Here is a 57,671-nt window from a genome sequence, read left to right as displayed (position 1 = left end):
GAACTCAAAACCAATAAGCAATTCCGCCTCACCATCAATTACATTTCGTAACCCACGCTCGCTAATCGTATCGGCTTGAATAACTTTCACCATCGCTTGGGTAAGTCGACTCACCACTCTACCGTCCGCAGAATTTAACAGTAAGACTCTCAGAGCCGTTCTTAAAACTTTCCCTGCCTTGCCGGCTCTTCCAAATTCAGAACCGTTCTCACGCGTTCTTTGAAACGCAGGATCATTTTTGATTCTGCTGGCATCGATGCCTCCTTTTTCACGTGCCAAATGCCCATCTTGGGTTTTGTAAAAAGTAATATCTCCAATAGTACCTTTCAACTTAATTATGCCTTTCTGTCTTGCCATAATTCCTAAAATTTAAGTTTATAAATTAATTTAAAATGAATTCAATCGTCATCCTGTTGCAACACTTTTCAATTGATTTGAATACAAATTTTAGCCAATTAAATCACATTAAAAAGGCCTCGACGACCAGATGGCAGGATCAGACACAGATGGCATAAATCGACATAAATGACACTTGTGAGTTCGTTACGAGTTATAAATTTCTATATGCAATTACATATAGATTGTATTTTAATAAGTAAATTATATGCTTTTACATATAATTTACTATATTTGTTCTAATTCGATGTAAATGCATATAATTATGATAACACTAGCAGACTTTGTAAAAGAAAAAAGAAATGAAGTAAACCTTACCCAGGAAGCATTTGCAGAACGTGCTGGAGTAGCACTTACCGTTATTCGAAAAATAGAACAAGGCAAAGAAAATCTAAATCTCGAGAAGGTAAATCAAGTGCTCCGAATGTTCGGGCATACCCTCGCACCGGTTAACGCACGAGAATTATCCAAAAATGAAAAGAAAGAATAATGAGAAAGGCAGCAATATATTATAAAGACGTCTTAGCGGGAATACTCACCGAAACAGATGAAGGAGACTATATCTTTCAGTATGAAGAACAATACATAAAGAAACATCCCAAGCAGTTCATTACGTTTACGATGCCAGTAAGTCCTAAAACATATACCGACAAACGATTATTCCCCTTTTTTGAAGGACTAATTCCTGAAGGCTGGCTCCTGGATATCGCATCCAAAAACTGGAAAATTAATCCCAATGACCGCATGGGATTACTCTTGGCCTGCTGCCAAAATTGTATCGGTGCCGTCAGTGTTCAACCAATACCAAATGAAAATGAGTAAGAAATGCGTATACTGTTACCTGAGATTAGAGGATACAATTGAAGGTGATTTTCACGAGCAATGTAGCTTAGCGTTTTTTGGAACAAAACACCAACCTGCATTTGAACATACCCTACAACAAATGACCGCCTTAGCGCTAAATGTCGTGGAGCGAAGCGTAGCAGTACCCGGGGTACAACCCAAATTATCACTATCAATAGTAAATGACACGATTCAGGACGGGAATAAAGGACGCCTTACCGTGGTAGGTGCTTTGGGCGGTAATTATATTTTCAAACCGCCATCCGAACAATTTGCTGAAATGCCCGCAAATGAACATGTAACGATGCGCATTGCAGAAGCTTTTGGTATTAACACTGTAAAATCAAGCTTGATCCGTCTACAATCTGGTGAGCTTTCCTATATTACCAAACGCATTGATAGGACAGCTACTGGAGAAAAAATCCACATGCTCGACATGTTCCAAATCACGGAAGCTTTTGACAAATACAAAAGCTCGATGGAAAAAATAGGCAAAGCCATCAATGAATTCTCAGACAACACCTTATTGGACAAACTATACTTTTTAGAACTGGGTGTCTTCAGTTACCTAACGGGAAATAACGACATGCACCTGAAGAACTTCTCGATGATCAATACAGGGGATAGTTGGACATTGGCTCCAGCCTATGATCTGCTGAACGTAGCCATAGTAAACCCGGAAGACACCGAAGAACTAGCTTTAACACTCGATGGAAAAAAGAAAAAACTAAAATGGCAGCATTTCCAAACACTAGGCACAAACCTCGGACTCAACGACAAACAGCTCAAAGGAATAGTAAAACGATTCCAAAAAAATAAACCAATTGCCATGCAGTGGATTGATAATTCATTCCTATCTGAAGCATTCAAAGAAAAATACAAACTACTATTAGAGGAAAGATACAGCAGTTTATTTCAGCCTAAGTAAACAAGCACTTTTTTGTTTAATTTTACTTAGAAGTTTGGATAATAGAATTTTAAAGTAAGCCAAAGCCCAACCAAAGCTATAGATAGAGTATGAAAGCAGCAACCACGAGATTGTGTATCTACCCTAAAGACATACAACGCATTACAGGAAAGAGTTATCGCCAAAGCATTAGACTGTTGCAAAACATCAGAAAGGAGCTTAACAAGCTCCAAAATGAGTTTGTATCTATAGAAGAGTTTTGCCAGTACACTAGCCTGAAACAAGAGCAGGTAGAATTACATATTATAGGTTAAACTCCCGTTATTCTTTCAAATATTTTACCATTAAAGCAGTTGTAATAAGTCTTTTTTACTAATTTTGACTATAATACTGGTTGTTTTACACCAGATTAAACCAACAATAGCATCTCATTATACTAAGTATGTCAGTATTATAAAAAATGATACTACTAAATTAAACATATCAGAAAAGATCATCAACACAATTGAAAACGATTTTTTCCTTTTTAAAGAACTAATCGTTGATAAACGGAATCTATTTCTAAAAAATTGGATGCTACAATCAGAAAAAATCTTTAATACCTAGATGAATTTTGGTATTGTACAAGTTTAAAAATTAAACAGCTTAAACAGGTAATTATTCGGTAAAATAGTACGTTTGCCAGACTATATTTTGAACTTATCAATGGTGCAAATTCCAATAAAATTGATTAAATTTGAATCATCAATACGAGTACTAAATTGAGTGAAATTTAAAGGTGCACAATTCGGTGCACTCATTTTGAAAAACAAACGCTAAGTCAATAAAATTAGGACTTGACAGAGGTTAACAAATCCCTCTTTCTCCGCCAGTATAAAAACAAATGGTATCAAAACCCCGTAAATCTTATGATTTACGGGGTTTTTGCTTTTACGACATAGTCAAATTATTCATCTAATCTCATCCTTAAAGAGACTAAATCGAGACCCTAACAAATTCAACAATTAGGGTCTCGCTAAATCTCCTTAAACCCTACAAACATTATGTTTCATGACCAGTTCAACGACTGGTTCACTATTTAAACATCTTGTTTGGTATTCGCAAGATATTTAAATTGAATAATAATTAAAAGGTCACCACCATGAAAACAAAAATCACATTACACTTTTATGCTAAAAGCACTAAAGCCAACACATCAGGTCAATTACCAATCTATATTAGATTGACTGTAGATGGAAAACGAATGGAATTCAGTTCAAAGAAATTCATTGAAGCAGCAAAATGGTCAACCGAATTGTCAAAAATGAAAGGAACCTCAGAGGAAGCCCGTTCATTAAATGAATATCTTAATTTGATGAAATCTAAAATATTTGACATTCAGATGGAATTAATTCACAAAAACGAATTACTAACACTTGAAGTTTTCAAAAACAAATTACTGGGTATCGAAGAACGACAAAGAACCCTCATCCCTATCTTAAAAGACCACAACAATAAAATCAAAGAATTGGTAGGCAAAGAATATGCACAAGGAACATTGGAGCGTTATAATACCTCTTTGAAACATACCATTGATTTTTTAGAATGGAAATACAAAATATCCGATATCGAAATCGACAAAATAAATCATGCCTTTATAACCGATTATGAGTTCTACCTGCGCAGCGTTAGGAATTGCGCGAATAACACCGCTGTCAAATACATCAAGAACTTCAGCAAAATCATCAAGATTTGTTTGGCCAATAATTGGATTGAAAGAAACCCTTTCAGTAACTACAAAGCCAAAGTCAGAGAAGTGGAACGGGTGTATTTATCAGAAGGAGAAATTCAGAATATCATCAACAAAGATTTCAAAACCGAAAGACTATCATTAGTCCGCGATATCTTCCTTTTTAGCTGCTTTACCGGCTTGGCATACATTGACGTCAAAAACTTAACTAAGTCCCATATAAGCATCGGTATTGATGGAGAGAAATGGATATTCACCCACCGTCAGAAAACAGAAGCTGCATCAAAGATTCCAATTCTTCCAATTACCCAAATGATAATCGATAAATACGAGGACCATCCGGAATGCTGCAATCAAAACAAACTGCTTCCCATTTTGAGCAACCAAAAAATGAATGCGTATTTAAAGGAAATTGCAGGCGTTTGTGAAATTGAAAAAGAACTCACCTTCCACATTGCCAGACATACTTTTGCAACAACTGTAACACTTACAAACGGAGTTCCTATTGAAAGTGTAAGCAAAATGCTTGGTCATAAAAACTTACGTACCACACAACATTATGCTAAAGTCTTAGATAAGAAGGTCAGTGAGGATATGATGATTTTAAGGGAAAAATTTAAAGAAGGTGTATTGGCTAAATCGGTGAGTTAGTTTTTGTATGAAACATCGCAAATATTAGTGTAAAAGTAAAAGATACTTCCATTATAAATGTAACTAAATACAACAACATCAAATTTTTATAATATATATTTCAAAGCAACTAACTTCAAAACATTAACCAATTTTGTCAACCCATGACTATAATCTCTATAAGCAATTCTCGCACAGTACTCTATAAAATCATAGCATTCACGTCATCATTGGTAAACTCATTATCGGCATTAATCATGAGTCTTTTAAGCCGCAAAAATATCCTCCTCAAATTACAAAATAACTTTTAAAAAGTTTCACTATTCTAATCAAAACATTTAGCAAAAATTGTAATTTTGAAAACAAAGGATCAAGAAAATCGAATAGTAAATACATAATATCACAAAAAAGTTCAAAAAAACTATTATCAAATTAAAGGGGATATATTAGAGTTTTTTACGTCTGGAATTTATCAATCATAAATTCATTAACAATAAATAAACATCTTTGATTTACAACATTCTTAAATGAAAGTTTTACTTCGTTAATTTCAACTTTTGCTTTGATTGCCTCGTCGTTTATCTCGTCATTTTTTTGCAAAATGTGCAATTAAATACCAACTGTAGCGCTCTGCTATATGTTCAGTCTCTCTATTCATAATTGGCGTTGTCGGGAAATCAAAACCATTTCTAATTTTTGCAGACGCAAAAAATAGTTAAAATAACATTTTTATAAAGCAAATTCGATTTGGGACAACAGTTAGATTCTTAGGAGATGGAATCACATTTTTAAACTTTTTGGGTAGAGAAAAGTCAAGGAATAATTTAGCGAGTATTTTGCAACAATAAACACTGTTATTCAATGCGTTACAATAATAACACACTGTGAATTATATAAAATTTTCATTCAATTTTATATAATTCTTATGATCAATTGTATTAAATTTGATATGCGTGGTAAAGTTTCAATTTATCGCTTCTCAGCCACTTTTTGCAGTTTTAAACTCTTTCTTATCATATTTAGATTAGTAACCAATTAAACTAAGACATATGGAAAATTTACAAGATGGCAAACAGCGTGATTTGTCAAAAAACAAGTCGGATAGCACTAATAAATTTCTGACGACCGATCAAGGGGTTAAAATCAATGACGATAATAATTCTTTAAAGGCAGGAGAGCGTGGGCCTTCTCTACTGGAAGATTTTATTTTAAGGGAAAAGATAACTCATTTTGACCATGAACGAATACCAGAAAGAATTGTACATGCACGCGGATCAGGAGCACATGGTTTTTTTGAAGTTACCACGCCTATACCGGAATTAACAAAGGCAGGATTTCTTCAAGAAGCAGGAATGAAAACCCCAGTTTTCGCAAGATTTTCAACTGTTGCGGGATCTCGAGGTTCTTCAGATCTTGCTAGGGATGTAAGGGGTTTTTCAGTAAAATTTTACACTCAGCAAGGTATTTATGATTTAGTCGGAAATAACATGCCTGTTTTTTTTATTCAAGATGCATCTAAATTTCCTGATCTTATACACGCCGTTAAACCAGAACCGCATAACGAAATGCCGCAGGCCGCATCTGCTCATGATACATTTTGGGATTTCATCTCCTTGATGCCTGAATCAATGCATATGATTATGTGGATTATGTCAGATCGGGCACTTCCAAGAAGTTTACGTATGATGGAAGGCTTTGGTGTTCATACATTTCGACTAATTAACGAGGCTAATGAATCTGTATTTGTAAAATTTCATTGGAAACCAAAATTAGGAACTCATGCAGTGGCATGGGATGAAGCCCAAAAGATTTCAGGTAAAAACTCCGATTTTCATCGTCAGGATTTATGGGAAGCCATTGAAATGGGAAATTTCCCAGAATGGGAATTAGGAGTGCAGATTATCCCAACATCAGATGAAAATAAGTATGAATTTGACCTTCTAGACCCGACCAAACTGGTTCCGGAGGAACTCGTACCGGTGACAATCATTGGAAGAATGGTTCTCAATAAAAATCCTGACAACTTTTTTGCTGAAACAGAGCAAATTGCATTCCATCCGGGACATGTGGTACCAGGTATAGATTTCAGTAATGACCCTTTACTACAAGGGCGTCTATTTTCTTATACCGATACCCAATTATCAAGATTGGGAAGTCCAAACTTTCATGAAATACCAATTAACAGAAGTATAGCACCAGTTCATAACAACCAGCGAGACGGTCATATGCGTCAGGAAATTAACATTGGCCGAGTAAGTTACCAACCAAATTCACTTGGAGGCGGTTGCCCCTATCAGGCTAAAATTAGCGAAGGTGGTTTTACAAGTTTTAATGAACGTATTGATGCATATAAAATCAGACAAAGAAGTGAAAGTTTCAATGACCATTTTGGACAGGCAAAATTATTCTTTAACAGCCAGACTTCAACAGAAAAAAGCCATATTGTTAAAGCATTGCGCTTTGAGCTAGGCAAAGTAGAAACCATGGCTATCAGGATCAGAATGTTAGGACTTTTATCAAAAGTAGACAAAGTACTAGCAGAAAAAGTTGCTATTGGTATTGGTTCTACAATTCCTCCAGTCCTTGAAACGCCATTAAACCATGGAGTTTCTCCTGAAAATGAAATGGGTACACAGGAATCTACAACTGTAGAACAATCTATTGCCGCTTCTGATGCGCTAACTATGCTTAAAAATCCTACCAACACATCAACAATTGCTTCGAGAAAAGTTGCTATTATATGTGACAATGGCGTTTCTGAGGTTTGTATTTTAAAAATGAAAAATGCTTTATTAAAAGAAGATGCCAATGGCTTTATAATAGCACCACATCTTGGAAGTATAACTACCGATGAGAAAGTAGCTGTAGCTGTTGATTTTAGCCTACTCACAGCTTCATCGGTACTATTTGATGCGGTTTACGTTCCGCACGGGCTAGAAATTAACGCTATTGCAGAAAATGATGATGTTAGTGAATTTCTAAATGATGCATACAAACACTGCAAGGTTATTGGTGCTGACGGTCAAGCAATAAAAGTAATAAGTGCGGTCCCTTTCGCTTCCAAAATTAAAAACAGTGATGATGGAATTATATTAACAAATGAAATAGCATCAGAAGGGTTTGTACAGCAATTTATAACAGCAATGGGTAAACACCGTTTCTGGGAACGTGAAGTAAATTTATATAAATAACATAAATCAAATTTTATGAAAAATTCAGAAAATTCAAACCACGAAAAAACTAGCAATGGTACTAACAATAAAAATCTTTTTGTTCAACCATCTAGCAAAGCTGCTTCAGAACTAAAAGACTTATTTATTGACAGCTTAAAAGATATTTTTTGGGCGGAAAATGCCCTTGTCGGCGCTTTGCCAAAGATGGGTGCTAACGCAACGGCAGCAAGTTTAGTTTCTGCAATTAAAGAACATTTGGCTGTGACTAAAAATCAGGTACTCCGTCTTGAGAAGATTTTTGACCTTCTTGGCGAAAAAGCAGAAGGAAAAAAATGCGAAGCGATGTCCGGCCTATTAAAAGAAGGCGACAGCATTTTGGAAGAAACAATGCCGGGCGCTGTTCGTGATGCTGGAATTATTGCTGCTTCGCAAAAAATTGAACATTATGAAATAGCAACATATGGCACCTTAGTAGCATTTGCCAAAACACTTGGTGAAAATGATGTTGCAAAATTACTAACACAAACCTTGGCCGAGGAAAAAGAAGCGGATTGCGTGTTAAATGATATTGCACTCAATGCCGTCAATATTGTTGCCGCAAAATAGTATAGAATTCATATCAGCGAAAAAAAAATATAAAAATGGTCCTTCATTAACAAAAATCTGCATAAACTGCAGATTTTTTTTTGCAATATCATATATGAATTACTATCGATTTAAACCAATCACAATTTAGATATTTTACAATTGGGTAGCAGCAGACATCTAAAATGCACAACCATTACCACAACCTTCACTATTTACTATAAAATCATTTTAATCAGGATCAATTGGTTTTAGGTAAATAAATATTCCTAAATTTCTCCTATAGGCTTTAAAATATAGTAGTTATCCTTTGGAAATGCTTAATGAAAAAGAACACTCTAATATGAATTTTAAAAGAAGCAACGAAAATAAGCTAATGGAAGTTATCTATTCTTATAGTATTAAAGCTTACAAAATTGAATGTATTACATTATTATGGAATACGGGGTTTTTGAAGTAGAAAGTTCCATTAATAGTAATATGATTGATATATTACGTTCTGCTATGAAAAAAGATATGGACACTTTGTAGCACTAACAATCCTATTATGTACAACCGTACAAAGGGGCATATATAGCCTAAGCTCTAATGAGAGATGTTATACTACAACAGGAAAAGGTAGAAGTTAACATTTTTATTATGCGTACCAAAAAATCGCTGTCTATTCTAAAAGCTTAAAATAATCCTATACTACTTTATAAAATTAAATTTCAGCAAGAGATCGTAAATACAAAGGATTGAAATTAAAGCAATTTTTAGCATTTCAATTGTGAATGCATTAAATCTTTCTCGTAACTGGTTAGACTTTGTATTTACAATATTGTTTTATAAAACTACATAACTTTTTAAGAGTTGTAAAGAAAACTTTTTACTTCTCCTTTTTTAATTTTACCTAGTTCTAGGCTCCTTCCTTTTGAAGAATATGTCTCTATCAAAAGACGCGCAGATAAGTAACAAACAGTTGATTCTGCCCCTTGGTTTAAATTAACATTTTCTTTTTCCAGTCCGTCGTAACAACCTCCAGTGATTGGATTATACATAATTTGATTTAAATGATTGTTTCCCAAAAACCACTCAAATGCTAGTTTCATATAGGTTTTATAAATAGAAACCTCAAATGACTTGTAAAATAGATCCAAAGCATGCATCATATAACAGGCTTCAATAGGTTGCTCACCATATTGATATGGAATCGCTCCCTTTTGATGCCAACCTTTATTACTAATAATTTTGAACTTCCCTTCAACAAACATTTTTGAAATTAAAAAGTCCATTGTTTCCAAAGCTATTCTTTTAGTGCTTTTTTTACCGGTAACTAAAAAAGATAACAATAGTGCTTCAGGTAGAATACTATTAGCATACGTTAATTTATCCTCAAACCAATTCCAATTAGTGGAACTACATGTAGAATAGTTTGATGTTAATTTTTGGGACAAATCATCAATTAACTGAGCCACCAATTGGGATGGTATAGCGCTATATAGATAGAATAACCCCTTAATTGTAAAACCAATAGCTCTTGGAGAATGTAAATTTGCAGCACATGATAAGGCCATATTCATACATAAATGTGCTTTATAAATAAGTGAATAAGGAAGCGATTTCTCGCTCAATGTTAATAAGTGACCTAAAGCCCATATGGCCCGACCGTTGGAATCCTCAAGATTTTCACTACTATTTCTGGGTTCAATATGATTGTGTTGATCCACATAATTAATGAATTTTCCATTTGGCATTTGACATCTCTCTATAAAATTCATATAGGTTTTCATATAAGCAAAATCAGATCGATCTCCAGTTAACTGAAAGTGTTTACAAATCGTAATTAATGCTCTTGCATTATCATCCAAAGTATATCCTGAATCGAAGTCTGGTTCAGAAATCCTGCAAAACTGAAGCATGCCTATATCTGTAGTCATGGCTTTTTGATGGTCCATCTTTATTTTAGGATAAGAATATTTAATATCATTCAAATCCTTGCAGATATTTTGATACGCTTTTATATGTTTTATTGCGGTGTTTTCCCAAGAAGTCTGGGTAGTATTTGCGTAAGCATTCAAAGCCATATGCTCTCTTAAACCAGAGTCGGCTAATAATTTTAAAGTGGCAACGGCAAATTGATCCACATTCTTAATATCGACTAGTATCCCAATATCCGACGTTAAACTTTCAAGTGTATGTGGAATCTTGCTGGCAACAATAGGACACGAACAACTCATTGCATAAGAAAACGTACCGCTAACCGCCTGATTTGAGTCTTTAGAGGTAAATAAATAAATATCGGTCGCCTTTAAATAATCTAAAAGTTGATTTACCTCTAAATATTCATTCACAAAACGTACGTTATTCTCCAAATTTAAATTTATAACAAGATCTTCTAATGAATTTCTATACAAATCTAAATTATCGATAATTGTATTAGGATGCGTTTTTCCAAGGATTAAATATAATACATTGGGAAATTTTTCAACAATCTTAGGAAGTGCCATTAATCCAGTTTCAATACTTTTGCCTTCTCCTAACAATCCAAAAGTAGAAAGTATTAATCGATTTTCTAGAAGTAGTTTTTTCTTTGCTTTCTGAGTATTCTCATAATTTACTAAATGGGTTCCGTGAGGTACATAATAAATATGTTTCTCATTTATTGCATAATCTTCAACAAGAATTTTTTTGGACTGATTAGTCATCACAAAAATAGCTTGTGAAAAGCTGCTCACTAATTGTACAATTGCTTTTAATTCTTTATTTGGTTTTGCAATCACGCTGTGAAAAGTATAGGCAATTGGTTTTTTAATTTCATCTAAAAAATCTAATAGGTAATCGCCGTATTGACCACCAAACAAGCCAAATTCATATTGAATATGCACTAGTTTGACAGCAGAATCTTTATTAATCTTAGCGGCTATCTCAGTGTAGGCATCCTTATCTTTTGAAGGCAAATGATAAGTAGAATTTGGATTAGCTTGTCCTTTAAATGTTATTTCACAAATTTCACAATCAATACTTTTACCATAAGCCTTGCTTATTGCATTAATTGTATCTTCAGTAAAAGTAGCAATGCCACATTGTGTAGGTGGGTAAGTTGAAAGAAATACTATTTTTGATTTAGTCGTTAAAGTTTTCATCTTATTTATTTTTTATATTTTCACTTAAAATTAAATTTATCCAGATAATGGTAAAAAACCCTTAATTAAGAATTACAATGAGCATTCTTATTAAGGGTTCCTCGTTATCATAGACACTGATAAATCATTTTACCCAATTGAATCTTAAATTTAGAGGTCGTAAGTATTAGTTTTCATCGGCCATTGCAGCATCAAAATTGATAGAACTATATGCCGCATCGCTTAAGGTTTCATCTGCTTGTTTTTCTTCTTCCAAGGTTTGAGCTAAGATATCTGCAACTTCAACTTCATATAAAGTTTTTGCAAAGGATATTAAAGTACCATAGGTAGCAATTTCATAATGTTCAACTTTCTGGGCAGCTGCTATAATTCCTGCATCTCGAACAGGACCTTCGGCAGTTTCATCCATTATAGATTTTCCTTCTTCGATTAATCCCTCCATAGCAACACACTTTTTGGCGACAACCTTTTCTCCAAGAATATTAAAAATTTCTTCCAACCTTTTTATCTGTTGTTCAGTTTCGGTTAAATGTGCTTCTAAACATTCCATTAATTTTTTGGAAGTAGCGCTTTCTACCATTTTTCGTATCGCCTTGGTCAAAGCTTTTTCGGCCCAATAAATGTCTTTTAGAGAGTCAATAAAGAGTTCTCGTAAAGAAGTAGCAACACTTGATTTTGACTTTGTGGTGTTTGCGCTTTGTTTTTTTTCAGTTTTTGTTTTTGTTTTACTCATGACTTTAGAATTAACTTGTGGGTGACAAAATTTAGAGAAATTATAACTATTATTTACAAAACCTTTACTACTAATTTAACATTTACTCGATTGTAAATCAAAGTATTACAAAACAATAATACTAATATATAAAAAAAACAGAACCGATATTCAATTTTTGATGAAAGTAGTGTTAAATGAATTTAGTAAGTCGATTTTCATAAGATTTTTCAAACGAGATGGATTTGAAAGTTCATCAATAAATTTTAACAAGGTTCGAAATATAAAGTTTGAACTATGTTTTAAGAATTAAATAGGAAAAACCGGCTTAATTTTATAATTAAATTCATGCTACGATAATTTAATAATAGTTTGATACTCATATATAATTTTAGATAATATATATGATATTCAGAATAAATTAAAATACCAGATGATTGTGGACAGAGTTATTTCCAATCGAAAAGAGCGCAATGAGGTAAAAAATTGACATAGTAAATAGGCATTGAAGAACTTGAAGGAGATCTATTTACGTTCCCCCTAAAAAATTATAAATCTTGTAAAAGAAAAAAAAATTGCCCGATTGGTTCGCTGCTTGGCAACTGATTTCCGGCAAGGGAGAACTAATCGAAATGAATATTTAAATTTCAATATTCTGATGTAACAAAAAACACCTGCTTTAAAGCAGGTAGTTATACTTTATTTTAATATTATTATTTTGTAATTTTGATATAGTCGTGAAGTTAAAATTTGAATATTATAAGTGCCCCCTTTTTAAAACAATTTGTTGTAAAAACAAATAAAAATTTGAAAAATCAACAAGATAGTGTTAGATTAAGTAAATCTGTTTGATTTATCATTTCAATAATATAATCTCCTTAATTAACCAATTCGTTTGAGCAACTAAACGTTTAAAAAATTTTAGGGTAAAGAGTAACTATATGTATTTTAAAAAGTCCGCTAACAGAATTATTTAAAACTTGAAAGAGCGAGCACTAACCTATAATAACGACGTTTACGTAATCCATAATAAAGGAAATTTATTTCACTATAATTTAAATACAAAATTATGCGAGTTACTGTTATTAGAAAAAACATAAAATTTGTTCCTGATTGTCGTAGAGTTGTTGCTCGGTATTTTATGAATGGTATTGAACCTACTCAAAAAATGCTAAGTCATATAATGATATTGAATGAAAAACAAGTGACGGACTCCTTAGAGCACACACTTCAGGAGTTTGCCAGACGACATCGGAATATTTCACATACATTTTTTAAAAATTGCGAAAAAATTAAAGCCTTAATAGAAGGGATGAAAATCAATTATGACAGCCTATCAAATGAACGAAAGATGCTTATCGGTTCCTATTGCACAATGGAATATGCAATAGAATCTGCTGCCTTTTTTAATCCTTCCATTGTTGAAGATTTTGATCAATCAAATCTCCAAAACGGAGAGAAGCGCATCATCATATCTTTTCGTGCAACAGGGGAAGGTCATATCTCGTCGATCGTCTTTAGAAGAGGAATACTAGATAAAAATAATGACCTCCACATACTGAAAATTGGAAGTAATATTGACAAAGCAGATATTACACACAAAAGATTATTTAACAAAAAACGATTTATCTCTAAGTTGGCAGAAATGCATACTTCAGATAAATATTGCGCCCAAATTATGCTAGAACTACCTGATCAATTTGAGTATTCAGTGTTAAAAAATTTGATAAATAAAGCCTTAAACAACCAAACGATTCGCCAAGAAAGGAGAACCGCACTTGAGGAAATACTTTGGTTGGCAGATTCATTTTATGATTTACAATTCAAACACGATTCTGATATCACAGAACGTGTTATATTTCCCATTTCAGATGCTGAAAGTCGCGGTATTGAAGATGCTCGTTTTGTGCGCTTTATGGATGATGATAAATCGGAAAAAATAATCGCAACATATACCGCCTATAATGGACATACAATTCTTCCAAAACTGATTGTTACTGAAGACTTTTATTCGTTCCGTGTCCTGCCGTTACACGGAGCCGGAGCTCAAAATAAAAATTTGGCAATATTCCCGAGAAAAATCAATGGAAAATATGCCATGCTATCCAGAATTGATGGTATAAATAATTACCTTATGTATTCTGATCGGCCAACGCAATGGAATAATCCAGTTATGATTCAGCAGCCCCGCTATCCGTGGGAATTTATACAACTTGGAAACTGCGGTTCGCCACTATGGACTGAAGAAGGCTGGTTGGTCATTACTCATGGGGTTGGCGCCATGAGACGCTATTGCATAGGCGCTTCGCTATTTGATCTTGATGATCCTTCGAAGGAAATAGGAAGGCTAAAAGAGCCATTGCTCTCGCCACTTGAGGATGAACGGGAAGGATATGTACCCAATGTCGTGTACTCCTGCGGTTCGATTATTCACAATAACAGCTTAATTTTGCCATATGCTGTATCAGACTATGCTTCAACTTATGCTGTAGTCGATTTGGTAGAATTAATCACGGCGTTGAAGAGAAGTCAATTATGAATCTGGGTGTTAATTTCTGCTTTGCTTGTAACGTCGGAAAGAAAACAAACTAAATTCGCATCAGTAAATCTTCTAAATCGCTTTTTGCAACTAATCAGTTTATGGTAGTATGCGTAAAGTTGATTAAATTTTTATAACCATATCCAATAGCAAATCCGCTTACTAGTCAATAAACGAAAGAATTCTAAATTACTAAGTTGTTGAAGTGAAGCAATAAAAATAGTGTGTTCAGCAGTAGGTAAGGCAAACTAATTAAATTAAAACTATACTATTTTCACAAAGCCTAATACCACAATAAAAAGGAATAAAATGTAAAAAATAAAATTAGCAATTATTCCAATCTTCAGTTCCAAATTATGAAATTACAAAAATATTTTAACATAACTAGTTTGTGCATTTAATTGCTTTAAATCAATTAAATGTCCTGTCTTTAATTATCATAAATCGCCCAAAGAGTATATTAGAAAGCGGCCTAAGAAATTCTAGAAAGTACCAAAACCGAAATTCATCAATAGCCGATTTCGTTTTGAAATCATTGGCTGAAACTAGGTAATAGCCATTTCCAGAACGGTACAACTCGCCACACGCGTTTATACTATCGCCTTTTGTTCCTGCAGCTTTCAATTCTTCGAAACAACTCCCCCATTAATTTCTTTTCAATGGTAGTAAGTATTTTTTGCTAAAATAGGGGAAAAATAATTGCTTTCTCCAAGTGTAAGCATTTTTCACTAACTTTTGAATCCAACCATTAATCATTAATAACAAAACTAGTTTAAATATCTTTTTTAAAAAAAATATACCATATGGTATATTTTAATTATATTTGTATTAAATTAATACCATTTGATAATGTCAAAAGCAGAACGTACAAAACAATTCATAATCGAAAAAACAGCTCCAATATTCAATGCCAAAGGATATATGGGTACTTCTATGAATGACATAATGCATGCTACTGGTTTAACCAAAGGCAGTATTTATGGTAATTTCGAAAACAAAGATGAAGTAGCTTTAGCTGCTTTTGATCATAATTTTGGCGCAATTGTATCTTATATTAGACTAAAAATTGAAGCTAGACCAAAAATGATTGATAAACTTTTGGTTTATACTGAAACATACAGAAATTTTCTAAAGTTATCATTTCTGAAGGCAGGATGCCCAATATTAAATACATCTTCTGAAGCTGACGACACGCATCCAATGTTAAGAAAAAAAGCGGTAAATGCCCTTAAGTTATGGCAAACATCTTTAGAACAATATATTGAAATTGGAATTAAAACAAATGAGATTAAAGCCACCACAAATGCGGCTGAATTTTCAGCAATCTTAATGTCGCTTATCGAAGGTGCTGTTATGCAAGCTAAAGTTACTGGTGATTCAACAGTGCTAAATTTCACTATGGATTTTTTAGAAAAAATGATTAAAGAGTTAAAAGCCTAAAAAAATTTAAAAAATAATATACCGATTGGTATATTATATAATAAACTAAAAATTAAATTAATGACGAACGAAGTATATATCATAGCTGCTAAACGTGCTCCAATTGGCGGATTTTTAGAAAATCTTGAGAAATATTCATCAAAACAATTAGAAGCTTTAGCAATCAAAGAAGCTTATCAATCTGTTACTATAGATCCAAATACAATTTGTGCGGTTTATAAGGGTAATAATGCAGAAATGTATGCGAAAAAATATGGATTATCTCGCAAGCAACAAGATGAATATGCTCTTTCATCTTATTCAAAAACAAAAAAAGCAACTAAAGAAGGTAAATTTAAAAATGAAATTGTACCTATAAAAATAACTCGCAAAATGGGAGAAACCATCATCAATGATGATGAAGATATTAATAAAGTCATTCCTGAAAAGGTTTCTAAACTCAATCCTTATTTCGATAAAAATGGAAGTATAACTGCTGCTAATGCCAGCAATTTAAATGATGCCGAAGCAGCAATTTTATTAGCTTCTAAAGAAGCGGCTGAAAAATATAACTTAAAACCTTTAGCAAAAATTATTTCGTATGCTGATGCAACACAAGCACCAGAATGTTTTACTACAGCTCCATTAATTGCAATCAAAAAAGCATTAAAACAGGCAAAGCTTACAATTAACGGCGTTGATTTTATTGAAATAACCGAAGCCTATGCTACTGTCATTTTAGCCAGTCCAAAAACCCTTGATTTTGATATTAATAAGGTAAATATATATGGTGGTGAATTTATAGGGCATTATTTGGGAGCTTCTGGTCTACGTATTATTTGCACACTTGGTTCAGTCCTGCAACAAGACGGTGGCAAATATGGAATAGCGGCTATCTGTAACGGCGGTGGCGGTGCATCAACAATTGTAATCGAAAAAATCTAATCTTAAAATTATCTACATATGAAATTCTCTCTAAGTGATTCTATAGAAATTCTTGAACGAACACCTAAGGCGCTTCATTCGCTTTTACGCAATCTTAATGATAATTGGACTTTAAAAAATGAAGGCAGCGATACTTGGTCACCTTACGATGTAATTGGTCATTTAATTCATTGCGATGAATCTAACTGGATTCCTCGTATTGAAGTTGCCCTTTCTGATTTTGTGGTACGAAATTTCGAACCGCTCGATAGATTCGCCCAACTCGAAAAAAGCAAAGGCAAAACACTTAACCAATTATTGAATGATTTCGTTCAAATTCGCGCTACGAGCATAGCAGCTTTACATTCTTTAAAAATAACAAACGAACAATTATCTAAAACAGCTACCCATCCAGAATTAGGTTCAGTTACCTTGTCACAATTAATTTCTGCATGGGTGGTGCATGATCTAAACCATACCTCTCAAATCGTTCGTGTTATTGCTAAACAGTATCAAGCTGAAGTTGGTCCTTGGATTCAATACATGCGAGTTCTTAAATAAATTTAATCACATAAAACGTAAAACTATGAAAACAGATTATTTAGAAAGTACAAAAAAGCAGTTTGAGTATTACAAAATGTTAGGCGATAAAACTATAGCTCAATTGCCGGACGAAAAATTGTTTTGGCAATACAATAAAGAAAGTAATAGTATAGCCATTATTGTAAAACACCTTAATGGTAATATGTTATCTCGTTGGACAGATTTTTTGACTTCGGATGGAGAAAAAAAATGGAGGAAACGTGATTCAGAATTTGACAATGACATTAAATCTAAAGAAGAATTAATGCAGAAATGGAATGAAGGCTGGAATTGTCTTTTCAATACTCTAAATTCTCTACAAGAAGATGATTTTTCAAAAACAATCTACATCAGAAATCAAGGTCATTCTATTACGGAAGCCATTAATCGACAACTGGCTCACTATCCATATCATATTGGACAAATTGTGTATATCGGTAAAATGATTTGCAATAAAAATTGGATTTCACTTTCTATTCCAAAGGGAAATTCAATCGCCTACAATGTTGAAAAATTTTCTAAACCACAACACAACGAACATTTTACTGAAGAATTCCTTAAAAAACCAAACAATGTTGAATAAATCCGAAATAATAAACAATCTCAACACAGCACATTCAGTGTTTTGGGAAACCGCAATTCAGCTGCCAAATCCAACAATTTCAATTAACCATAAATGGTCTGTGTCTCAAAATGTGGAACACATCACTATTGCATTGTTACGACTAAGTAACTATTTGGCACTACCAAAATCAAGCATCCAATCCAATTTCGGGTTTTCTGAAAGAGCATCTATAAACTATGAAAAAAGTATTATGATGTATAAAAATGCTTTAGAAGATGGAGTAAAAGCGACGGGTGCATTTATTCCAAAAATACATCTGGAAACAAATATTGAGGAATTGGTTAGCCAAGGGAAAAATGCACTTGCAGTCTTAATTTTAAATTTGAAATATTGGTCAGAAGAAGAATTGGAAATGTACAATTGTCCCCATCCAATTTTAGGCAAAATTACTGTTAGGGAAATACTTTATTTCACTAATTATCATGTGCAACATCACAATCAAACAATCAAAAATAAACCGATGAAACAAGTAAATAAAACAAGAATAGCAATAGCTGGTATCGGAGGTATTGGTGGGTTTATTGGTGGTAAACTAGCACATTATTATTCGAATATTGAAAATATAGATATTGTATTTATTACCAGAGGTGAAAATTACGAGGTAATCAACAAAAAAGGATTACGGTTGCTCTCTAATGATTTTTTATATAAATGTGTACCAACTTTAACTTCTAACAATCCTGTAGAAATAGGGACAATCGATATATTTATTATTTGTACAAAAAACTTCTCTGTAACCGATGTACTCCAAGAATATGCAAACTGTTTAACACCAAATACAACAATAATTACAACCCAAAATACAGTAAATGGTAAAGAATCTATAACTCCATATTTACCAAAAGGGGCAACTCTTATGGAAGGTAGTATCTATATAGCTTCAAATAGTATCAAGCCGGGAAAGATAGAACACGTTAGTGGTCCAGCAAAATTTATTTTTGGAACTGATGGAGAAAATAGTAAGGGAGAAAATATCGCAATGATCTTTAACAATGCCGGTATAGATGCTACTTACACCACTAATGTAAAAACTGTAATATGGAAGAAATTTATGTTTGTTTCTCCGGCGGCTATTGTTACAGCACTTTTTCAAATAACGTTTTCTGAAATACTTGAAAACACTAAATCAGAATATCTCTTTATTAATCTTATCTCTGAATTAATGCAATTGGCTAGAGCCAAAAATATTACTATTGATGATAATACAATTCTAAACAACATAACATTATTGGGCAATTTTAACGGACATGTAAAATCATCTTTTCAATTAGATTTGGAAAAAAGCAAACCTACAGAAATCAATTCGTTAGTGAAATATATTATTGACGAGGCCAAATTATTTCAAATATCAACTCCCCATTTTGACAGCGCAATAAATCAATTAAAAAAAGAATATAAAGTACTGGCGCAGTGATTTTTAAACATAAAAAAAGAAAACGATGAAAAATTTAATAAAATCCAGTTTAATAATGTTCCTATCTATTGTAGTATATACCAATGCTCAAACTACAAAAACTGTTTCTGGTTTCAATCACGTTGAAAGTATTGCAACCGATGGTAAATTTCTTTATGCCGCTGATATAGGGAAAGAATTAAATCCTGCTGCAAAAGATGGCGATGGAAAAATACTAAAACTTGACAAAAAAGGGCAAATACTGGACGCTACTTTCATAAAAGAAAAATTAGACGCTCCAAAAGGACTAGCTATAAATAAAGGTATTTTATTTGTAAATGATATCGATAGACTTCTGGCAATCGACCTTAAAACAGGAATTAAATTATATGAAATCGACTTTAGTAAAGATACTTCTTTCCTAAATGACATTGCAGTTTGGGACAACAATACCTTATATGTTTCCGCAACCGATAAAAACAAATTATACAAAGTCAATTTAGTAGATAAATCCTATTCTGAAATTAAAACGGATGTAACCATTTCGGGTATCAATGGATTGTTTTGCTACCAAAAAGCAAGTCGTATTTATGTAAATGGTTTTGGAAGTGACAATAAAGCAAATGGCGTTATTGGATACATCAATTTAAAAGACAATACATTCACTCAAATAACTACTTTGAAAGGATACTATGATGGAATATTTATCAGCAAAGATGTATTGTATGTCAGTAACTGGATTGCATTTGCACAAAAAGGAATTATTCAAGGAATTGGAATTTACAATTCTAACAGAGTTACTAAAATCTCAACATTAGAACCAATTTCAGGTCCAGCCGATTTCATCATAGTAGATGATCAATTAATTGTTCCGGCAATGATGAGCGGAGAAATACATTTTATTAAACTAGATAGTGATTTATACTTAAAATTATAACAAATGTCAGTAGCAAAAAAAGAATACAAGCGTATTACCATCAAAACACTTTCTGATATGAAAGTAAATAGTGAAAAAATATCTATGCTAACCGCATACGATTATACGATGGCAAAAATAGTAGATACTGCCGGTATTGATGTTATTTTAGTTGGTGATTCCGCAAGTAATGTGATGGCGGGACACGAAACAACCTTACCTATTACCCTAGATCAAATGATTTACCACGCTTCGTGCGTTGTAAGAGCGTGTACAAGAGCATTAATCGTCGTCGATTTGCCTTTTGGTTCCTATCAATCGGATTCAAAATTGGCTTTACATTCTGCGATTAGAATTATGAAAGAAAGCGGTGCCCATGCAGTAAAAATGGAAGGCGGTCGCGAAGTGAAAAAATCGATTAAACGAATTATAAATGCAGGGATTCCAGTAATGGGACATTTGGGATTAACACCGCAATCCATTTATAAATTTGGGACTTATACCGTTCGAGCCAAGGAAGAAACCGAAGCAAATAAATTACTTGAAGATGCTAAAATATTGGAAGAAGCAGGATGTTTTGCCATAGTTTTAGAAAAAGTGCCTGCAAGTTTAGCAACAAAAGTGGCACAAAGTATTTCTATTCCGGTAATCGGAATTGGAGCTGGCAGCGGCGTAGATGGGCAAGTATTAGTTTTGCATGATATGCTAGGAATGACTCACGAATTTAGTCCACGTTTCCTGCGCCGATATATGAACCTTTACGAAGATATGATTACGGCTATTGGTCAGTTTGCAAACGATGTAAAAGCAGCTGATTTTCCTAATGCTAACGAGCAATATTGATTTTCAAATATATAAATCCAATTTTAAGAAATTAACTTTTTACAATAATAAAATTTATACAAATGAATAAAAATCCCAACTCAGTATATACAGTTCGTTTCAATGACTGTGATTTATTCGGACATTTAAATAATGCCAGATATATTGACTATTTTTTAAATGCTAGAGAAGATCATTTAAAAGAGTATCATAACCTGAACTTATCCGAATACTACAAGAAAGATATAGCTTGGTTAGTCGGAGGACATGAAATAGCTTATTTACGTCCCGCACTTTATAATGAAGTTATAACAATACAATCCACTTTATTGATTGCTGATAATGAGTTTCTTCTCGTTGAAACACAAATGATGAACGAAAAACAAAATCATCTAAAAGCAATTATGAGAACAAGGCTTGTACCTATAAACACTAGAACGAGTAGAAAAGAACAACATCGACCTGAATTTATGGAATGGGCAAAAACTATTGAAAATTCTGAATTGTATAAACAAGGAAACCTGGAACAAAGAATTAAGCAAATAACCGCTGAATTTAAAATAAAAGAGACAATAAATGAGTAACAGCAAATTATTTAGTAACACTAAAAATTAGAATTATGATAGGGGATTTTAACTGGGGCAACAAAACAGCTGGTAACTTAGATGGTTTCGCTAAAATATATTTTTCATTCCAAGCCTTCACAGAAAAACAAAAAAATAATAAGTCTAACCCAAAATTATTTTTATCAAATGAAAATGATTTTAAAATGCCCGATTCGGCAATTATAAAACATACAATAGAATTTTTGAAAGATACTCATCAGCAATTTTTAATCAATCATTGTTTTAGAACTTATATTTTCGGAAATATTTACAGTAAAAAAGAAAACATTGTTTTTGACAAAGAACTATTGGCTATTGCATCTTTACTACACGACATAGGGCTTACCTCCGGTTATCAAAACAAACATGCAAATTGTAATTGCTTTGCAATTGAAAGCGCGATTGAAACGGGTTTGTTTCTCGAAAGTTTAGAACAAATGGAAAAAGATAAAATAGAAACAATCCAAAATGCTATAGCATTACATTTAAACATTAAAGTTTCAAAAAATCTACCCGAAGCTTACCTGTTAAACAAAGGGGCTGCAATTGATGTTATCGGACAATATTACGAAAATTTCCCTGCAGAAACGATGAGCAAGATTATATTAAAACTTCCACGGCTTGAATTCAAAAATAAAATGCACATTTTAATGAAACAACAGTGTACAATAAGACCTCAATCAAGAATGTCTTTTTTATATCAACATGGTTTTCATAAATTAATAAAACATTCTGCTTTTGATGAATAAGAGGATTATTATCAAAGATTAATTGCCAGTCAAATACTTTTCTAATTAATCTTTCTTTTAATATCAATTTGGAGCCTGTTAAATTTTAGCAAAGAAATAAAAAACTAAAAGATGATTAAAATATCTGTATTAGAATATCTAAAAAAAATGATGACGGGTACATTAAAAAATCATGTAACAAGCATGAAGTATCCGACAGCAATATCAAAAACATTAAAAATGAATATCATTGAGATTGACCATGGTAAAGCCACCGTTGAAATTGCAGCCGATCATGAAATACATGGTAATCAACAAGGCACTGTTCACGGAGGTCTATTGTGTGAATTAGCAGATGCCGCTATTGGTACGGCACATTCTACGATAATAGGAGAAAATGAATCTTTTACAAGCCTGGAATTTAAAATCAATTTTTTCCGTCCCGTATGGAAAGATTCATTAAAAGCAATTGCCAAGCCAGTTCAATCCGGTAAAACAATAACGGTTTACAATTGCGAAATTAAAAGTACTGATGGAAAAACAATTGCTCTTGCAACAAGTACAGTTATGACTTTAAGAGGTGACAAAGCTATTGGTAGATAATTTCTTTATAAAAATTCAATACAATCAAAAATGATAAATATCATATTAACCGGGAGCATAAAGGCATTACTCGACGAATACAAAAAAGCAATAGATGAACTTATAAGTAACATAAAACCACTTAATGAAAGTCAACTTTGTATAATTGTTGATAATTATACTGAAGATACAGACTGTAAATCAATTCAAACCGTTTTAACACACATAGTTTGTTCAGGTTATGGATATACGATCTATATGGAAAATGCTATTGGTTTAAACAAAACCAGACCTGGAAAACTAAGTTTTAATACCGTAAATCAATATATTAACCAACTGAACTTAATGTTTAAATATTGTGAAAATTTCTTTCATAGCAACCCAAACTTGTTAATTGAACAAACTGATATTTCAAAAAAAATTATTGTCAATTGGGGGCAACAATATGATATCGAACAACTATTAGAACATGCGATAGTACATATTTTGCGCCATAGACGGCAAATAGAGAATTTTATTAAGAAGCAAGACGAACAAAACATTGAATCGAAATAATACATATCAATAATAATGTTATTATGATCAATTTATTTTTATGAATGATGAAGCAAAAATATATTCTAGAAATCTTCTATGACATCATTCATGAAATAAAAAACTCAGCTGCGCAAAGTGTACATCCCAAATTTCTATTCAAACCTCAACTTCATTGTGAACGCTGCGCAAATTTCTCCGACATTACACCCATTCCAATATACCGTTTATATTTTCTTTGTTCACTGCTTATCTTTGTGGGCTCATAGTTGGAGATATTTGCAGTAAAAGTGGTAAACAAAAACACTTCGGCGACAGGCAAGTTTAGGGTGATTTAAAGAAGCAAAATATCAAACATAACGTTGTAATAGAATATTTTTTTTTGTAATTTGTAGTACACTTATCTCAGTCTAGGAATTTTTTCAAAAAAGAACATTTTAAAATCGTACAATATGTTATCAAAAACAATTGAAACACTAAAATACTTACTATTGGAATATCGTTTTTATTTTTTAAGTATTGCGTTGTTATTTGCTCTCTTGATTTATAATTACAGTGCCGCTTTGGCTTTGAAAAAAGAACATACTCGAATAAATAAAGAGCTTCATCTGATACAAGTTACTTATGGAAAAAGACAAAAGACACATAATGAATTAACACATCAGAGGCGCACAGAACTAGAACGTTTGGTAAAAGAGCTCTCTGTAGAGAAATAGATCCATTATGAAAATAATACTAAGTGCAAAAAAAGTTTAGTCCTGTTTCTCTTTTTCAGATCGGGCAATAGTGTGTTTTTTTTGTAACGAAACAGTTAAAATATTCTGTTAATGAACCGCGTTGCAAACGCTACGTTTTATATCCTAATGTAAGTAGGCACTCGCCAGAGGCAAGAACCAGATTGTAGTTTCAAACGAGGACGAGAAGGATTTTTACTCTTTGAGCTATAAAAGTGTATGTGTAATATTAACATCTTTTACTCTATACTTATTAACTTCAAAGCATTCTACTTTTTTTTCTTCGAAAAGCACTATGTTTTTACCTCCTAAATGTAAAGAACTATTAAAGATTATACCATCAGCATTTGTAATATATCTGATAAATTCACAAATAAACTGAGTTGGTATATATTCAAATACAGAGTCGTATCTTCTAAGTGGCTTTGATAAATCAGAACTAATATATTTTTTGAGTAACATGCTTTTGGTATATTCTAAAATATTCCCCATATTGATAAAAGCAATAGATTCTTCTGTAAAATCAACTAAAACAACTTTTTCTTTAATTTTAAAACTACCAATACTCACTTCATCAAAATAAGTCGCTCTAGTTTCATAAAAAGTAGTATCAGCAGTTAATCTTAAATATAGATAAGGCATCCCTTCCGGATTGGCTCTTCCTCCTGATACATATACTTTATCGGGGCAACCCATTTGATTCACATTATATACTAATTCACTATCATTTTTATGAATCCTAGCCCTATAAAACACTACATCATATGAAAGTATACTCTGCTTATTAAAAAAACCGTCCCATCCTAATTCAAAATATCATCAACAAAGATTTCAAAACAGATAGATTATCATTAGTACGAGATATCTTCCTTTTTAGCTGCTTTACCGGCTTGGCATACATTGATGTCAAAAACTTAACAAAATCCCATATAAGCATGGGTATTGACGGAGAGAAATGGATATTCACCCACCGTCAGAAAACAGAAACGGCTTCGAAGATTCCAATTCTTCCAATTACCCAAATGATTATTGACAAATACGAGGACCATACCGAAAGCAATAGTCAAAATAGATTACTGCCTATTTTGAGTAATCAAAAAATGAACGCCTATTTAAAAGAAATCGCAGGTGTTTGTGAAATCGAAAAAGAACTCACCTTCCACATTGCCCGCCATACTTTTGAAACCACAATAACGCTCACAAACGGAGTTCCTATTGAAAGCGTAAGCAAAATGCTTGGACATAAAACTTGCGAACCACCCAACATTATGCTAAGGTGTTAGACAAGAAAGTTAGTGAGGATATGAAGATTTTGAGAGATAAATTTCTAGCCATGAATGAGTCTAAAAAAATAGCACATAATTAATATTGGTTTTATTCTTAATAAATTGCATTTTAATATAAGTCGGTAAAAACATAAATAGCTATAAAAATAATATCTAATTTTGCTAAAATTAAATTTAAATCCTCTTGAAAAACATCCTCATCATAGACGACGAAGAAAAACTTCGTGGTCTTCTAGCCAGAATTGTAAAATCTGAAGGTTTTCTTGTTTTTGAAGCACCCGATTTAAAATCAGGTTTTAAGAAACTCGAAACTAATGATATTGATGTTGTTTTATGTGATGTAAAGCTTCCAGATGGCAATGGTGTAAATTTTCTCGAAAAAATTAAAACTGCTTTCCCTTTGACTGAAGTAATTTTATTAACTGCTTTCGGCAAAATTTCAGATGGTGTTCAAGCCATGAAAAACGGCGCTTTTGATTATATTGTAAAAGGCGACGATAATGACAAAATCATTCCGCTTTTATACAAAGCATTGGAAAAAGTTCAATTGCAGAAGAAAGTCAAACAACTCGAAAAACGAATTTCAGACAAATATTCTTTTGATTCCATTATCGGAAAATCCAAAGGTTTGGAACAAGTAATTGTATTGGCAAAAAAAGTAGCGAAAACTGATTCGACTGTACTTTTAACCGGGGAAACAGGAACTGGAAAAGAAGTTTTTGCGCAAGCCATTCATGAAAACAGTAATCGCATAGGAAAATCATTTGTGGCGCTTAATTGCAGTACTTTTAGCAAAGAAATCCTAGAAAGCGAATTGTTCGGCCACAAACAAGGCGCCTTTACTGGAGCCATAAAAGACAAAAAAGGGTTTATAGAAGAAGCTAATGGTGGTACCTTATTTTTAGATGAAATCAGTGAAATGCCAATCGATTTACAAGCCAAATTGCTTCGAGTTCTTGAAACCAATGAATATATTCCTGTTGGAGATTCTACTCCCAAAAAATCAAATTTTCGCTTGATAGCTGCCACAAATAGAAATTTAAAAACGGAAAGTGACGAACATCGTTTCCGACAAGACTTATACTTTCGACTAAATATTTTCGAAATTGCCATACCACCTTTAAGAGAAAGAGTAAAAGATATAGAACCATTGACTTCTTATTTTGTAGGTCAGTTTTCAGAAAAAATTAATCGAAAAACGTTAATAGTCGATATTGAATTTCTGCATAAATTAGAAACCTATCATTGGCCTGGAAATGTTAGGGAACTAAAAAATGTAATTGAACGTTCCGTAATATTATGTAACGGTGATATTTTAACTTCAGAGCTGCTACCTTACGAAATGCAACATCAAGTGGATAAAAATCCTAAAATAATGTCTGCTTTTTCGATGCAAAGTATTGAAAAATTACATATACAAAAAGTGTTGAATTACGCCAAAGGCAACAAAGCCGAAACCGCACGATTATTAGAAATTGGTGTTGCTACTTTGTATAGAAAGTTAGATGAATATAACATTCTAGTTTAGAATTTTTCTTCTTTTTTGTACTAGTTAAAAGATTGTTTAAATTCTAAAGGAGTCATTGAAGTTTTCTTTTTAAACAATTTACTAAACGATTGAGATTGTTCAAATCCTAATTGATAAGCAATTTCACTAACCGAAAGATTTGTTGTCGTTAAAGTTTCCTTTGCCTTTTCTATTAGTTTATTATGAATGTGCTGTTGGGTTGTTTGCCCCGTAAGTTTTCGCAACATATCACTTAAATAATTTGAAGAAACGGTTAGATTTTCTGAAAGATATTGCACCGTTGGAAGTCCTAATTCTATACATTTATTACTATTGAAATAGTCTGTAAGTAAATCGTTAATCTTTACTAGTAAGTCACTACTTGCTGCTTTACGAGTTATAAATTACCTATTGTAAAAGCGATTGCTATAATTCAGCAGTAATTCAAGATGCGAAATCATAACATCTTGGCTGTAATGATCAATAGACGATTGATATTCTAGCTGAATATTTTTCATTATACTTTCCATCATTTTTTCTTCTTCGTCCGACAAATGCAAAGCTTCGTTCACAGCATAAGAAAAGAAACCATAATTTTTAATTATTTTTTCTAACGGATAATTTCTAATAAAATCAGTATGAAAAACTAACCACCAACCTGTTGCTAATTCATTATCAGTGTTATCTGTAGATACGATTTGTCCTGGTGACATTAAAGCCAAAACGCCTTCGTCAAAATCATAATAATGCTGCCCATATTTAAACTTACTTTTCATATTTCGCTTCATTGAAATAGTATAAAATCAAGGATCAAACTTGTTGAAGCATCAAATATCGGAGTAGAAGCATCCTCTAATTTAATAAGACTGATTAGAGGATGTTTTGGCTTCGGCAAACCCATTAAACGATACAATTCAGAAATTGAATTTACATTAATAGGTTTAGTGTGTATGCTTTTCATTTTACCTTTATATGTTTTTTAGCATTTGAGCTACAAATAATTCAATGGATTGAATTTTCCAGCCTCCTGATGTTCGGGTATATTTAACGTCTTCACTTTCAAAAAAAATATTAGCTTCAATGCCTTTAACAGCAACCCATAAAAGCCATTTGCCCGTAGCAGTATCGCCATCAACATCAATAATTGGATTGGTAAAACTGTGTTGAGCAATGGTAAAAGTAGAACTTTTTCCAAGCATCTCAGAAATTTGTTTGTTGCCTTTAGCATGCATCCCAAAAGGTATACATTCGAAAGTTGCATCTTCCGTAAAAAAGTGTGCAACATCTTGGGGCTCTTTTCCATTCCAACCCCAGTCAACAAAATGTCCGTAAGTTGCTTGTAATTTTTAATTGCTTCAACATCTTCAAGAAGCTGAATTCTTTGTTCTAATGATTTTTCCATTTTTATATTTTCTTTCAAATTATTTAACAAAGGTCGTTTTGTCAGATGTATAAAATGTGTCTAAATCTCGGATTGTTGTATCCAAAATAAATGCTAGTTCATTTTGTAAATTTACTAATTTGAATTTTGATAAAATTGACTTTCACAACTTATAGCAATTATCGTAATAATAGGATTCAAATAGTACTATAATGAGAAAACCTTATCAAAATGATAGGTTTTTTTTATGCCATTTTTTGACATACGTGACCATAAGTCTTCAACAGCAATGTTTTACAGTAAATCTATTTTTTTGGAACATCTTTTGGCATAGGCAATGCAAATGAAAATTAAATCAACCTATGAAAAACCAAGTGAATACGATTTACAGAAAAGCGGAACGTTTTGCTGAAATCACTAAAAATGCTATTATTTCAGGAAATATAAGTCGTGCCAAAAAGTGTTTGGCTTTGGCTGAACAACTACTTATAACTGGAAGCATTGAAACTCAAAATGCAATTTCTAATGTATATGTATTTTCTGTTTCCTCTTTTATGAAGTTGCGCAATTGTACTATTTCCAATTTAGTTCCACTGTCTCTGAAAGTAGAATACATCAAGAAAATTAATGCTTCCAGCGTTTAATCTTAAATTTTATACCTATGATAAGTATTATTCTTTTATCCGCATTAGCCTTTTTGCTGTTTGCGATTTGTTTTAAATCTGTTGAATTTTTTGAAAAAATCTAAATTATGATAGCACTATTTATTGTCGCTCTAGCCGTATTTGGCTATTTGGTTTATGTATTAATAAAACCAGAAAAATTTTAAAAATGAAAAAGGCAAAAAATGAAAAAATGACCCTTATTATTTTAGCATGGCTTATTGCTATTGCATTGGTTTACGTTGCGTTTTTGAAAATCCATTTAGTCCTTAACACCAAATAATTAATTTATGAACACAGAAATACTTGGGGTAATAATCGTCTTTCTCCTCACCATCATTTTAGCAATTCCAGTCGGAAAATATATTGCTAAAGTTTTTACTGGAGACCGTACTTTTTTAGACCCTATTTTTAATCCAATTGAGAAACTAATTTTCAAAATTAGCGGTATCAATGCTACGGAAAAAATGAACTGGAAACAACATTTGAAAGCACTTTTGACTGTCAATATGGTTTGGTTCTTTCTTTGCTTTATCGTTTTGCTATCACAAGGAGCATTACCATTAAATCCAGATAATAATCCATCAATGACTCCCGATTTAGCTTTTAACACCGCTATTTCGTTTGTAGTCAATTGTAATTTGCAACATTATTCCGGAGAAACTGGGCTATCTTACTTATCACAAATGTTCTTAATGTTCTTGCAATTTGTTTCGGCAGGTGTGGGAATGGCAGCAGCAGCAATGGTTTTTAATGCCATGCGTGAAAGAACGACCAATCAATTGGGGAATTTCTACAATTATTTCATCAAAAGTTGCACCCGGATTTTATTACCACTTTCCGCAATTGTAGCTGTGATTTTGGTATTCAGCGGAACTCCGATGACCTTTAAAGGAAAAGACAAAATCACCACTTTGCAAGGCGATACTGTTGAAGTTTCCAGAGGACCAGCCGCTGCTTTTATTGGAATTAAGCATATTGGAACTAACGGCGGAGGTTTTTTTGGAGCCAACTCAGCACATCCATTAGAAAACCCAACGTATTTTACCGATGCAGTCGAATTGTGGGCGCAATTAATCATTCCGTTTGCCATGATTTTTGCTCTAGGTTTTTATTTAAAGAAAAAGAAATTGTCTTATGTTATTTTTGGGGTTATGACTCTCGGTTTCTTGCTCTTGGTTATTCCAACAATCAGCAGTGAATTAAATGGAAATCCTGCCATTGCAAAAATGGGAGTTAGTCAAATATCCGGTGCTATGGAAGGGAAAGAAGTTCGTTTTGGCCCAGCCATTTCAGGATTTTGGAGTATTGCAACTACTGTAATTTCTACGGGTTCTGTCAACAGTATGCATGACAGCTCAATGCCAATGTCTGGTGCAATGCAATTGCTTGCCATGATGGTCAATGCATTTTATGGTGGCTGTGGCGTTGGATTTTTAAATTTCTATATTTTCATTATTCTTGCCGTATTCATATCAGGTTTAATGGTAGGTCGAACACCTGAATTTTTAGGAAAAAAAATAGAAGCGCGTGAAGTTAAAATTGCCGCTTTCATTGCTATTCTGCACCCATTTTTGATTTTGGCAGGAACCGCTTTGGCTTCTTATTTTGCTGCAAATAATACCGCAATGGGTTATTGGTTTAGCGGTAATGCAACGGGTTGGCTGAACAATCCTGGCCATCACGGATTTTCTGAAATGCTATACGAATTCACATCGAGTGCTGCCAATAATGGTTCTGGTTTTGAAGGCTTGGGCGACAATAATCCGTTTTGGAATATCACAACCGGAATTGTCTTATTACTGGGAAGATTCATCCCGATTATTGGTCCATTAGCCATAGCAGGATTATTAGCCAACAAAAAATACATTCCTGAAAGCGCCGGAACTTTAAAAACTGACACTACAATTTTTGGTATAATGGTTTTTGCTGTAATCGCCATTATTGCTGCTCTATCGTTCTTCCCTGCATTGGCTTTAGGACCATTGGCAGAATACTTTTCATTAAAATAATAAATCAAAATGACTAAAAATAATTCCAATTCATTATTTGAGAGTAAGCAAGTAAAAGATGCTCTAGTGCAATCTTTTGTAAAGCTTAACCCAAAAGTAATGTTCAAAAATCCGGTAATGTTTACCGTTGAAATAGGAACTGCCATCATGCTTGTCGTTTGTATTGCCATTTTATTCGGCGCACAAAATCAAGGTAGTTTTATTTATAATTTTATTGTGTTTTTAATTTTATTGGCTACCCTTTTATTCGCCAATTTTGCCGAAGCAATCGCCGAAGCCAGAGGAAAAGCACAAGCTGACAGTTTGCGAAAAACACGTGAAGAAACTCCGGCAAGACAAGTTTTGCCTAATGGCGAAATCAAAAATATCAGTTCATCTGAACTGAAAAAAGGAGATGTTTTTATCTGTGAAGCTGGCGATTTAATTGCCACTGACGGTGAAATAATCGAAGGTCTGGCCACCATTGACGAGAGCGCTATTACAGGAGAAAGTGCTCCGGTAATTCGTGAAGCAGGCGGTGATAAATCATCAGTAACCGGCGGGACAAAAGTGTTGTCTGACAAAATCAAAGTCATTGTGACTTCGGAACCAGGCGAAAGCTTTTTGGACAAAATGATTGCCTTGGTTGAAGGGGCAAGCCGTCAGAAAACACCAAACGAAATTGCACTGACAATTTTGTTAGCAGCGTTTACTTTAATCTTCGTGATTGTTTGCGTAACGCTAAAACCTTTTGCCGATTACGCTAATGCACCAATTACAATCGCAGCTTTTATTTCGTTGTTTGTATGTTTAATTCCAACTACAATTGGAGGTTTACTTTCGGCCATTGGAATTGCAGGAATGGATAGAGCATTGCGTGCCAATGTAATCACAAAATCTGGGAAGGCAGTAGAAACAGCTGGAGATATTGATGTTTTGCTTTTAGATAAAACTGGAACCATCACGATCGGAAACAGAAAAGCGACCAATTTTTATCCGTCAAAAGGAGTTAGTGCAGAAGATTTTATAAAATATTCTGTTTTGAGTTCGCTTGCAGATGATACCCCAGAAGGAAAAAGTATTGTCGAATTGGCTGGAATTGAAATTGCTCATAAATTATCTGTTGAAGGGTCTACTTTGATCAAATTTACTGCCGAAACCAGAACAAGCGGCGTGATTTTGAAAGATGGAACCAACATTAGAAAAGGGGCGCAAGATGCCGCTAAGAATATTGCAAAAGAAGGCGGAAACTCATTTCCCGTGGATACCGCACAAAAAGTAATTGATATTTCTTCTTTGGGAGGAACGCCATTGGTGGTCATCAAGGACAATCAAATTCAGGGTGTTATCGAATTGCAGGATATTATCAAAACGGGAATGAAAGAACGTTTTGACCGTTTGCGAAAAATGGGTGTAAAAACGGTAATGGTTACCGGAGATAATCCATTGACTGCCAAATTTATTGCGGAAGCCGCCGGTGTAGATGATTTTATTGCCGAAGCCAAACCGGAAGACAAAATGAACTACATCAAAAACGAACAACAACTCGGAAAACTCGTAGCGATGATGGGTGATGGTACAAATGACGCACCGGCATTGGCGCAAGCCGATGTAGGCGTTGCAATGAACAGCGGAACACAAGCTGCCAAAGAAGCCGGAAACATGGTCGATTTAGACAATGATCCAACCAAGTTAATTGAAATCATAGAAATTGGAAAACAATTATTGATGACCCGAGGAACACTTACGACTTTCTCTATTGCAAATGATGTTGCCAAATATTTTGCGATTGTTCCAGCACTTTTCATCACTGCTATTCCAGCCTTGGAAGGTTTAAATATCATGCGACTTCACAGTCCGGAAAGTGCTATTTTATCAGCAGTGATTTTCAATGCAATTATTATTCCGATATTGATTCCGCTAGCTTTAAGAGGGGTTGATTACAAACCAATTGGAGCGAGCGCGATTTTAAAAAGAAATCTTTTGATTTATGGATTGGGTGGATTGATTGTCCCTTTTATCGGAATTAAATTGATTGATTTAGTAGTGGCTTTATTTATGTAAAATCGAACAAAACCGGATTTTAAAATCGGTTTTGTTTATAAAAAATATTAAAATGAAAAATATATTTTCAGTACTTAAATTTACGTTTTTAATCGTTGTTATATTTGCAGTCATTTATCCTTTAGCGATATATGGAATTGCACAGTTTGCCCCAAATCAGGGGAAAGGAGAAACTATTTCGGTTAACGGAAAAGTGGTAGGTTACCAGAAAATTGGACAGAAATTTGACAAATCCAATTATTTTTGGGGACGACCTTCAGCAGTTGATTACAATGCTGCAGGAAGTGCAGGAAGTAATAAAGGACCGAGCAATGCGGATTATCTGGCCTTAGTCCAAAAAAGAATTGATACCTTTTTAATTGTGCATCCTTATTTGAAAAAGTCCCAAATCCCATCGGATATGGTCACCGCTTCCGGAAGTGGATTGGATCCGAATATTTCGCCGGAAGGAGCTTTGATTCAGGTGAAAAGAGTGGCAAAAGAAAGAAAATTATCAGAAGAAAAAGTAAAAACTTTGATGGAAACCAAAATCAATAAGCCAACATTAATGGGAACTTCAACAGTAAATGTTTTAGAATTAAATGTGGCTTTGGATGAATTAAAATAAAAATTAGAACAAAAATGTCCTCGCCCAGACCTGTCTGCCGATAGGCAGGTAGTAGTGGAAATCCTTTTTGGCTCGTTTTTTTTTCGAGCCAAAAAGATTGTAACGAATTGCTTCGCCAGTTCGTCTTCGCCTCGTGTGCTGGATTAGCTCCAAAAAATAAAATAAAATGAAAAGAATTATAATTACAGCTTTAATAGCTTTATGGTTTACAACAAGTAATGCGCAAGAAAAAGCGCCAAGTCCGTTTACGTTTTCGGGGTATTTAGAAACGTATTACAGTTATGATTTCGGGAATCCGGATAATCATTTGCGACCTGGATTTTTTTACAGTCACAACAAACATAATGAATTGAACCTGAATTTGGGGCTTGCAAAAGTGAATTATGCGAAGGACAATGTTCGTGCTAATTTTGCTTTAATGGCAGGAACTTATCCCCAATACAATTTGGCTGCAGAGCCTGGTTTATTAAAAAATGTTTATGAAGCCAATGTTGGCGTGAAGATTTCTAAAGACCAAAATTTATGGATTGATGCGGGAATTATGCCTGCGCATATTGGTTTCGAAAGTGCAATCGGGAAAGATTGCATGAATTTGACCCGAAGCATTTTGGCGGAAAATTCGCCTTATTATGAAGCAGGAGTTAAAATTGGGTATACTTCAAAATCGGAGAAATGGTATTTGGCTGTGATGTATTTGAACGGCTGGCAACGAATTCAGAAAATAGATGGCAATCAAACGCCGGCTTTTGGAACGCAAGTTACTTATAAGCCAACTGCAAAAATGGCATTGAATTGGAGTACTTACATTGGAAATGAGCAACCGGATATTAACAGAAAATGGCGTTATTTCAATAATTTTTACGGACAGTTTAAAGTGTCTGAAAAAACGAGTGTAATTGCAGGTTTTGATATTGGCGCACAGCAAACTACTAAAGGCAGTAGTACTTACGATATTTGGTATTCGCCAATTGTAATGGCACAATATAATCCTACCGCTAAAATCCAATTGTCGGCAAGAGGCGAATATTATCAAGACAAGCAAGGCGTGATTATCGCAACGGGAACCCCAAACGGCTTTAAAACCTATGGATTTTCGGCTAATTTTGATTATTTAGTTGCAGATAATGTTATGTTTAGAATAGAAGCCCGAAATTTGAACAGCAAAGATGCTATATTTTTAAAGAACGATAATCCAACAAACCAAAATACCTTTTTAACGACTTCGTTGGCGATTTCGTTTTAATTGTTAAACCATTAAGAAATTAAGTTTTACGTCTTAATTAGCTTAATTTCTCAATGGTTTATTCTTTTAATTTTATTGTTTTCTAAATATTTATGGACAACGAAAAAGAAAATAACGTCAAACACTTTCTTGATTTAATTCAGAAATCGCGAAGGGGAAAGTTTAAAGTCTATATTGGCATGAGTGCCGGTGTGGGAAAGACGTTTCGTATGCTGCAGGAAGCACACACGCTTTTGAAAAATGGTATCGATGTAAAAATTGGATATATTGAAACGCACAATCGAGCCGAAACGCATGAATTGCTCGAAGGTTTGCCCGTTATTCCGAGACGTACTATTTTTTACAAAGGCAAGCAATTGGAAGAGATGGATGTGCAGGCCATTATTAATTTGCGTCCCGAAGTAGTGATTATCGATGAGTTAGCGCATACAAATATCGAAGGCAGTAAAAACGAGAAGCGGTGGCAAGATGTACTGGAAATACTCGAAGCAGGAATTAACATCATTTCGGCCGTAAATATTCAGCATATCGAGAGTTTGAATGAAGATGTCAAAAAGATTACAAATATAGATGTTCAGGAACGAATTCCGGATAACGTCTTGCGAATGGCAGATGAAGTTGTCAACATCGATTTGACTTCGGAAGATTTGATTACACGTCTTAAGGAAGGAAAAATTTATACAGCAGACAAAATTCAGACTGCTTTGAATAACTTCTTCAAATCAGACCAAATTTTGCAACTGCGGGAATTGGCTTTAAAAGAAGTGGCCAGCCAAGTCGTTCGGAAAGTCGAAAATGAAGTGCCGAAAAATCTAGCTTTGCGTCACGAAAAACTACTAGCTTGTATCAGTAGTAATGATAAAAGAGCTAAAATTGTAATTCGAAAAGCGGCACGTCTTGCAAGTTATTACAATTGCAAATGGTATGTTTTGTATGTGGAAACGCCAAATGAAAGTTCCGATACAATAGCTTTAGACAAGCAACGGCATTTGATTAATAATTTCAAATTAGCAACACAATTAGGAGCTGAAGTCATCAAAATAGAAAATAAAAGCATTACAGATGCTATTTTAAATGTAGTCGAACAAAAAAAGATAACAACGGTTTGTATTGGAAAACCTCATTTGAGTTTATTTAAAGTAATTTTATCTACAACTATTTTTAATAAATTATTAAACAATTTATCTTCATCAAATATTGACCTAGTAATACTGTCATAACTTATAATATTAGTAAAATGAAAATTAAAACCAAATTAGATCTCGGAGTAGGTTTACTATTCATCTTGATCATCATCCTCTCATTAGTTAGTGCTTACTATATATTTTTGATAAAAAAAGATACTCAAAACATCTTGAAAGCCAATTATAATACCCTGGAATATTCTCGCAATATGCTACTTTCCTTGGAAAATATTGGCACAAATGAAAATCAAGCCATTGTGCTTTTTGAAAAAAATCTTAAAAATCAAATGGCTAATATCACTGAGGCTGGTGAAGATAAAAAGACAAATAGTTTGCAAAATAATTTTAATTTTTTGAAGAATAATAGAAACAATCAACAAATAAAAAATCAAATTCGCGAGGATATTTTCGAAATTATGAAGTTGAATATGAATGCCATCAAGCAAAAAAGTGATGTCGCCACCAAGACTGCCGAAACTGCTAATTTATGGATAGCAATTACAGGAACTTTATGCTTTTTGATTGCTTTTAATTTATTGGTGAATTTGCCCAATAATATTGCGAATCCAATTAGAGAATTAACGGCAAGTATCAAGGAAATTGCCAATAAAAACTATTCAGAAAGAGTGAATTTTATGAACCATAACGAATATGGCGATTTGGCAAAATCATTTAATACCATGGCACAAAAACTAGAGGAATACAGCAATAGCAATCTGCATAAATTGTCTTTTGAAAAGAAACGATTAGAAACGCTGATCAATAATATGCATGACCCGATAATCGGTTTTGATAATAACGGAGTAATCTTGTTTGTGAATAATGAAGCCTTAAAAATCATTGGAATGAAATCGGAAGAGGTAATCGGTAAATTAGCTACAACTTTGGCCTTGACCAACGATTTAATGAAATCACTAATTGTTGGCAATTTGGAAAGTGATAACCAAAAAAAATTGCCGATGACCATATTTGCCGATAGTAAAGAAAGTTATTTTGAAAAAGAAATCATAAATATTACCATAAAACCAACAGGGGAAGACCAGACTATTGATATTGGCGATGTCATAATTTTGAGAAATATTACTGTTTTTAAAGAACTGGATTTTGCTAAAACTAATTTTATTGCGACCGTTTCACACGAATTAAAAACGCCAATTTCCTCCATAAAAATGAGTTTGCAATTGTTGGAAAAAGAAGAAACCGGAAAAATTAATGATGACCAAAAACAATTAATCAATAGCATCAAAGAAGACAGCCAACGCTTGCTTAAAATAACAGGAGAATTACTTGATTTATCGCAAGTAGAAACCGGAAATATACATCTAAATATAGATAATAGCAATCCATATGAAATCATAAACTACGCTACTGAAGCAGTAAAAGTGCAAGCTGAGCAAAAAGGAATTCATATAATTTCTGATGCCGAAGAAAATTTGCCTTTAGTAAAAGCCGATAGCGAAAAAACGTCTTGGGTTTTAATCAACTTTTTAACAAACGCTATAACCTACTCTTCAGAGAATAGTAAAATTATTGTCAAATTAAAAAAAGACCAAAACACAATAATTTTTCAAGTTATTGATACCGGAAAAGGAATTGATAACCGTTATAAAAACAAAGTTTTTGACAAATATTTTCAAATTCCAGGAAGCCATAAATTAGGTACCGGATTGGGCTTAGCAATCAGCAAAGAATTCATCGAAGCTCAACACGGAACTATAGCAGTTGAAAGTGAATTAGGATTGGGGAGTACTTTTAGCATCCAGTTAAATGCTGTTTAATAAGTAAAACGAGTGGTTATTATATTTCAAATAAAATTTAAAGTAAATCTCAGATTACAGCATAAATTATATTTAAGGAATTGAATACTTATTTAAAAGAAATCGCAGGTGTTTGTGAAATCGAAAAAGACCTCACCTTCCATATTGCACGACACACGTTTGCAACCACTGTAACACTAACCAATGGAGTTCCTATTGAAAGTGTTAGTAAGATGCTTGGTCATAAAAATCTACGAACCACACAACATTATGCTAAAGTACTTGATAAAAAAGTAGGTGAAGACATGAAAATTCTACGAGACAAATTCAGTAAGATAGAGACAAAAAAGGAACAAAAAACAATCTGATATTTTCTATCCCTTTAAATTTTCCTAATGTTTAAGGAAATTTGTAACAATATAAAGGTTCAGTATAGTTTGAGAATTTATTAAAGATCTAAAAAAAGTCTCTGAAGAAGAATCAAAAAAAAATATTTTCATACCAGCCCTTTGGATTTTATAGAGTTTTTTTTTATATGATACCCTCCTACCCTGCACATAGAACTCGTTCAGCAACAAGTTACTTTCGAGAGAAGGTAAAAGGCATATGATGAAAAAGCAAAACAACAGCGAGAAAAACTCGAGTGTATGATAAAAGAGATCAAATCAGAGAAATAAAACTTATAAGCGATTCCGTTCAACCGGGGGTTTCATTGTTCGTTCTACGCACGCAACGAAACCCTCGCTTTTAGGTAGCTCATTATTTTCAAATTTTGATGAAATACAGAGATTTTTCGCGTAAAAGCAATAGAGGATAAATCAATTGTAAAATACTTAAGATTTTAGTTTCTTTGTTTGATGAATTTTGAACCAGAATTTTTTAGTCGCTTTGAATTATTAATTAGCAGTATAGGTGTTGTTTTGGGGTTTTTCTTTGGAATAATACTTCTTGCCAAAACAAGTAAAAATTCAAAAGCAAATTTATTTTTGGCTGTATATCTTTTAACATTAAGCTTGCGTACAGGAAAAGCGTTATTTCACAATTATTATGCAATTACCGATTCTATTCTCATCTTATTTTTAGGCTTATTTTTATTAATAGGTCCCTGTTTATGGTTTTATGTAAATCTTTTATATAATAATAATGCTTCCTTAAAAAGGATAGATTGTTATCGGCATTATGCACCATTTTTTTTGGTAATGATTTTAACAGTGTTTGTCCCAAATAATGGAATTACGAACTTAGGAAATTTTTATTTGTTCTTATTCATACACGGTTTAATTTACTGTTGTTATAGTTTTTATTGGTTAGTAAAACACCCAAACTTTCATGATGTTTCACAAAAGAACGTGAAAATTAAAAAATGGTTAATTGCATTTATAGTAGCTACAACTTTAATTTTTATTCATGCAATATTAGTATTCTTTGATGTTGTTTCTTTTTATCCTAGTAGTGCTTTCTTGTTTTCATTTATAATTATTTCTTTAGCAATTTTGGGATGTCAAAATTTGTGGATATTTGAAGATGAAAAGAAGAAATATACTAATTCAACATTAAATAATACAAAAGCAAGTGAGTATTATAAACAGCTTAATCAATTTATGGAAAATGACAAATTATTTTTAGATCCAGAGTTGACTTTAGTAAAATTAGCAGAAAGAATGAACATTTCTTCTAAGCAACTATCTCAAATTATCAACCAAATTGAAAACACAAACTATTCCCAATATATTGCTAAATATCGTATTGGAGAAGCTAAAAAAAATTTAAAAAATCCTAAATTTCATAATTATAAAATTGCTACAATTGCTTTTGAAAGTGGCTTTAATAGTATTTCTTCTTTTAATGATACATTTAAAAAACTAACAAATACTACCGCAATTAATTATCGACAATCATTCATAAAAAAATCAGAATTAGATTTATAATTTGGTGTGCCAGAATCATGAATTTAGTATCTGTTAGTAATAATTTAAACGAGTTTTGCATAAATTCTTTAAATTATTCAAATGACTAAATTTTTCTTATTATTCCTTATTATCCAATTTGTTCATTTTTTAGCCACTTTTAAATTGTATGTAAAAGCAGGTAGAAAATCTTGGGAAGCATTAATACCAATTTACAATGCCATTATATTAATGCAAATAATTAATAGACCTAAATGGTGGGTGTTTCTATTTTTTATTCCTATAATAAATTTAATAATGTTTCCTGTTGTTTGGGTTGAAACCATTCGTAGTTTTGGTAAAAACACCACAAAGGACACTTTGTTAGTAGTACTATCTTTAGGCTTTTATATTGCCTATTTGAATTATAATTCTGATAAATTAGAATACGTAAAGGATAGAAACTTAAGCCCAAAAGCAGGATTAGGAGAAACTGTAAGTTCACTATTGTTTGCTGTTATTGTTGCTACTATTGTTCATACATATGTTATTCAGCCTTTCACAATTCCATCTTCGTCAATGGAGAAATCATTATTAGTTGGAGATTTTTTATTTGTAAGTAAGTTGCATTATGGAGCCAGAGTACCAATTACAACAGTTGCTTTGCCAATGGTACATGACACAATTCCTTTCGTAAAAAAGAAATCCTACATGTTCAATGATGATATTTCAAAAAAAGAAACTTCAATCCTAAACATATTTCAATTACCGTATTTAAGATTGCCTGGTTTTCAACAAATAGAACGTAACGATATTGTAGTTTTTAACCAACCAGCCGATACTCTTTTGGATATGGATAATTTTTCACCTGATAGAAATTATTACAAACCTATCGACAAAAAAACAAACTTGGTAAAACGCTGTGTAGGAATTCCTGGAGACACTTTGGAAGTTAGAAATGGTTACGTATTTATTGATGGAAAACAAACTAAACTATCTGATAGAACAAAATTGCAGTTTTCATATACTATTAAATTTAAAGCTCAATTTTCTTCTTATGAGGAGGCGTCTAATATTCTAAAATTATATGATATAACCGATGGAATAGCTTACGATTCTAAATCTGGAGAATATTTTGTTCAAGCAACAGAAGAAGCTGTTGCTAATGCTAGGAATAATCCATACATAGAAAGTCTTGAATTGAGAAAAAATAATAAAGGAGATCGAGATTCTAAAATATTACCTCATGACAAGAATTACAATTGGAATGCTGATTTTTTTGGACCAATTTACATTCCTGAAAAAGGAAAGACAATTGACATAAATGTAAATATTCTACCGCTTTATAAAAGATTAATCACGGAATATGAAGGTCATCAGCTATCGGTGCGAGGAAATCAGATTTTTATTGATAATAATCTTGCTACAAATTATACCTTTAAACAAGATTATTACTGGATGATGGGCGACAATAGAGATAATTCAATTGACGCTAGATTTTGGGGATTTGTTCCTTTTGACCATGTGGTTGGCAAGCCAATTTTTATTTGGTTAAGTTGGAATACTGATGGCAAAGGAATTAATAAAATTAGATGGAATCGAATGTTTACAACAGTTGGAGGCATAGGAGAACCGCGATCTTATCTCGTTTATTTTGTAATTATTTTAATTATTTGTTCGGCTTACAATAGATACCGTAAAATAAGAGATGTCAAAAAGGAATAATTTTACTAATTAAAATCTTTCAAAAAAATATACTTTTTAAGTGCAATTTTGTAACCGCGTTACCTACAACGTCTGTTCATCTAAAAACCTCCAAACAAACTTTGTTTTTTTAATTAGGAAGTAAATATACAGGATTTAAACTGCCTATAGTTTCCATTCAACGCAGGCTTCATTGTTGGCTTTTCAAGCCCAATGAGCCTTAGCTGTTGTAGGCAGTGCTTTATTTGGATGATTTAAACTTCTTAATATTCAAAGCTTTCTGTTTTATCCATTGAATTGAAATATCAACAGTTTCTGTAATATCGCCGGAAGAAGTATTGTGTCCTAATTTAGAAAACAAAGTATATTCGAAAGGTTTACCTTGAGCTTTCAATGTATTTAATTGCTCCATACACAACTTTACTGGAATCTGTATATCTTTCTCACCAAAAAGCCAAAGTCCCGGAATTGAAAGAGTATTCAGAGAAATTTTTGGGTCAGTCGCAACGAATTGATACCTGTCTGGATCATTTTTAGTATGTTCACGAGCATCTGCTTCTGTATGATTTTCCCAAAAACTATTGTTGCCGTTAGTATAAAACTGAAATCGAAGTTGTTCTAAAGTTGTAATTGTAGGGCAACTAAATAAAACCATAAATTCTATTTGTGGATTTTTGCTTGCAGCAATTGGAATTATCCATCCTGCTTGACTGAAGCCAATTAACCCAATTGGTATTTTTTTATCTTTCAAATAGGTTCGAAATGTTTTTACTGCTTCATTTGCATCATGAGATAATAAATTAAGATTAGTAGTGTCGATATTATTTGTGCCAACAGATGGTCCAACATATACACCACCAGATTCTCCAACTCCACGTTTGTCATATGTCAATACAGCAATACCTTCTTTGGCAAGACGTTTAGCGAACTCCATTTCTCTTTTTACTGGGTCAGACCCATGAACAATTACAACTGCTGCAAATGTATTTTTGGGCTTTAAAATTGAGCCTGCAAGTGTGACTCCCTGACTTTCAAACTTTACATCTTGAATGGTAAAGTCAGCAGATTGAGAAAATACCATTTCTGGTAAAATTATTAATGATAACCAAAGAAATAAGTAAGAAAAAAAGTTGCTGTTCATTTTAGTTTAATTAGAAAAATTGTTTTGAGTGACCGGATTTTCGTTAGCATTGGTGATAATTTGTATATATGTCTGATAAAACTAGACTTATCTACCTTAATTGGGGTTGGATAAGTCCGACAAAAATCAGACTTTATCAGCAAATCAAAAATATAAAAATTTATTTACAAAATAGCTATTTCCTAAAAACCAAAAAAAAAAGACACCTCACAGCATCTTTCTATTTCTTCCTCCTCCCCCAACTATCATTATAAAAATAATTCCTCAAAAACTCATAAATTTCCCCTCTCAAATAAAGACCTAAAAACCACACCACAATCCCTCCTACTATTTCATATCTCAAATATAGAATGACTAAATGTGATTCCTTTTAGGAGCAAATCAGAAACTACTTTATTGACAACTCCTCTCCCGATATGACAACAAATACTCCCGAAATGACAACTAATGCTCCCGAATCGACAACAAATACTCCCGAAATGACAACATCACTCCCGAAATGACAACACACTCCCGAATTGACAACAAACTCCCGAATTGACAACACATGCTCCCAAATTGACAAGCTGTATCCCAAAATGACAACTCTTGCTATCAAAATGACAAAATGAAAACAAGAATTATTTCCTATTTCAGTTCAGCCAAAAAACAAACCAAAATAATCAAAAATTAAAGTCCTAAACCAAGTAAACACAGTAAAAATAAGACACTTTACCCCTATTCAATTCCCGAATTACACACTATACTTTTAGCAAATAAAATTTACATTATATAGTTTTGTATGTCTCTTCAAGCACTTGTCTTGCTATACCGCAATCAATTCCTCACTATATAACTTAATGAAAAATCAAACAACACAACAGCGCATCAAGGCAATTTACCAAATGCTTTTTGAAATGGCAACCGGTAACCTCTCCTTTAGAATTTTCAAAACAGATCAAAACGACGAAATTGGCAAACTGTCTGAAATGCTAAATAATCTTGCGGAAGAAATGCATGATATAATACTCCAATCAGGTTATGTTAACCCGCATTACAGTTATCAAAACTTGGTACAAAAAACATTTATCCTAGATGATAAATTCATAATTCGTAGTTTCAATGCACACGTTCCAGAAGCGCTCTACTATAAATCAGAAGAATTATTTAAGATAGACTTTGAAAAATTTATTGCGCCACAATCCTTCAGCATCTGGAATGAAAAAAAAATGGAAGCCTCACGAGATGGTAATTACCATAGCACCGTTCCGCTTATTTTTTTAACGGGTAAAAGCAAATTACTTCCTTGTTTTTGTACCATTTCACGATTACGTTATAGTGACAAAATAATCGTAAACTCAATTACTACCGTATTGCAAGAACTATTGTCAGACACGAAGTTTGCCATAGAAATAGCAACAGAAAAACACTCCGAAGCGGTCGTCATGCAAAATCTTTATGACTACATCTTAAATCACTTGGAAGAGCCACTCCCAACCCTTAAAGCATTATCTGTCCTATTTGATACAAATGAATACAAATTGAAACATGGATTCCGAGAATTATTTAAAACCAGTATTTATAGTTTTTACCATGAAGAAAGATTAAAAAGAGCGCATTTGATGGTCAATCAAACAAATATTCCACTCAAAGAAATTGCTATAATGAATGGTTTTAACTCCTACCTCAACTTTTATAAAGCTTTCAAAAAAAGATTTAAATATGCACCAAGTGAAATAGATCGTGGTCCTCATGAAGCTGTTTAATTTCTAAACACCTACCACCCCCCCTATTTTGGATAACGAAAGTTCTGATTTGCATAACATTACAAATTTTTAATTTAGAATTTTACACCACTAAAAAATCTAAAATGAAATTAACTGCTAGATTCAGAGAGATAATCAAAAGTATAATCAGCTATTTATTCATACTGCTTTTTGTGTATGCAGCATCAAGCAAGTTAATAGAGTTTCAAAACTTCCAGGCACAGCTTGGTCAGTCACCATTATTGAGTGCTTACACTGGATTTATCTCACATTCAGTTTTAATTGTAGAATTGGTAATCGCTTTATTACTTGCAATACCCAGAACACGATCTATTGGACTACTTTCCTCTTTTGCACTAATGATTATGTTTACGGTTTATATATTAGTTATACTCAATTATTCCTCATTTGTACCTTGCTCTTGTGGTGGTATACTTGAGAAGATGAGTTGGAAAGAGCATTTAATATTCAATAGTGCTTTTACATTATTAGCTGCAATAGCTTCATTACTTATAGCAACTGACAGAACTCATACACTAATAAAACTTTCAATAATTGCCATTACAGCATCCGCTATAATAGGCACTTTATATCTATATTCAGAAGACACAATGCACCGTGTAAATCCATTCATTAGACGTTTTATCCAAGGTGCAGCTTCTAAAACAGCGGAAGCCGAATTAAACAATAATTCAAGATACTTTGCGGGAACTGACGGTAGCAACATTTATTTTGGAGATAGCGAAGCGCCACTATATGTAATAGCGTATGATACCACTTTAAAAACCAAACGTCAATATAAAATACAGTTGGATCGTGAAAACTTTCCATTCACTTCAGTACAAGTCAGAATTGCACCGCCTTATTTTTATCTAATGGATGGCACGGTACCAGTTATTTATAAAGGAAATAAATCCGATTGGAAAGCCAAATTACTAATGTATGACAACAACTACTATTTCTCACAAGCCGAAATCATTGCTGCTGATAAAATTGCTTTTCGTGCGCAACAACAAAAAACGCTTTATAATATTTTAGGAACTTTTACTTTCAAACACACTTTACAAGTGCAGTATGCACCTCAACTGTTGCAAAAACAAATAGATGGCTTTTTTGATACCGATGGAATGATGCGATTTGACAATAGATCTCAAAAATTAATCTACACCTATTACTACCGCAATCAATACATTGTCGCGGATAATAACGGCAACTTAATCCATCGCGGAAATACCATTGACACCACTACCAAAGCAAAACTAAAAGTAGCTCATATCAAAGAAACAGGGCAACGAAAAATAGCTTCACTTCCGACAACGGTAAATCAACTAACCGCTGTTTCAAATAATTTGCTATTTGTAAATTCTATGCTTATCGGGCGATACGAACCCAAAGAAATGTGGAAACAAGCGGCTATCATTGATGTGTACAATATCAAAAAAAACACCTACTTGTCAAGTATCTACATCTATGATATAAACAAAACTAAGTTGAAGGAAATGTTTGTGGTTGACAACAATCTCTATGCAATAATTGGACATCGAGTTCACAAGTATCAATTGAGTAAAAAACATTTCAAAAACTAATAACAATATCAACATCTATTCTGATCAGTAGCAGGAACGAGACTGAAAACCTGTAAAAAAGAGTAAGTCAAAAAAAGTAATTAAAATTCTATTATCATGAAAACTATTTTTAAAGTGATTTTGCCAGTTTTGGCATTCACAATGGCAAGTGCCGGAGCAGTTATGACAAAAGATGCTAAAATTAAAGATGCTAAAAAATCGGTGCTAATCTCAGGATTTATCCAAAATCCTTCACCGGCTAACTGTCTTCCGGTCTCTGTAGATTGTACTACAACTGGCGGTCAGACATGTATGTCTAATGAAGCAATTCCAAGACAAGTTTGGTTAAAAAATGCTGCAAATGCTTGTAGTGTAAACTTATACAAAGTGGCCCATTAAGCAGTAAAAAAGGAATATGCAGTTTCCTGTTGGAAACTGCATATTATTTTAATTTGTTTCAAAATCCGACTTCATCCATTTTTTCTTTGGAGAATCTTTCAAATAATGACCAAACCAGTCTTCAACCTTAAAAGTCAAATCTTCCTGATTTTTATGATTAAATAAAACATGCCCATCATTAGGATAAACCAACATGACATGCTCCTTTTCCAATCGTCTCAAAGCAGCATAAAATAGTTCTCCTTGTTCAGGTTTAATATTTTCATCCAATTTTGCGGACCATGTCAGTAATGGAGCTGTAATCTTTTTAGCATTTTGCAAAGGGGAATTTCGGTAATAAGCTTGGTTATTTTCAAAAAAGGGTACGCCCATTCGAAACTGTTGGTTTTCATAACGGAAACTATCAATAGCCCCCCAATCATTATTATAATTAAAATAATTCCCAACGATATCAGAAACGCCTGCTCCACTTATTGCAGTGGCAAATAAATCTGTTTGTGTAATGATAAAATTAGTTTCATAACCACCAAATGAATGTCCAAATAATCCAATTTTATGAGCATCTGCAACTCCCATTTGAATCACTTTATTAGCGGCCCCAGTCACACAATCAGTTGCTAAAATACCTGTATCTCCTTTTCCATAAGCAATATCCGCTAACAAAACCGCATATCCACTGGCGGTCAAGTTTGTGATATTAAAACCTAACATATTTTGATTGGTAGGATTTACATATTTGTGGACGTCATTGGAAACTGTCTCATAAATATAAACAATCAAAGGAACTTTTTTGGCAGCATCGTAATTCGCAGGATAAAACAATGCCCCATTCAATAGAGTTCCCTTACTATCGGTATAATGAATCATTTCCGATTTGCCCCACTGATACTTCTTTTGTTGTTCATTACTTTGAACAATTACGCGCTCAGAGCCATCAGCAACATACAAAATAGCAGGCGATGAGTCATACCTTTCTTTAACACAAATAAAAGCACTTCCTGTTTTAGATTTCATGTATTTGGTAATCATAGCATTTTCAAAAACAAGGGAAGTAATTGCTTTATTGGGTTGCCATTGATAATAACCAACTGCACCACCATACATATCAATAGCAGTCAGTACACTATTTTTAGATAAATCATAAATATAAGTACCGCTATCTCCATAATTAAATTCTTGAACATTAGAAATTGCAGATTTATCAAATCGAAAACGCAGCTGCTTTTCCTTACCATTGGTTAATCGTTTGCGTTGTTTGCCATCATTCGAAATCGCCCAAATATCATAGTGGTCATAACATAATATAAATTTTCCGTCTTTACTCCAGTCAGTCTGACCCCAAACCCGCAATTCATTACCAGGATCAACTGCACGATTATCCCAGGTAACATTCAAATCCTTTGTTAAATTGAGATGTGTTTTCTTTACAATATCATAAACCCACCAATTACTTTCTTTATAATAACTGATATACCTTCCATCCGGAGAAAAATCCATTTGACTGTCTACCCCGGACTGTTCTTCTAAAAATAAGTCTTTCGCTCCAGTCCTAACATTCATTAAGTAATAATCCATATCAGCATACACTTTATATTGCGGTTCATACTGATATTTATCGGCTATAACAGCATAATCTTGACTACCGTTCAAAGCAACCCAAGAATATTTTTCAGAATTAAGTTGGGTAACTATTGCTTCTTTTGGTAACCAAACAGCCAAAAACTGAGGATAAGCAACACTTGCTTTCATCTTTCGTTCACGATATAGCGAAAGGTCCTTAGAATGCCAAACTTCAATACCACTGGAATATACAGTTGTGTCTTTAGCTGCAATAGTGGTAACTCCAAAAAATACTTTCTTTCCATCACGGGAAACTTTTAATTCAATATTTTGTTCGGGAGCAACTATCATATGCGATGGAAAAGTAACATCAGAAGATTTTAGAGTAAATAGTTTAGTATTTAAAAAATCATAATAGTACACTTCCCTATTACCTTTGTCAACGCCATAAAATGCAACAGAATTACCATTAAGTTGCCACTTTAGTACTTCAAAAGTTTGTTGAGTCGGCTGTATGAATAGCTGATTACTAAAAGAATTTTTAAAACTCAAAAATCCAACCGAACCTTTTCCATTCACCACCGTAGTATAAACCAACTTTGTCTTATCAACATTCCATTCATACCCACTCACATTTTCAATACGTTGAATTGTTGCTCCATTTTTTCTGACAACAAGCGTAGAAGCGTCTTCCAATGTAACTAAATACTGTCCATCTGCCGAAAACGAATAACTACTAACATTCGGATATAATTTTTCAGTTCCGCTATTCAAATCAAACAGTACCAAACCTTCCTTTTTGATAAAAGCAAAATCTTTTTCACCATTAAATGTGCCAGTAATCACATTTGGAAATACGAACTTCTTTAAGCTTTTAGTGTGCACCACAAATGTAGTATCTAAATTATTTTCGTAAGAAAATCCGTAACTGACCCAAGCACCATTTTCAGACAATTGCTCGCTTGCCATCGTATGCCACAAACCATAATCAGCTTCGGTCAAATTTTTCTTAGTTAGTGCCTGTCCCAAAACAGGACATGGAACTAACCCAACTAAAATTAGGGCGATCACGCCATAAAATGTTGATAAAAAAGAGCGCATCATTAGTAACCCGGATTTTGAGAAATGTTCGGATTAGCTGATAATTCCGTCTCCGGAATTGGCCAATGAGCATCGGTATTATTCCAACCCAATTTCACAATCGGTAAAACAGTATTTAATGTTCCATTTCGTTTCAAATCAAAAAAACGATGCCCATATTCTGTAAACAATTCATAGCGTCGTTCTTGTTGAACTGCATCTATAATTTCAGCTTCGGTAGTTGCTGTAGTATTTGGCAAACCAGCCAAACTTCGAACCGTATTCAAATCTTGTTTCGCATTGATCAATTCACCTTGGCGCGCTCTTGCTTCGGCACGAATAAGATATTGTTCCGACAATCTAAACACAATAGAATATTCAGCAGATGTTCCAGTATTGGTATTTTGCTTGTATTTATTAGCATGATACCAAGTGTTGGAACCATCGGTAACGCTCGCAATCCAATGACTTTTTCTAAGGTCATCATTCGCAAACGAATTATACAACTCAGCCCGCAAGCCAATAAACGGCGGTGGTCCAGTCTGAAATACAAATACCGAACCTTCATCGGCATTATTACCTTCCAACTTTGGATAAAACTGCCAAATCGTTGCAGTACAATCCTTCAAAAATACCTTGTCAATATCCGTTTCCCAAACATACTCAGCATTATTCAAAACAGCCGAAGCTGCATTGGAAGCTTGTGCCCAATTACCGTTATACAAATACGTGCGTGCCAGTAAAGCCATTGCAGTCGAACGATTTGGTCGAACACGGTTAGGTACAATATAAGCCTCGGGCAATAACGCAACTGCCTGCTCCAAATCGGCAATAATAGCAGTATAAACCTGAGCTGTTGGCATTCTGTTAACCAAGCGGTTTACCTCATAATCAGTGGTAGTAATGTAAGGCACATCGCCGTACAAATTAAGCAAATAAAAATGCACCAAAGCTCTAACAAATAACGCTTCACCAATAAACTGATTTTTATCAGCAGTTGAAAGTCCAGTCGAATTCTCACAACCATAAATCACAGCATTAGCACAATAAATCTGATGGTAACTTTCATTCCACAATTGTGATGCAATCGATGTGGTGGACTGCATAGAATTATTAAAAATAAACGAAATATTATCATCAGTGGTGCCATAATAAGTAAGCTCGTCAGCATACAATCCCAAACTTACACTGGAGCCAGTGGTTAATCCTGCCAACAATCCTGTATCTCTCAATTTCGAATAAATGTCAATCAATGCCGCATTAGCGGTTGTTCTGTCCTCAAAAACAGTTACTCCAGTCAATTGTGAACTCGGAGTTTTCACATCCACAAAGCTATCGCAACCCATCAAACTTAGTAATACAAATAAACTCAGTAGTGTTATTTTAAAATTTTTCATAGTCATATAAATTAAGATTATAAAGTCAGTTTAACTCCAGCCGAATACACTTTCAACGGTGGCAAAAGGTTACTAAACTTAAATTCGGGATCTCCGTTAGAATAATTGGTAAAAGTCAAAAGGTTTTGGCCTTGCAAATACAATTGACAACGAACTCCTTTACTCATTTTCAAAGGCAAATTATACGTCAACGATATGTTTTTCAAGCGCAAATAAGAAGCATCTTCTATGTTGCCTGTACTCAGTGCATAGCGGTAATACGCATTAATTATATCGCCATTAAGTCCTGTAGTAAATGGTTGTTGCCCATCCGGGTTGCTGACACTTGTCAATTGATTGACTGGAGTTCCGGGAACACCGGGTGTTGCTCCAAACGTTTCTTGCTTCACAAATTGAAACAAGAAATCCAATTGCAAATTTTTATAGGTAAACTGGTTTTGCAAGCCACCAAAGAAATCCGGACTCAGATCGGCAATTTGAGTTCTATCGCCAAGTGAAGTAATCACACCATCGCCGTTAACATCCTCAAAATCATAAACACCAGTTGTTGGGTTCATGCCGATATAATTATAAACTTTTACTATGTTTATGGGTTCGCCAACCACATAACGGTTCGCGTTGGTAGAGCTTTCCAAACCAGGATATGAAACCAATTTATTGCTATTAACCGAAATATTAAAATTAGTAGTCCATTCAAAATCCATGCACTGAAAATTAACGGTTCTTAATGTAAACTCCAATCCATTATTTTGAACCGTAGCATCAAGATTAGCATTCAACGAACTAAACCCAGTAGTCCCCGGCAACGGTAAACCAACCAACTGATTCGATGAACGATTTAAGTAGTAAGCAGTGGTCAAAAACAGTCTGTCTTTCAAAAAACCTGTTTCCAAAGCAGCCTCAAACTTTCTATTCGTTTCCCAGCCGAATTCGGGGTTAAACAGCCGAATCGGTTGCAATCCTATCACCCCTTGATACGTATTACCCGAAGAAGTATACGTATCCAAAAACTGATAGTCTCCTATTTGATCATTACCAGTCGTTCCGTAACTCGTCCGTAATTTTCCAAAACTAAGTATCGAGTTATCTTTCAAGAAAGTTTCATTCGAAAAAATCCATGCCGCTCCTACCGCTCCAAAAGTAGCAAACTGCTTTCCTGGTCCAAATCGGCTCGAACCATCACGGCGACCAGTAATATTAATTATATAACGGGCATTCCAATTGTAGTTGATTCGGACAAAAAAGGCCTGATACTTATAAACGGTTTCTTCACTGAGGTCAATCGTTTTTATCGATGCCGAAGCCAAGTCGTTAATCAAACTATTACTCGAATACCCAAAACCGTTCATAAACAGCCGATTGGTTTTCTGTTGCTGAAAAGTACTACCGACCAAAGCCTCAATTTTACCTTTGCCAAGGGTAGTATTCCAATTAAATTGTGGCTCAAATATCCAATTGCTTCTATCGGTTTGGCTAACACTCAATCCCGAAAATTCGCTTCCCAACCCATAAGCGGGATTATACATCGTATGAGGTTGCGTTCTGCTTTCAGTATTTTTCAAATCCGAATAACCTAAACTCGACTTCGCTTCTAAATTTTTCAAAATCTGATACGACAATACAGTATTCGCATTCAAATCTTTAATCCTCGAATCAAATTCCGATTCCAGTAACGCCAACGGATTATCCCAAGTGCTGTTCGCCCAATTCAAATTTCCATCTGCGTCATACAATTCAGGCGCATTAGGTGCAAGAGTTCTCGATACCGCAGTCAAATCCGTAGCGGGTTGATTATTCTTTTGAGCTGTATAATTGGCAGAAAACACCAATTTAAACTTGTCATCATCCGAAGTATGATTCATGTTAAAATGTGCCGCACCTTTATTATATTGAAAATCGCCCGGAAAAACAGTGGTCTCCGTTCTATAATTACCACTCAATAAATATTGCGTTTTAGCATTGCCGCCAGATACTGAAGCTTGTAAATTGTTAACGGTGGCTGTTCCACCTATAAACGCTTTCTGCCAATCAGTATAGCGGGTTGCATCCCATGTGCCATTGACATCATAGGCAAAATCAGGATAAGTACTAATACCATCATTAGCAAATGCCTGTTGGCGCATCGCTAAATACTGTGGCGTATTCATCAATTTCGGCGTTTTTGTAACACTTCCTACATTTGTAGAACCATTCACCATAAAGGTGGTTTTTCCTATTTTACCTTTTTTGGTGGTAATCAGCACCACACCATTAGCACCACGCGAACCATAAATCGCTGTAGCATCAGCATCTTTAAGCACCTCAATACTCTCAATATCCGACGGATTTATAGAATTCAACGGACTAGTCAAACTCGGTGCAGTACCGGAGGTAGCAATGGAACCAATGGCTTCGGATGAATAGGGAACTCCATCAATAATATACAACGGCTGGTTACCATCACCACGCAAACTGTTTTGCCCTCTTATTTTAATGGTAAAAGAACCACCGGGAGAACCACTGTCTTGTACAATATCAACTCCTGCCATCCTACCCTGCATCGTGGCAAGGACATTCGCTACAGGTTGTTTTTCAATATCCTTCGCAGATATTTTAGCAATACTTCCGGTGCGCTCGCTTTCTTTTACTGAATAATAACCGGCATTAATTTTCACTTCTTGAAGTTGGGTGGCATCCTCTTGCAGTCGTACATTAATAACAGCATTACCCTGTACAGGCATTTCTATAGTTTTGTAGCCCATAAAGGAAAAAACCAGTGTATCTGTAGGAGAAGCATCTATTACATACTTCCCATCAAAACCAGTAATGACAGTCGTGTTTTTTCCTTTAATAGAAACGATTACTCCGGGCATTTGACCCTGATTATCAGTAACGGTTCCGGTAATTTGCTTAATCTGAACTTGTTTAATCTGAACTTGTTTCAGATTCTCCTTTTGCAAGCTATTGCCCTCTTTAAACATAGTCAAAGGGATTACTGGTTTATTAGCAAGAGCAACACTAGTATTCAGCAGTATGCAAATAAGCAGATACCAAAATACCGCCCTACCCTTGTTTAATGAAATATTTTTCATAATATTGATTTAGTTAATGTAAATAATGTTTTTGTTAGCTATTGGTCCTCTATACAGTTGTCCAGACGGTGAGAGGGCCTTTTTTATGTGTTTAGCCACGAAGGATTTTGTTTTTTTATTTGATCATAGGCGATTTTTAGAGTTATGAGTTGGTGTTAATACTAAATAAGCTTTAGCTGTTTTTAAATCTTTAAAAACAGTTGCAACCATATAACCACAGGCATATTATTGCTATTAAAGCCACTATTAATGCAATTTGTATTTGTTTATAGTATTTCATCTTTGCAATTTTTGTATGTTATGGGTTATCTGATCACTGCAATCTGCAATCTGACCAATGTTGGCTATTTTCTATTATTGACATTGCTATTAAAATTGCTATTGTCATTGTAATTGCTATTGTCATTGACATTGTAATTGCTATTGCTATTAACATTGCTATTGTCATTGACATTGCTATTCTTATTGTGTTTTTATTGCATAGGCAACTTGGTTTTAAAGTTTTTTTTTAAAGGAAAGTACACTGCCCTTGAAAGTTTCAGCCCGACGCAGGCAGTGCATTTCCAAACTAACTAATTCAACAAATTAATTTGTTTGCGAGACTTTAAATAAGAAGGAAGATTGGCTAAGAATGGCAACTGGGTTTGTGCCAATAAAAAATGGCATGGAACTCAGCTTATCGTATCAGAGGTACTGGTATACCGGGGAACAATAAGTGAGCCCACGCCATGGGACGTGAGCATCTTACTTATCTTCTCGTTCCTATAAAATTACCAGTTTTCTGATACGAGATTCAAAGCGAATGCTTCAATATTTTTTGAAGAGTCGCAAAATTACAATTTTGAACTGTAATCTTAAGACAAAGATAATTATTTTATTTACATTACCGAATTCGGTAATGAATATTTTTCGAGTTTTATTCAAATTGCATTAAAAGATAATAATGAAGAATGAAAATAAAACAAAAGAAATTAAAGAATTGATTGCACAAAAAGTAAAATCTTTAAAAGGAGAAACTACTTATGCAAAGATTGCTACTAAATGTGAAATTCATAGTGGAAAGATAAGTAATATTGCCAATAATAGAATTGATTGTCAACTTTCAAGTCTTATAGAGCTTGCAAAAGGTCTTCGTGTGCACCCTAAAGAACTATTTGATATAGATTTCGATTTTGAAAGATATTATGACGAATTAGACTCTGCTGATAATTCAGAAAAAAATAAAATTTGTAGCGGAAAGCAGTAATTTTAAATTGTTCTTCATAAGATTTCCACCTAGATAAACCGCTATATATTAAATTTAAAAGATGCCTACTATGGGCGTCTTTTTTTATGAAAAAGACATAAACTATAGTATTCAATTCGCGAATCACACACTATACTATTTGCAACTAACTACATAAAAATATAGGTTTGACAATTAATCAATTTTATAATAACTATGGAATGGTATGAAATAATTGATCTGGTTGTGGTTTGGGTTGTAGGCCTTTACTTGAGAGGGGGATTTTATGAGCGTATGAGAAATAGGCATTTTAATGATAGCTGGAGGAATGGGAATAAATGAAAGGTGCTGTATTAAGGTGTCTTTTTTCGTTTTAGGGCCAAACCAATAAAAAATAATTCTGGAAGTTTTCATTGTTAAAATACAAATGCTTTTTTTCATATATTGCAAATAAATATTGAACCAACTTTAATTATGGTAAGACTTATACACATTTCAGATTTTCACTTAGAATCGGAAATATCTACTCCAAAAAAAAATAAGATCATAGAATCTCTTGCCGAAGATTTAAAAAAACATGTAAACAATGATACAATATTACTATTTACTGGAGATTTAATCGATAAGGGGGGTATTGGTTTTAAAGATTCTGAATTATGTTTCTTGTCCTTTGAAGATATTTTTATCAATACAATATTAAAAAGCAATCCTTCATTAAAAAACAAAATCTTTATAATTTCGGGAAATCATGATGTTTATAGGAGTAAAATAGATGAAATTATTGAAACTGGTATTAAAGGCAATCTTATCAATACGCACAACTTAGATAAATTCATCTCGTCAAATAGAGAGGGTTCAATTTATTTAAAAAGATTAGAAAATTATAAAGATTGGGAAAAAACATTTTATAAAGACTATCCTAATTCGCAATTATCCAATTTCGAAAATAGTTTTAAACTTAATATAGATAATAGAAGCATTGGAATTTCTTGTTTAAACTCATCATGGCTTTGTAAAAATGAAGATGATAAAGGAAATATTTTACTAGGGAAAAATCAAATAGAAAATTCGCTAGTTTTCTTAAATGAATGTGACTTTAAGATAGCTTTAATTCATCATCCATTAGAATTTTTTAAAGAATTTGATTTCGTGGATATAAAACCTTTGATTTACAAAAATTATGATACTCTTTTAACTGGTCATGTTCATAAATTAGATTCAGAGTATGCTCAAAATTTAAACGGGCGTATATTTATCTCCGTTGCCAATTCAACAATTGCGGACGCTCCAAAAGAATCTTTATATGTAAACGGCTATACTATAATCGATTTCAATAACCACTCAAACATTCAAGTTGAATATAGGAAATATATTGAAGTGCATGAAAAATTTGTGCCTAATACAGATATTGGAACAGAAGATGGAAAAAAGATATTTGAAATTTTAAAAGATGATAAATTAGCCGATTATTACAGGAAAATTGATTTAGTACAAGCTATTGAAAACAGAGTAGTTGAAAGTTTAAATGATCATATTATTATGTCAAATAATAATACAAGCGTTAAGTGTTCAATTGAAAATATATTTGTAGAACCCAGAATTCTCAACAACCCCAAAGATTCTTTTAAAAAAGAAGAAACTAAGTCTTATACAATTGATAGTATCTTAAATGACAATTCTAACTACTTGATATATGGCAGTAGAGAATCAGGAAAAACTCTTCTAATTGATAAAATATTCATCGAAGCAATTAGCAAGTTTTCTTCTTCTGATTGTCTTCCTATACTTTTGAAATTTGCAGATATTAAAAATAAGGATCTTAAAAGAATATTCAGGGAGTTTTTCTCTATTTCTGCATCAGAAATAGAATCTTTCTTAAATACAAATAAGATAGTCCTTTTGATTGATGATATTTCATTTAAGTCTGAACATAATCAACTCATATTTATTTTGAAAGAGTTCGTTAAAAAATACAGAAACATAAGAATTATTGGAACTTCTACACATACACTAGACAACACAGTTCCAACTGAATACTTAACTCATAATGAAATATTTAACTTTAATCTTTGTTTTATTCAAGATTTTACGAGTAAGGAAATTAAATTATTAATATCAAAATGGTTTGAAGGAAAAGATGTCGACATGCAAGGTAACATGGAAAAGTTATTGAAAAGTTTTACCGATTTTAAATTGCCTAAAACCCCTTTATCGGTTACTCTATTTTTATGGATTTTTGAAAGACAAGAAAAAAAACCTATAAATAATTCTGTGCTTGTAGAACTATTTATAGAAAATATTTTAGAGAAAACAAATATTGAAAACATATACTCAGATACATTTGATTTTACAAATAAAAAAAGGCTTTTGTCGTACATAGCAAGATTTATGAAAGACAATGGAGATTCTGACTTAAGTTACAATATAGAATACGCCGACCTTCTAAAGTTCATAACTACTTATCTTAAAAATAAATTCTCTGGAAAACCTGAAAAGATTCTTGAGGATTTTATAAAAAGGGGGATTTTCTCTTATGAAGACGATGATACTAAATTAAGATTTAAGACTGCATTTATGTTTCATTTCTTTTTAGCATTGCAATTCGACTATGATCTCAAATTTAAACAAATCGTATTATCAAATGATAATTATCTAAATTACACCGAAGAAATCGAGTATTACACAGGTCTGAAAAGAGATTGTTTAGATATAC

The 57,671-nt window shown here is 33.3% G+C and carries 47 protein-coding genes and 3 pseudogenes (2 of these 50 cut by a window edge); 37 read left to right on the top strand and 13 right to left on the bottom strand.

Annotated elements, in window-relative coordinates; translation table 11 throughout:
* On the bottom strand, nt 1-357 hold the 5' portion of the coding sequence (locus H4V97_RS15775; RefSeq protein WP_209550245.1) for a hypothetical protein. It extends 399 nt beyond the left edge of the window; the window shows 357 of its 756 coding nt (coding positions 1-357); its start codon is at nt 355-357; its stop codon lies beyond the left edge, outside the window.
* A 304-nt stretch (nt 358-661) separates the two neighbouring features.
* On the opposite strand from H4V97_RS15775, the gene H4V97_RS15770 reads away from it, so the two are divergent.
* From H4V97_RS15770 to H4V97_RS15745, 6 genes are all read left to right on the top strand, one after another.
* Nucleotides 662-886 carry a helix-turn-helix domain-containing protein gene (locus H4V97_RS15770; protein ID WP_016991033.1) on the top strand — a complete coding sequence of 75 codons (225 nt, stop codon included), beginning with the start codon at nt 662-664 and terminating at the stop codon, nt 884-886.
* Nucleotides 886-1,218, top strand: a complete 333-nt coding sequence (locus H4V97_RS15765) for a HipA N-terminal domain-containing protein (protein WP_016991032.1) — start codon at nt 886-888, stop codon at nt 1,216-1,218. The genes H4V97_RS15770 and H4V97_RS15765 overlap by 1 nt, the downstream gene beginning before the upstream one ends.
* On the top strand, nt 1,211-2,167 hold the full coding sequence (locus tag H4V97_RS15760) for a HipA domain-containing protein (RefSeq protein WP_410505216.1): 957 nt from the start codon (nt 1,211-1,213) through the stop codon (nt 2,165-2,167). The genes H4V97_RS15765 and H4V97_RS15760 overlap by 8 nt, the downstream gene beginning before the upstream one ends.
* A 1,120-nt stretch (nt 2,168-3,287) precedes the next feature.
* Complete coding sequence (locus H4V97_RS15755) at nt 3,288-4,526, top strand: site-specific integrase (RefSeq protein WP_209550243.1); 1,239 nt, start codon at nt 3,288-3,290, stop codon at nt 4,524-4,526.
* Nucleotides 4,527-5,554: 1,028 nt separating this feature from the next.
* Nucleotides 5,555-7,696, top strand: a complete 2,142-nt coding sequence (locus H4V97_RS15750; protein ID WP_209550242.1) for a catalase — start codon at nt 5,555-5,557, stop codon at nt 7,694-7,696.
* A 15-nt stretch (nt 7,697-7,711) separates the two neighbouring features.
* The gene (locus tag H4V97_RS15745) at nt 7,712-8,284 is read left to right on the top strand and encodes a ferritin-like domain-containing protein (RefSeq protein WP_209550241.1); all 573 of its coding nucleotides are present in this window, start codon (nt 7,712-7,714) and stop codon (nt 8,282-8,284) included.
* A gap of 824 nt (nt 8,285-9,108) precedes the next feature.
* Here H4V97_RS15745 and H4V97_RS15740 read toward each other — a convergent pair.
* Nucleotides 9,109-11,388 carry a glycosyltransferase gene (locus H4V97_RS15740; protein ID WP_209550240.1) on the bottom strand — a complete coding sequence of 760 codons (2,280 nt, stop codon included), beginning with the start codon at nt 11,386-11,388 and terminating at the stop codon, nt 9,109-9,111.
* A gap of 166 nt (nt 11,389-11,554) precedes the next feature.
* Nucleotides 11,555-12,121 (bottom strand): ferritin-like domain-containing protein, encoded by a 567-nt coding sequence (locus H4V97_RS15735; protein WP_209550239.1) that lies wholly within the window; start codon nt 12,119-12,121, stop codon nt 11,555-11,557.
* Between the two features lie 1,048 nt (nt 12,122-13,169).
* Between H4V97_RS15735 and H4V97_RS15730 the strand changes: the two genes are divergently transcribed.
* From H4V97_RS15730 to H4V97_RS15670, 13 genes are all read left to right on the top strand, one after another.
* Nucleotides 13,170-14,639: a glycoside hydrolase family 130 protein gene (locus H4V97_RS15730; protein WP_209550238.1), complete on the top strand. Its 1,470-nt coding sequence runs from the start codon at nt 13,170-13,172 to the stop codon at nt 14,637-14,639.
* Between the two features lie 849 nt (nt 14,640-15,488).
* A complete protein-coding gene (locus tag H4V97_RS15725; protein WP_209550237.1) occupies nt 15,489-16,079 on the top strand; it encodes a TetR/AcrR family transcriptional regulator in 591 nt (196 codons plus the stop codon).
* Nucleotides 16,080-16,139: 60 nt separating this feature from the next.
* Nucleotides 16,140-17,003 carry a thiolase family protein gene (locus tag H4V97_RS15720; RefSeq protein ID WP_209550236.1) on the top strand — a complete coding sequence of 288 codons (864 nt, stop codon included), beginning with the start codon at nt 16,140-16,142 and terminating at the stop codon, nt 17,001-17,003.
* 18 nt (nt 17,004-17,021) lie between these two features.
* Nucleotides 17,022-17,543, top strand: coding sequence for a DinB family protein (locus tag H4V97_RS15715; protein WP_209550235.1), 522 nt, complete (start codon nt 17,022-17,024; stop codon nt 17,541-17,543).
* A 25-nt stretch (nt 17,544-17,568) separates the two neighbouring features.
* Nucleotides 17,569-18,147, top strand: coding sequence for a DUF1572 domain-containing protein (locus tag H4V97_RS15710; RefSeq protein WP_209550234.1), 579 nt, complete (start codon nt 17,569-17,571; stop codon nt 18,145-18,147).
* A complete protein-coding gene (locus H4V97_RS15705; RefSeq protein WP_209550233.1) occupies nt 18,137-19,603 on the top strand; it encodes a 2-dehydropantoate 2-reductase in 1,467 nt (488 codons plus the stop codon). Before H4V97_RS15710 ends, H4V97_RS15705 begins: the two co-directional genes overlap by 11 nt.
* A gap of 25 nt (nt 19,604-19,628) precedes the next feature.
* The gene (locus H4V97_RS15700; protein WP_209550232.1) at nt 19,629-20,519 is read left to right on the top strand and encodes a hypothetical protein; all 891 of its coding nucleotides are present in this window, start codon (nt 19,629-19,631) and stop codon (nt 20,517-20,519) included.
* A 3-nt stretch (nt 20,520-20,522) separates the two neighbouring features.
* Nucleotides 20,523-21,341 (top strand): 3-methyl-2-oxobutanoate hydroxymethyltransferase, encoded by an 819-nt coding sequence (panB, locus tag H4V97_RS15695; protein WP_209550231.1) that lies wholly within the window; start codon nt 20,523-20,525, stop codon nt 21,339-21,341.
* A 62-nt stretch (nt 21,342-21,403) separates the two neighbouring features.
* Entirely contained in the window at nt 21,404-21,904 is a 501-nt protein-coding gene (locus H4V97_RS15690) for an acyl-CoA thioesterase (protein WP_209550230.1), read from the top strand.
* Nucleotides 21,905-21,939: 35 nt separating this feature from the next.
* On the top strand, nt 21,940-22,674 hold the full coding sequence (locus tag H4V97_RS15685; RefSeq protein WP_209550229.1) for an HD domain-containing protein: 735 nt from the start codon (nt 21,940-21,942) through the stop codon (nt 22,672-22,674).
* Nucleotides 22,675-22,785: 111 nt separating this feature from the next.
* Nucleotides 22,786-23,256: a PaaI family thioesterase gene (locus H4V97_RS15680; RefSeq protein WP_209550228.1), complete on the top strand. Its 471-nt coding sequence runs from the start codon at nt 22,786-22,788 to the stop codon at nt 23,254-23,256.
* A 30-nt stretch (nt 23,257-23,286) separates the two neighbouring features.
* Nucleotides 23,287-23,790, top strand: a complete 504-nt coding sequence (locus H4V97_RS15675; RefSeq protein WP_209550227.1) for a DinB family protein — start codon at nt 23,287-23,289, stop codon at nt 23,788-23,790.
* 431 nt (nt 23,791-24,221) lie between these two features.
* On the top strand, nt 24,222-24,485 hold the full coding sequence (locus H4V97_RS15670) for a hypothetical protein (RefSeq protein WP_209550226.1): 264 nt from the start codon (nt 24,222-24,224) through the stop codon (nt 24,483-24,485).
* Between the two features lie 225 nt (nt 24,486-24,710).
* Here H4V97_RS15670 and H4V97_RS15665 read toward each other — a convergent pair whose 3' ends face one another.
* Nucleotides 24,711-25,199, bottom strand: coding sequence for an RES family NAD+ phosphorylase (locus H4V97_RS15665; protein WP_209550225.1), 489 nt, complete (start codon nt 25,197-25,199; stop codon nt 24,711-24,713).
* A gap of 110 nt (nt 25,200-25,309) precedes the next feature.
* Between H4V97_RS15665 and H4V97_RS15660 the strand changes: the two are divergent.
* Nucleotides 25,310-25,869 (top strand): annotated as a pseudogene (locus tag H4V97_RS15660) (site-specific integrase); the annotation flags it as partial.
* Nucleotides 25,870-25,973: 104 nt separating this feature from the next.
* The gene (locus tag H4V97_RS15655; RefSeq protein WP_209550224.1) at nt 25,974-27,317 is read left to right on the top strand and encodes a sigma-54-dependent transcriptional regulator; all 1,344 of its coding nucleotides are present in this window, start codon (nt 25,974-25,976) and stop codon (nt 27,315-27,317) included.
* Nucleotides 27,318-27,337: 20 nt separating this feature from the next.
* On the opposite strand, the gene H4V97_RS16005 is transcribed toward H4V97_RS15655, so the two are convergent.
* The 4 genes and pseudogenes from H4V97_RS16005 to H4V97_RS15645 form a co-directional block, all read right to left on the bottom strand.
* Nucleotides 27,338-27,544, bottom strand: coding sequence for a helix-turn-helix transcriptional regulator (locus H4V97_RS16005; protein ID WP_317196504.1), 207 nt, complete (start codon nt 27,542-27,544; stop codon nt 27,338-27,340).
* A gap of 156 nt (nt 27,545-27,700) precedes the next feature.
* Nucleotides 27,701-28,072: a hypothetical protein gene (locus H4V97_RS16000; protein WP_317196503.1), complete on the bottom strand. Its 372-nt coding sequence runs from the start codon at nt 28,070-28,072 to the stop codon at nt 27,701-27,703.
* Nucleotides 28,073-28,080: 8 nt separating this feature from the next.
* Nucleotides 28,081-28,257, bottom strand: a complete 177-nt coding sequence (locus tag H4V97_RS15995; RefSeq protein WP_317196502.1) for a hypothetical protein — start codon at nt 28,255-28,257, stop codon at nt 28,081-28,083.
* 7 nt (nt 28,258-28,264) lie between these two features.
* Nucleotides 28,265-28,627, bottom strand: a pseudogene (locus H4V97_RS15645) (nuclear transport factor 2 family protein); the annotation flags it as partial.
* 412 nt (nt 28,628-29,039) lie between these two features.
* On the opposite strand from H4V97_RS15645, the gene H4V97_RS15640 reads away from it, so the two are divergent.
* From H4V97_RS15640 to lepB, 11 genes and pseudogenes are all read left to right on the top strand, one after another.
* Nucleotides 29,040-29,321: a hypothetical protein gene (locus H4V97_RS15640; RefSeq protein WP_209550223.1), complete on the top strand. Its 282-nt coding sequence runs from the start codon at nt 29,040-29,042 to the stop codon at nt 29,319-29,321.
* Nucleotides 29,322-29,428: 107 nt separating this feature from the next.
* Nucleotides 29,429-29,506, top strand: coding sequence for a K(+)-transporting ATPase subunit F (gene kdpF / locus H4V97_RS15635; protein WP_091314114.1), 78 nt, complete (start codon nt 29,429-29,431; stop codon nt 29,504-29,506).
* Nucleotides 29,507-29,629: 123 nt separating this feature from the next.
* Nucleotides 29,630-31,351 (top strand): potassium-transporting ATPase subunit KdpA, encoded by a 1,722-nt coding sequence (gene kdpA, locus H4V97_RS15630; protein ID WP_209550222.1) that lies wholly within the window; start codon nt 29,630-29,632, stop codon nt 31,349-31,351.
* A gap of 9 nt (nt 31,352-31,360) precedes the next feature.
* Nucleotides 31,361-33,394 carry a potassium-transporting ATPase subunit KdpB gene (gene kdpB, locus H4V97_RS15625; protein WP_209550221.1) on the top strand — a complete coding sequence of 678 codons (2,034 nt, stop codon included), beginning with the start codon at nt 31,361-31,363 and terminating at the stop codon, nt 33,392-33,394.
* A gap of 52 nt (nt 33,395-33,446) precedes the next feature.
* On the top strand, nt 33,447-34,001 hold the full coding sequence (locus H4V97_RS15620; RefSeq protein WP_209550220.1) for a K(+)-transporting ATPase subunit C: 555 nt from the start codon (nt 33,447-33,449) through the stop codon (nt 33,999-34,001).
* Nucleotides 34,002-34,167: 166 nt separating this feature from the next.
* Nucleotides 34,168-35,244, top strand: a complete 1,077-nt coding sequence (locus H4V97_RS15615; protein ID WP_209550219.1) for a porin — start codon at nt 34,168-34,170, stop codon at nt 35,242-35,244.
* A gap of 92 nt (nt 35,245-35,336) precedes the next feature.
* Nucleotides 35,337-36,464, top strand: coding sequence for a sensor protein KdpD (locus H4V97_RS15610; RefSeq protein ID WP_209550218.1), 1,128 nt, complete (start codon nt 35,337-35,339; stop codon nt 36,462-36,464).
* Between the two features lie 17 nt (nt 36,465-36,481).
* The gene (locus H4V97_RS15605; protein WP_209550217.1) at nt 36,482-38,206 is read left to right on the top strand and encodes a sensor histidine kinase; all 1,725 of its coding nucleotides are present in this window, start codon (nt 36,482-36,484) and stop codon (nt 38,204-38,206) included.
* A 74-nt stretch (nt 38,207-38,280) separates the two neighbouring features.
* Nucleotides 38,281-38,553 (top strand): annotated as a pseudogene (locus H4V97_RS15600) (tyrosine-type recombinase/integrase); the annotation flags it as partial.
* Nucleotides 38,554-39,042: 489 nt separating this feature from the next.
* Nucleotides 39,043-40,113: a helix-turn-helix domain-containing protein gene (locus H4V97_RS15595; protein WP_209550215.1), complete on the top strand. Its 1,071-nt coding sequence runs from the start codon at nt 39,043-39,045 to the stop codon at nt 40,111-40,113.
* An 81-nt stretch (nt 40,114-40,194) separates the two neighbouring features.
* Entirely contained in the window at nt 40,195-41,796 is a 1,602-nt protein-coding gene (gene lepB / locus H4V97_RS15590) for a signal peptidase I (RefSeq protein WP_245345251.1), read from the top strand.
* 220 nt (nt 41,797-42,016) lie between these two features.
* Here lepB and H4V97_RS15585 read toward each other — a convergent pair whose 3' ends face one another.
* Both H4V97_RS15585 and H4V97_RS15580 read right to left on the bottom strand, forming a co-directional pair.
* A complete protein-coding gene (locus tag H4V97_RS15585; protein ID WP_245345250.1) occupies nt 42,017-42,856 on the bottom strand; it encodes an alpha/beta hydrolase family protein in 840 nt (279 codons plus the stop codon).
* A 448-nt stretch (nt 42,857-43,304) separates the two neighbouring features.
* Entirely contained in the window at nt 43,305-43,514 is a 210-nt protein-coding gene (locus H4V97_RS15580; protein ID WP_209550213.1) for a hypothetical protein, read from the bottom strand.
* A gap of 241 nt (nt 43,515-43,755) precedes the next feature.
* On the opposite strand from H4V97_RS15580, the gene H4V97_RS15575 reads away from it, so the two are divergent.
* The 3 genes from H4V97_RS15575 to H4V97_RS15565 all read left to right on the top strand — a co-directional run bounded on the left by H4V97_RS15575 (nt 43,756) and on the right by H4V97_RS15565 (nt 46,625).
* Nucleotides 43,756-44,661: a helix-turn-helix transcriptional regulator gene (locus H4V97_RS15575; protein WP_209550212.1), complete on the top strand. Its 906-nt coding sequence runs from the start codon at nt 43,756-43,758 to the stop codon at nt 44,659-44,661.
* A 104-nt stretch (nt 44,662-44,765) separates the two neighbouring features.
* The gene (locus H4V97_RS15570; protein WP_209550211.1) at nt 44,766-46,247 is read left to right on the top strand and encodes a MauE/DoxX family redox-associated membrane protein; all 1,482 of its coding nucleotides are present in this window, start codon (nt 44,766-44,768) and stop codon (nt 46,245-46,247) included.
* A gap of 96 nt (nt 46,248-46,343) precedes the next feature.
* On the top strand, nt 46,344-46,625 hold the full coding sequence (locus H4V97_RS15565) for a DUF6520 family protein (protein ID WP_209550210.1): 282 nt from the start codon (nt 46,344-46,346) through the stop codon (nt 46,623-46,625).
* Nucleotides 46,626-46,673: 48 nt separating this feature from the next.
* Here the strand turns inward: H4V97_RS15565 and H4V97_RS15560 are convergent, their stop codons facing one another.
* Genes H4V97_RS15560 through H4V97_RS15550 form a run of 3 tightly spaced genes read right to left on the bottom strand, consistent with a single transcriptional unit; the run spans nt 46,674 to nt 53,733 of the window.
* Complete coding sequence (locus H4V97_RS15560; RefSeq protein ID WP_209550209.1) at nt 46,674-49,289, bottom strand: prolyl oligopeptidase family serine peptidase; 2,616 nt, start codon at nt 49,287-49,289, stop codon at nt 46,674-46,676.
* The gene (locus H4V97_RS15555) at nt 49,289-50,662 is read right to left on the bottom strand and encodes a RagB/SusD family nutrient uptake outer membrane protein (protein ID WP_209550208.1); all 1,374 of its coding nucleotides are present in this window, start codon (nt 50,660-50,662) and stop codon (nt 49,289-49,291) included. Before H4V97_RS15555 ends, H4V97_RS15560 begins: the two co-directional genes overlap by 1 nt.
* A gap of 17 nt (nt 50,663-50,679) precedes the next feature.
* Nucleotides 50,680-53,733 carry a SusC/RagA family TonB-linked outer membrane protein gene (locus tag H4V97_RS15550; protein ID WP_209550207.1) on the bottom strand — a complete coding sequence of 1,018 codons (3,054 nt, stop codon included), beginning with the start codon at nt 53,731-53,733 and terminating at the stop codon, nt 50,680-50,682.
* Nucleotides 53,734-54,676: 943 nt separating this feature from the next.
* Between H4V97_RS15550 and H4V97_RS15545 the strand changes: the two genes are divergently transcribed.
* Both H4V97_RS15545 and H4V97_RS15540 read left to right on the top strand, forming a co-directional pair.
* A complete protein-coding gene (locus H4V97_RS15545; protein ID WP_209550206.1) occupies nt 54,677-54,979 on the top strand; it encodes a hypothetical protein in 303 nt (100 codons plus the stop codon).
* Nucleotides 54,980-55,432: 453 nt separating this feature from the next.
* On the top strand, nt 55,433-57,671 hold the 5' portion of the coding sequence (locus H4V97_RS15540; protein ID WP_209550205.1) for a metallophosphoesterase. It continues 890 nt past the right edge of the window; only the first 2,239 of its 3,129 coding nucleotides appear in the window; it begins with the start codon at nt 55,433-55,435; its stop codon lies beyond the right edge, outside the window.

Source organism: Flavobacterium sp. CG_23.5, assembly GCF_017875765.1.
GTDB lineage: Bacteria > Bacteroidota > Bacteroidia > Flavobacteriales > Flavobacteriaceae > Flavobacterium.
The sequence above is the reverse complement of the archived record's forward strand: the minus strand, read 5'-3'. Positions and strand labels throughout refer to the sequence as shown.

Bases quoted from the DNA above. Each gene is read 5' to 3' on its own strand.
- H4V97_RS15770 (WP_016991033.1), top strand. From the start codon at position 662: ATGATAACACTAGCAGACTTTGTAAAAGAAAAAAGAAATGAAGTAAAC.
- H4V97_RS15765 (WP_016991032.1), top strand. From the start codon at position 886: ATGAGAAAGGCAGCAATATATTATAAAGACGTCTTAGCGGGAATACTC.
- H4V97_RS15760 (WP_410505216.1), top strand. From the start codon at position 1,211: ATGAGTAAGAAATGCGTATACTGTTACCTGAGATTAGAGGATACAATT.
- H4V97_RS15755 (WP_209550243.1), top strand. From the start codon at position 3,288: ATGAAAACAAAAATCACATTACACTTTTATGCTAAAAGCACTAAAGCC.
- H4V97_RS15750 (WP_209550242.1), top strand. From the start codon at position 5,555: ATGGAAAATTTACAAGATGGCAAACAGCGTGATTTGTCAAAAAACAAG.
- H4V97_RS15745 (WP_209550241.1), top strand. From the start codon at position 7,712: ATGAAAAATTCAGAAAATTCAAACCACGAAAAAACTAGCAATGGTACT.
- H4V97_RS15740 (WP_209550240.1), bottom strand. From the start codon at position 11,388: ATGAAAACTTTAACGACTAAATCAAAAATAGTATTTCTTTCAACTTAC.
- H4V97_RS15735 (WP_209550239.1), bottom strand. From the start codon at position 12,121: ATGAGTAAAACAAAAACAAAAACTGAAAAAAAACAAAGCGCAAACACC.
- H4V97_RS15730 (WP_209550238.1), top strand. From the start codon at position 13,170: ATGCGAGTTACTGTTATTAGAAAAAACATAAAATTTGTTCCTGATTGT.
- H4V97_RS15725 (WP_209550237.1), top strand. From the start codon at position 15,489: ATGTCAAAAGCAGAACGTACAAAACAATTCATAATCGAAAAAACAGCT.
- H4V97_RS15720 (WP_209550236.1), top strand. From the start codon at position 16,140: ATGACGAACGAAGTATATATCATAGCTGCTAAACGTGCTCCAATTGGC.
- H4V97_RS15715 (WP_209550235.1), top strand. From the start codon at position 17,022: ATGAAATTCTCTCTAAGTGATTCTATAGAAATTCTTGAACGAACACCT.
- H4V97_RS15710 (WP_209550234.1), top strand. From the start codon at position 17,569: ATGAAAACAGATTATTTAGAAAGTACAAAAAAGCAGTTTGAGTATTAC.
- H4V97_RS15705 (WP_209550233.1), top strand. From the start codon at position 18,137: ATGTTGAATAAATCCGAAATAATAAACAATCTCAACACAGCACATTCA.
- H4V97_RS15700 (WP_209550232.1), top strand. From the start codon at position 19,629: ATGAAAAATTTAATAAAATCCAGTTTAATAATGTTCCTATCTATTGTA.
- panB (WP_209550231.1), top strand. From the start codon at position 20,523: ATGTCAGTAGCAAAAAAAGAATACAAGCGTATTACCATCAAAACACTT.
- H4V97_RS15690 (WP_209550230.1), top strand. From the start codon at position 21,404: ATGAATAAAAATCCCAACTCAGTATATACAGTTCGTTTCAATGACTGT.
- H4V97_RS15685 (WP_209550229.1), top strand. From the start codon at position 21,940: ATGATAGGGGATTTTAACTGGGGCAACAAAACAGCTGGTAACTTAGAT.
- H4V97_RS15680 (WP_209550228.1), top strand. From the start codon at position 22,786: ATGATTAAAATATCTGTATTAGAATATCTAAAAAAAATGATGACGGGT.
- H4V97_RS15675 (WP_209550227.1), top strand. From the start codon at position 23,287: ATGATAAATATCATATTAACCGGGAGCATAAAGGCATTACTCGACGAA.
- H4V97_RS15670 (WP_209550226.1), top strand. From the start codon at position 24,222: ATGTTATCAAAAACAATTGAAACACTAAAATACTTACTATTGGAATAT.
- H4V97_RS15665 (WP_209550225.1), bottom strand. From the start codon at position 25,199: ATGGGTTGCCCCGATAAAGTATATGTATCAGGAGGAAGAGCCAATCCG.
- H4V97_RS16005 (WP_317196504.1), bottom strand. From the start codon at position 27,544: ATGTTGCGAAAACTTACGGGGCAAACAACCCAACAGCACATTCATAAT.
- H4V97_RS16000 (WP_317196503.1), bottom strand. From the start codon at position 28,072: ATGAAAAGTAAGTTTAAATATGGGCAGCATTATTATGATTTTGACGAA.
- H4V97_RS15995 (WP_317196502.1), bottom strand. From the start codon at position 28,257: ATGAAAAGCATACACACTAAACCTATTAATGTAAATTCAATTTCTGAA.
- H4V97_RS15640 (WP_209550223.1), top strand. From the start codon at position 29,040: ATGAAAAACCAAGTGAATACGATTTACAGAAAAGCGGAACGTTTTGCT.
- kdpF (WP_091314114.1), top strand. From the start codon at position 29,429: ATGATAGCACTATTTATTGTCGCTCTAGCCGTATTTGGCTATTTGGTT.
- kdpA (WP_209550222.1), top strand. From the start codon at position 29,630: ATGAACACAGAAATACTTGGGGTAATAATCGTCTTTCTCCTCACCATC.
- kdpB (WP_209550221.1), top strand. From the start codon at position 31,361: ATGACTAAAAATAATTCCAATTCATTATTTGAGAGTAAGCAAGTAAAA.
- H4V97_RS15620 (WP_209550220.1), top strand. From the start codon at position 33,447: ATGAAAAATATATTTTCAGTACTTAAATTTACGTTTTTAATCGTTGTT.
- H4V97_RS15615 (WP_209550219.1), top strand. From the start codon at position 34,168: ATGAAAAGAATTATAATTACAGCTTTAATAGCTTTATGGTTTACAACA.
- H4V97_RS15610 (WP_209550218.1), top strand. From the start codon at position 35,337: ATGGACAACGAAAAAGAAAATAACGTCAAACACTTTCTTGATTTAATT.
- H4V97_RS15605 (WP_209550217.1), top strand. From the start codon at position 36,482: ATGAAAATTAAAACCAAATTAGATCTCGGAGTAGGTTTACTATTCATC.
- H4V97_RS15595 (WP_209550215.1), top strand. From the start codon at position 39,043: ATGAATTTTGAACCAGAATTTTTTAGTCGCTTTGAATTATTAATTAGC.
- lepB (WP_245345251.1), top strand. From the start codon at position 40,195: ATGACTAAATTTTTCTTATTATTCCTTATTATCCAATTTGTTCATTTT.
- H4V97_RS15585 (WP_245345250.1), bottom strand. From the start codon at position 42,856: ATGGTATTTTCTCAATCTGCTGACTTTACCATTCAAGATGTAAAGTTT.
- H4V97_RS15575 (WP_209550212.1), top strand. From the start codon at position 43,756: ATGAAAAATCAAACAACACAACAGCGCATCAAGGCAATTTACCAAATG.
- H4V97_RS15570 (WP_209550211.1), top strand. From the start codon at position 44,766: ATGAAATTAACTGCTAGATTCAGAGAGATAATCAAAAGTATAATCAGC.
- H4V97_RS15565 (WP_209550210.1), top strand. From the start codon at position 46,344: ATGAAAACTATTTTTAAAGTGATTTTGCCAGTTTTGGCATTCACAATG.
- H4V97_RS15560 (WP_209550209.1), bottom strand. From the start codon at position 49,289: ATGATGCGCTCTTTTTTATCAACATTTTATGGCGTGATCGCCCTAATT.
- H4V97_RS15555 (WP_209550208.1), bottom strand. From the start codon at position 50,662: ATGAAAAATTTTAAAATAACACTACTGAGTTTATTTGTATTACTAAGT.
- H4V97_RS15550 (WP_209550207.1), bottom strand. From the start codon at position 53,733: ATGAAAAATATTTCATTAAACAAGGGTAGGGCGGTATTTTGGTATCTG.
- H4V97_RS15545 (WP_209550206.1), top strand. From the start codon at position 54,677: ATGAAGAATGAAAATAAAACAAAAGAAATTAAAGAATTGATTGCACAA.